General features: G+C 59.1%; 53 protein-coding genes (2 of these 53 only partly in view). 27 read left to right on the top strand and 26 right to left on the bottom strand.

Translation table 11 applies throughout. The features are described from left to right. Positions 1 to 1152 carry the 3' portion of an inorganic phosphate transporter gene (locus ACP86_RS07265; RefSeq protein ID WP_053113184.1) on the top strand. The gene continues 408 nt to the left of window position 1, outside the view, so the window shows 1152 of its 1560 coding nt (coding positions 409–1560); its start codon lies beyond the left edge, outside the window; it ends in the stop codon at positions 1150 to 1152. A gap of 89 nt (positions 1153 to 1241) precedes the next feature. Beyond that, a complete protein-coding gene (locus ACP86_RS07260; protein ID WP_008173512.1) occupies positions 1242 to 1508 on the top strand; it encodes a hypothetical protein in 267 nt (88 codons plus the stop codon). Positions 1509 to 1695: 187 nt separating this feature from the next. On the opposite strand, the gene panP is transcribed toward ACP86_RS07260, so the two are convergent. From panP to ACP86_RS07240, 4 genes are all read right to left on the bottom strand, one after another. Beyond that, complete coding sequence (panP, locus tag ACP86_RS07255; protein WP_008173510.1) at positions 1696 to 3372, bottom strand: pyridoxal-dependent aspartate 1-decarboxylase PanP; 1677 nt, start codon at positions 3370 to 3372, stop codon at positions 1696 to 1698. 187 nt (positions 3373 to 3559) lie between these two features. After that, positions 3560 to 3904, bottom strand: a complete 345-nt coding sequence (locus ACP86_RS07250; protein ID WP_053113183.1) for a DUF503 domain-containing protein — start codon at positions 3902 to 3904, stop codon at positions 3560 to 3562. Between the two features lie 161 nt (positions 3905 to 4065). Further along, positions 4066 to 5766 carry an isovaleryl-CoA dehydrogenase gene (locus tag ACP86_RS07245; protein WP_008173507.1) on the bottom strand — a complete coding sequence of 567 codons (1701 nt, stop codon included), beginning with the start codon at positions 5764 to 5766 and terminating at the stop codon, positions 4066 to 4068. Positions 5767 to 5768: 2 nt separating this feature from the next. After that, a complete protein-coding gene (locus ACP86_RS07240) occupies positions 5769 to 6401 on the bottom strand; it encodes a TetR/AcrR family transcriptional regulator (protein WP_008173505.1) in 633 nt (210 codons plus the stop codon). Between the two features lie 272 nt (positions 6402 to 6673). On the opposite strand from ACP86_RS07240, the gene ACP86_RS07235 reads away from it, so the two are divergent. The 5 genes from ACP86_RS07235 (at position 6674) to ACP86_RS07215 (ending at position 12739) form a co-directional block, all read left to right on the top strand. After that, positions 6674 to 6895, top strand: a complete 222-nt coding sequence (locus tag ACP86_RS07235; RefSeq protein WP_008173503.1) for a hypothetical protein — start codon at positions 6674 to 6676, stop codon at positions 6893 to 6895. Between the two features lie 226 nt (positions 6896 to 7121). After that, the gene (locus ACP86_RS07230) at positions 7122 to 8075 is read left to right on the top strand and encodes a lipase secretion chaperone (protein WP_227507833.1); all 954 of its coding nucleotides are present in this window, start codon (positions 7122 to 7124) and stop codon (positions 8073 to 8075) included. 141 nt (positions 8076 to 8216) lie between these two features. Then, a complete protein-coding gene (gene hemB, locus ACP86_RS07225; protein WP_053113182.1) occupies positions 8217 to 9236 on the top strand; it encodes a porphobilinogen synthase in 1020 nt (339 codons plus the stop codon). Positions 9237 to 9285: 49 nt separating this feature from the next. After that, positions 9286 to 11427, top strand: coding sequence for a polyphosphate kinase 1 (ppk1, locus tag ACP86_RS07220; RefSeq protein WP_053113181.1), 2142 nt, complete (start codon positions 9286 to 9288; stop codon positions 11425 to 11427). A gap of 22 nt (positions 11428 to 11449) precedes the next feature. Continuing rightward, complete coding sequence (locus ACP86_RS07215) at positions 11450 to 12739, top strand: DUF945 family protein (protein WP_008173497.1); 1290 nt, start codon at positions 11450 to 11452, stop codon at positions 12737 to 12739. A gap of 61 nt (positions 12740 to 12800) precedes the next feature. Here the strand turns inward: ACP86_RS07215 and coaD are convergent, their stop codons facing one another. From coaD to ACP86_RS07195, 4 genes are all read right to left on the bottom strand, one after another. Beyond that, positions 12801 to 13277 carry a pantetheine-phosphate adenylyltransferase gene (gene coaD / locus ACP86_RS07210; protein ID WP_008173494.1) on the bottom strand — a complete coding sequence of 159 codons (477 nt, stop codon included), beginning with the start codon at positions 13275 to 13277 and terminating at the stop codon, positions 12801 to 12803. A gap of 343 nt (positions 13278 to 13620) precedes the next feature. Continuing rightward, positions 13621 to 15222: a GMC family oxidoreductase gene (locus tag ACP86_RS07205; RefSeq protein ID WP_008173492.1), complete on the bottom strand. Its 1602-nt coding sequence runs from the start codon at positions 15220 to 15222 to the stop codon at positions 13621 to 13623. Between the two features lie 28 nt (positions 15223 to 15250). Beyond that, on the bottom strand, positions 15251 to 15889 hold the full coding sequence (locus ACP86_RS07200) for a hypothetical protein (protein WP_008173490.1): 639 nt from the start codon (positions 15887 to 15889) through the stop codon (positions 15251 to 15253). 169 nt (positions 15890 to 16058) lie between these two features. After that, positions 16059 to 17504: a coniferyl aldehyde dehydrogenase gene (locus ACP86_RS07195; RefSeq protein ID WP_053113180.1), complete on the bottom strand. Its 1446-nt coding sequence runs from the start codon at positions 17502 to 17504 to the stop codon at positions 16059 to 16061. Between the two features lie 192 nt (positions 17505 to 17696). On the opposite strand from ACP86_RS07195, the gene ACP86_RS07190 reads away from it, so the two are divergent. From ACP86_RS07190 to gntR, 6 genes are all read left to right on the top strand, one after another. Next, on the top strand, positions 17697 to 18377 hold the full coding sequence (locus tag ACP86_RS07190) for a TetR/AcrR family transcriptional regulator (protein WP_053113179.1): 681 nt from the start codon (positions 17697 to 17699) through the stop codon (positions 18375 to 18377). 290 nt (positions 18378 to 18667) lie between these two features. Further along, the gene (locus ACP86_RS07185) at positions 18668 to 19678 is read left to right on the top strand and encodes a TRAP transporter substrate-binding protein (RefSeq protein ID WP_053113178.1); all 1011 of its coding nucleotides are present in this window, start codon (positions 18668 to 18670) and stop codon (positions 19676 to 19678) included. Between the two features lie 61 nt (positions 19679 to 19739). After that, the gene (locus ACP86_RS07180) at positions 19740 to 20342 is read left to right on the top strand and encodes a TRAP transporter small permease subunit (RefSeq protein ID WP_199185505.1); all 603 of its coding nucleotides are present in this window, start codon (positions 19740 to 19742) and stop codon (positions 20340 to 20342) included. Then, positions 20335 to 21651, top strand: coding sequence for a TRAP transporter large permease (locus ACP86_RS07175; RefSeq protein ID WP_053113177.1), 1317 nt, complete (start codon positions 20335 to 20337; stop codon positions 21649 to 21651). The genes ACP86_RS07180 and ACP86_RS07175 overlap by 8 nt, the downstream gene beginning before the upstream one ends. 1 nt (position 21652) lies before the next feature. Next, on the top strand, positions 21653 to 22171 hold the full coding sequence (locus ACP86_RS07170) for a gluconokinase (RefSeq protein WP_053113176.1): 519 nt from the start codon (positions 21653 to 21655) through the stop codon (positions 22169 to 22171). Continuing rightward, entirely contained in the window at positions 22172 to 23170 is a 999-nt protein-coding gene (gene gntR / locus ACP86_RS07165) for a gluconate operon transcriptional repressor GntR (protein ID WP_053113175.1), read from the top strand. Positions 23171 to 23177: 7 nt separating this feature from the next. Here the strand turns inward: gntR and yihA are convergent, their stop codons facing one another. After that, positions 23178 to 23801 (bottom strand): ribosome biogenesis GTP-binding protein YihA/YsxC, encoded by a 624-nt coding sequence (gene yihA, locus ACP86_RS07160; RefSeq protein WP_053113174.1) that lies wholly within the window; start codon positions 23799 to 23801, stop codon positions 23178 to 23180. 176 nt (positions 23802 to 23977) lie between these two features. Here yihA and ACP86_RS07155 point away from each other — a divergent pair, with 176 nt between their 5' ends. The 3 genes from ACP86_RS07155 (at position 23978) to ACP86_RS07145 (ending at position 26285) form a co-directional block, all read left to right on the top strand. Next, the gene (locus tag ACP86_RS07155) at positions 23978 to 24586 is read left to right on the top strand and encodes a c-type cytochrome (RefSeq protein WP_053113173.1); all 609 of its coding nucleotides are present in this window, start codon (positions 23978 to 23980) and stop codon (positions 24584 to 24586) included. Between the two features lie 143 nt (positions 24587 to 24729). Then, positions 24730 to 25365: a thiol:disulfide interchange protein DsbA/DsbL gene (locus tag ACP86_RS07150; protein WP_008173469.1), complete on the top strand. Its 636-nt coding sequence runs from the start codon at positions 24730 to 24732 to the stop codon at positions 25363 to 25365. Positions 25366 to 25424: 59 nt separating this feature from the next. After that, positions 25425 to 26285 (top strand): endonuclease/exonuclease/phosphatase family protein, encoded by an 861-nt coding sequence (locus ACP86_RS07145; protein ID WP_053113172.1) that lies wholly within the window; start codon positions 25425 to 25427, stop codon positions 26283 to 26285. Between the two features lie 64 nt (positions 26286 to 26349). Here ACP86_RS07145 and rpmG read toward each other — a convergent pair whose 3' ends face one another. The 3 genes from rpmG to radC form a co-directional block, all read right to left on the bottom strand. Continuing rightward, the gene (gene rpmG / locus ACP86_RS07140) at positions 26350 to 26505 is read right to left on the bottom strand and encodes a 50S ribosomal protein L33 (RefSeq protein ID WP_008173465.1); all 156 of its coding nucleotides are present in this window, start codon (positions 26503 to 26505) and stop codon (positions 26350 to 26352) included. Between the two features lie 11 nt (positions 26506 to 26516). Beyond that, positions 26517 to 26753 carry a 50S ribosomal protein L28 gene (gene rpmB, locus ACP86_RS07135; RefSeq protein ID WP_008173462.1) on the bottom strand — a complete coding sequence of 79 codons (237 nt, stop codon included), beginning with the start codon at positions 26751 to 26753 and terminating at the stop codon, positions 26517 to 26519. Positions 26754 to 26981: 228 nt separating this feature from the next. Continuing rightward, the gene (radC, locus tag ACP86_RS07130) at positions 26982 to 27656 is read right to left on the bottom strand and encodes a RadC family protein (protein WP_008173460.1); all 675 of its coding nucleotides are present in this window, start codon (positions 27654 to 27656) and stop codon (positions 26982 to 26984) included. Positions 27657 to 27842: 186 nt separating this feature from the next. Between radC and coaBC the strand changes: the two genes are divergently transcribed. The 7 genes from coaBC to argA all read left to right on the top strand — a co-directional run bounded on the left by coaBC (position 27843) and on the right by argA (position 37221). Continuing rightward, the gene (gene coaBC / locus ACP86_RS07125; RefSeq protein WP_053113171.1) at positions 27843 to 29042 is read left to right on the top strand and encodes a bifunctional phosphopantothenoylcysteine decarboxylase/phosphopantothenate--cysteine ligase CoaBC; all 1200 of its coding nucleotides are present in this window, start codon (positions 27843 to 27845) and stop codon (positions 29040 to 29042) included. Between the two features lie 41 nt (positions 29043 to 29083). Further along, positions 29084 to 29545: a dUTP diphosphatase gene (gene dut, locus ACP86_RS07120; protein WP_008173456.1), complete on the top strand. Its 462-nt coding sequence runs from the start codon at positions 29084 to 29086 to the stop codon at positions 29543 to 29545. A gap of 95 nt (positions 29546 to 29640) precedes the next feature. Further along, the gene (locus ACP86_RS23595; RefSeq protein ID WP_053113170.1) at positions 29641 to 32283 is read left to right on the top strand and encodes a phosphomannomutase/phosphoglucomutase; all 2643 of its coding nucleotides are present in this window, start codon (positions 29641 to 29643) and stop codon (positions 32281 to 32283) included. Between the two features lie 57 nt (positions 32284 to 32340). Then, the gene (gene argB / locus ACP86_RS07110; protein ID WP_008173452.1) at positions 32341 to 33237 is read left to right on the top strand and encodes an acetylglutamate kinase; all 897 of its coding nucleotides are present in this window, start codon (positions 32341 to 32343) and stop codon (positions 33235 to 33237) included. Between the two features lie 24 nt (positions 33238 to 33261). Continuing rightward, positions 33262 to 34512, top strand: coding sequence for a hypothetical protein (locus tag ACP86_RS07105; RefSeq protein ID WP_053113169.1), 1251 nt, complete (start codon positions 33262 to 33264; stop codon positions 34510 to 34512). 26 nt (positions 34513 to 34538) lie between these two features. Continuing rightward, a complete protein-coding gene (argE, locus tag ACP86_RS07100; RefSeq protein ID WP_053113168.1) occupies positions 34539 to 35708 on the top strand; it encodes an acetylornithine deacetylase in 1170 nt (389 codons plus the stop codon). Positions 35709 to 35913: 205 nt separating this feature from the next. Next, entirely contained in the window at positions 35914 to 37221 is a 1308-nt protein-coding gene (gene argA / locus ACP86_RS07095; RefSeq protein ID WP_014578504.1) for an amino-acid N-acetyltransferase, read from the top strand. On the opposite strand, the gene ACP86_RS07090 is transcribed toward argA, so the two are convergent. Continuing rightward, a complete protein-coding gene (locus tag ACP86_RS07090; protein WP_053113167.1) occupies positions 37195 to 38265 on the bottom strand; it encodes an aminopeptidase in 1071 nt (356 codons plus the stop codon). The two genes, argA and ACP86_RS07090, sit on opposite strands and share 27 nt — an antisense overlap. Positions 38266 to 38436: 171 nt before the next feature. Between ACP86_RS07090 and ACP86_RS07085 the strand changes: the two genes are divergently transcribed. Continuing rightward, on the top strand, positions 38437 to 42198 hold the full coding sequence (locus tag ACP86_RS07085) for a DUF1631 family protein (RefSeq protein WP_053113166.1): 3762 nt from the start codon (positions 38437 to 38439) through the stop codon (positions 42196 to 42198). 18 nt (positions 42199 to 42216) lie between these two features. Next, positions 42217 to 43083 carry a phosphoribulokinase gene (locus ACP86_RS07080; protein ID WP_008173441.1) on the top strand — a complete coding sequence of 289 codons (867 nt, stop codon included), beginning with the start codon at positions 42217 to 42219 and terminating at the stop codon, positions 43081 to 43083. Positions 43084 to 43088: 5 nt separating this feature from the next. Here the strand turns inward: ACP86_RS07080 and ACP86_RS07075 are convergent, their stop codons facing one another. The 3 genes from ACP86_RS07075 to ACP86_RS07065 form a co-directional block, all read right to left on the bottom strand. Next, entirely contained in the window at positions 43089 to 43937 is an 849-nt protein-coding gene (locus ACP86_RS07075) for a pirin family protein (protein ID WP_008173439.1), read from the bottom strand. Between the two features lie 135 nt (positions 43938 to 44072). Then, positions 44073 to 44867: an adenosylmethionine decarboxylase gene (speD, locus tag ACP86_RS07070; protein WP_008173437.1), complete on the bottom strand. Its 795-nt coding sequence runs from the start codon at positions 44865 to 44867 to the stop codon at positions 44073 to 44075. A 247-nt stretch (positions 44868 to 45114) separates the two neighbouring features. Next, the gene (locus ACP86_RS07065; RefSeq protein WP_008173433.1) at positions 45115 to 45537 is read right to left on the bottom strand and encodes an OsmC family protein; all 423 of its coding nucleotides are present in this window, start codon (positions 45535 to 45537) and stop codon (positions 45115 to 45117) included. 265 nt (positions 45538 to 45802) lie between these two features. Here ACP86_RS07065 and crp point away from each other — a divergent pair, with 265 nt between their 5' ends. Continuing rightward, positions 45803 to 46444 (top strand): cAMP-activated global transcriptional regulator CRP, encoded by a 642-nt coding sequence (gene crp, locus ACP86_RS07060; RefSeq protein ID WP_007153756.1) that lies wholly within the window; start codon positions 45803 to 45805, stop codon positions 46442 to 46444. 82 nt (positions 46445 to 46526) lie between these two features. Here the strand turns inward: crp and modC are convergent, their stop codons facing one another. The 6 genes from modC to ACP86_RS07030 all read right to left on the bottom strand — a co-directional run bounded on the left by modC (position 46527) and on the right by ACP86_RS07030 (position 51842). Further along, complete coding sequence (gene modC, locus ACP86_RS07055) at positions 46527 to 47609, bottom strand: molybdenum ABC transporter ATP-binding protein (RefSeq protein WP_053113165.1); 1083 nt, start codon at positions 47607 to 47609, stop codon at positions 46527 to 46529. Then, complete coding sequence (gene modB / locus ACP86_RS07050; protein WP_053113164.1) at positions 47606 to 48286, bottom strand: molybdate ABC transporter permease subunit; 681 nt, start codon at positions 48284 to 48286, stop codon at positions 47606 to 47608. Before modB ends, modC begins: the two co-directional genes overlap by 4 nt. Then, positions 48286 to 49089: a molybdate ABC transporter substrate-binding protein gene (gene modA, locus ACP86_RS07045; RefSeq protein WP_053113163.1), complete on the bottom strand. Its 804-nt coding sequence runs from the start codon at positions 49087 to 49089 to the stop codon at positions 48286 to 48288. The genes modB and modA overlap by 1 nt, the downstream gene beginning before the upstream one ends. Beyond that, the gene (locus tag ACP86_RS07040; RefSeq protein ID WP_008173421.1) at positions 49073 to 50041 is read right to left on the bottom strand and encodes an alpha/beta hydrolase; all 969 of its coding nucleotides are present in this window, start codon (positions 50039 to 50041) and stop codon (positions 49073 to 49075) included. The genes modA and ACP86_RS07040 overlap by 17 nt, the downstream gene beginning before the upstream one ends. Next, on the bottom strand, positions 50001 to 50987 hold the full coding sequence (locus tag ACP86_RS07035; protein ID WP_053113162.1) for a sterol desaturase family protein: 987 nt from the start codon (positions 50985 to 50987) through the stop codon (positions 50001 to 50003). The genes ACP86_RS07040 and ACP86_RS07035 overlap by 41 nt, the downstream gene beginning before the upstream one ends. Before the next feature lie 108 nt (positions 50988 to 51095). Next, entirely contained in the window at positions 51096 to 51842 is a 747-nt protein-coding gene (locus ACP86_RS07030) for a glutathione S-transferase family protein (RefSeq protein ID WP_053113161.1), read from the bottom strand. Positions 51843 to 51982: 140 nt separating this feature from the next. On the opposite strand from ACP86_RS07030, the gene ACP86_RS07025 reads away from it, so the two are divergent. Continuing rightward, positions 51983 to 52957 carry an META domain-containing protein gene (locus ACP86_RS07025; protein WP_227507832.1) on the top strand — a complete coding sequence of 325 codons (975 nt, stop codon included), beginning with the start codon at positions 51983 to 51985 and terminating at the stop codon, positions 52955 to 52957. Here ACP86_RS07025 and ACP86_RS07020 read toward each other — a convergent pair. The 4 genes from ACP86_RS07020 to ACP86_RS07005 all read right to left on the bottom strand — a co-directional run. Beyond that, complete coding sequence (locus tag ACP86_RS07020) at positions 52933 to 53775, bottom strand: substrate-binding periplasmic protein (protein WP_053113159.1); 843 nt, start codon at positions 53773 to 53775, stop codon at positions 52933 to 52935. The genes ACP86_RS07025 and ACP86_RS07020 overlap by 25 nt on opposite strands. Before the next feature lie 82 nt (positions 53776 to 53857). Further along, the gene (locus tag ACP86_RS07015) at positions 53858 to 54916 is read right to left on the bottom strand and encodes a quaternary amine ABC transporter ATP-binding protein (protein ID WP_014578493.1); all 1059 of its coding nucleotides are present in this window, start codon (positions 54914 to 54916) and stop codon (positions 53858 to 53860) included. 11 nt (positions 54917 to 54927) lie between these two features. Next, complete coding sequence (locus ACP86_RS07010) at positions 54928 to 55962, bottom strand: ABC transporter permease (RefSeq protein WP_008173411.1); 1035 nt, start codon at positions 55960 to 55962, stop codon at positions 54928 to 54930. 96 nt (positions 55963 to 56058) lie between these two features. Further along, on the bottom strand, positions 56059 to 56557 hold the 3' portion of the coding sequence (locus ACP86_RS07005; protein ID WP_053113158.1) for an ABC transporter substrate-binding protein. 467 nt of this gene lie beyond the right edge of the window; the window shows 499 of its 966 coding nt (coding positions 468–966); the start codon falls outside the window, past its right edge; it ends in the stop codon at positions 56059 to 56061.

Below are 56557 nucleotides of genomic sequence, written 5' to 3'. Positions count from 1 at the left end.
GCCCTCTGGCTGAATCTGGCCACCTGGATGGGCGCGCCTGTGTCTACAACCCATTCCATTGTTGGCGGCGTTCTGGGTGCCGGTATCGCCGCCGGTGGCTGGGGTATTGCTGATTGGGCGGTGATGGGCAAGATTGCCGCCAGCTGGGTGATTTCGCCGGTGCTGGGCGGTGCTCTGGCAGCCCTGTTCCTGTTTGCGATCAAGAAGACTGTGCTCTATCGAAGAGAGGTCATTCCGGCCGCGAGGACCTTTGTTCCCTGGCTGGTGGCGATCATGGCCTGGGCCTTTGGCACCTACCTGATGATCAAGGGCGTCAAGAAGATCGTCAAAGTCGATTTTCTCGAGGCGACGCTGATCGGGCTTGCCGCGGCCGCCGTGGTGTTCTTCGTTATGCGCACCCTGGTGGGCCGCATGGCATCGACCATGGAGAACAGCTCGGCAGGCGTGAATACCCTGTTTACCTGGCCGTTGATCTTTGCCGCGGCACTGCTGAGTTTCGCCCACGGCGCCAACGACGTGGCGAACGCCATTGGTCCGCTCGCTGCCATTAACGATGCCCTCTCGGCTGATTCGGTGGTTATGTCAGCGAATATTCCCCTGTGGGTCATGATGGTGGGTGCCCTGGGTCTGGCCGTTGGCCTGATGCTGTTCGGCCCACGCCTGATTAAGACCGTCGGCAGCGAAATCACCGAACTGGATAAGACCAGGGCGTTCTGCATCGCGCTTTCGGCAGCGCTCACGGTGATCCTTGCGTCTCAGCTTGGCCTGCCTGTTAGCTCCACCCATATCGCGATTGGTGGCGTGTTCGGCGTTGGCTTCCTTCGGGAGTACCTGAAGTCCAACTACGCAACCCAGCTGCACAAGATCATGGAGCACCATGATCCTGCCGAGCAGGAGCGTCTGAAGCCGTTCCTGGATGATTTCCGCAATGCGTCGGTTGAGGAGATGGAGAACCTGCTCAAGCGGGCCAAGAAGAAAAAGCAGGTCCCTCTGTCCAAGTCCGAGCGTAAACGCCTGAAGAAGATCTACCGGGAAGAGCTGGTGAAGCGTTCGCATCTGGTGCGCATTGCCGCAGCCTGGATCATCACCGTACCGGCATCGGCCATTATGGCAGCGATTCTGTTCTTCACCCTGCGAGGCTTGTTGATCTGACCGGGCTGGTTGTATAAACCGAGTTTGGTCATACTATCTGTAAAAAGGGGTGTTTCACCCCTCAAGCCTATTTGTCCGTGGAGTGAAGTATGAGTTCATCCGTTGAAGGCCGTCAGGCGAAGATGATTAATGAGCTGAGGACCTTCATCAAGAAGGTTTTGAGCGACCCGACCATTGCCGTCAAGTCCATGGAGATTGCTCGCAAGCACCGGGGTCAGCCGAATGCCGAGGAGCTGATTGCGCAGGAAATCAGTGCCAGCACCAATATCCGGATTCCCGAGAACTGGAGTGAGGCGGATAAGATGTTCCTGGATATCATCCATGATGTTCTGGATGATGAAGAGGCCCTGTACTAAGGCCTTGTCTGCAGGCTTGGGAGAAGCGAGCCGGGCGGGGGATGGTTCAAAAACACGCTGTGAATACGTCCCTGTACGCTTGGCTCCGCCATCCCTGGCTCCGCACAGTTTTTGAACCATCCCCCGCCCGGCTCAACTGAGCCATGGTTGTTGCCTAAAATCGCCATGGCTAAGTCTTCTGGACTCTTCAGGCCTGTCTCGCGTTCGGCGTCGCCTGCTTCAATACCGCATCCGCCATCTGGTGCAGGATGCTGATCTCATCCTCTATGCCCTCATCCCGTGATAACTCTCTCTGTTCCGAAAGGATGTCGGCCAGGATTTCTTTGGTCGTCAGAGGGTTGGCCAGTACCACCCGGAACACGATGCACGGGAAGTTGTAGTAACGGGCCGGCTCCAGTCGGGTACGTGACACGAACGCCTTGCCCCGTTCCCGCTGGGTTTTCTGGATGAACTTGGTAATCCGGTTCAGACAGGTGTTGAGCTTTTCCGCCTGCAGCGGGTCGGCGCAGGCCAGGGCTTCCTGGACGTTTTCCGGGCAGTAGCGGTAGGTCAGGATGTTCAGTTCCGGTCTCGTGACCAGTTCGAAATCCGGTTCTGCTTCGATCATTTCCGCGAAGGTCTTGGCCTTGTCGATACCCTGGTCGATCAGGATCTCGTAGCCTTCCCGGGCCAGGATTTTCAGGCCGGAGTGGATCAGCATGGACATGCCGGGCCGTGAGCCCTCGAGGGTGGTGCTGCCCAGGTCCCGGGAGCCTTTACGGATGATGTACTGGGCGTGGTGTTCCACGGCGCTGGCGAGGCTCGGGTCGCGGAAGACTACCAGGCCCACGCCCATGGGGACGTAGAGCTGTTTGTGGGCGTCGAAAGTGACGGAATCTGCCTTCTCGATACCGCGCAGCAGGTGTTTGTAGGTGCGGGAGAACAGCGTGGGCCCGCCCCAGGCGGCGTCCACGTGGAAGTGGGCGCCGAATTCGCGGGCGATGTCGGCCATGGCGTCCAGAGGGTCGACGTTGCCGGTTTCGGTGGTGCCGGCCACGCCGCAGATGGCCATGACTTTGATTTTCTGGCGCTGCAGTTCCAGGCACTTGTCCCGCAGGGCATCGGTGTTGATGCGGTTTTCGTCGTCGGTATCCACGGGAATCAGGGATTCCCGGCCCAGGCCGAGTACGTCGGCGGCTTTGCGCAGGGAATAATGGCCGCGGCGCGAGACGACGATGGCGGCGCCTTCGTAGCCGTAGTATTTCAGAGCCCGGAACAGGCCTTCCTGGTGCAGTCCGCGGAAGCTACCCTCGGCCGGGAAGGCCCGGTTGCGGGCGACCCACAGGGCGGTGAGGTTGGCGACTGTGCCACCAGAGCACATGGCACCCAGGGCGTAACGGGGGTCGTGCATCCACTTGCGGTAGAAGGCGCCGTCTTCCTGGTATACCAGCCGGTGAATCATGCCCAGCACCTGGCGCTCCATGGGTGTAAACGCCTTGGAGGTTTCGGTTTTGACCAGGTTCTGGTTCAGGGCAATCATGATTTTCGACAGCGGCAGCATGAAATACGGCAGCGCTGAGGTCATGTGCCCGATAAAGGCTGGTGAGGCGGTGTGAACGGAGTTGGCCACCAGTTTGTCGAGCAGGAACTGGGCCTGTTCAGACACAAAGACCGGCTTCTCGGGAATGCTGTAGTCGGAGAAGTCTTTCTCCACATCCGAGAGGTCCCGTTCTACCGCAACGATGTGCTCCTGCAGAAAGCCTGCAAGATTGCGGGAGATGTTCTGGTCAATCCGGCTCAGCGTCGATTCCGGCGCCTCGGGCACCGTGAATACGCGATACATGGCCTCTACCGAGGCCTGGGCGGATTTTTTCTTTCCGGTCATAGGCGCCACTCACAATCAGTGGTCATCCGAAGGGCCGGTTCCGGATGCCCTGCGGATACGGCCGGCATTGCTGTCCGGCATTAATGTCTGGTCGCCTGCCGCTGGCAGGCGCACTGGCATCCCTGAGGGGGCGTAGTATACGGCCTGGCGACAGGTTACGCCACACGCGGCCCTCGGGGTTATACGGTCAGAGTATTTCCCGGTGTATATCCAGTATGGCAGCATCCACGCGTTCTTCGATGGCTTTTTCGATCTGGTCCAGACGCTGGGTAATCTGCTGTGAGGAGGTGCCCAGGGCCGCGATGGTCCAGGTGGCGCAGTCGAGAGCCTCCTGGTCGGCGGTTTCGGCGACGGCGAGGTCGGGTTCTTTGCCCCAGACGGCCTTCAGGGCGGTGAAGACTTTGCGTTTGGCTTTGAGGTCGTCGCAGCCGTAGAGCTGGAAGTGCAGGGTCAGTACGCCCACGTGGGGCGTTATAACCGGCTGTTGGGGCTTTTGGCCTTCCCGCAGGAGTTTTCTCAGGGCTTCTGACATCTTTGATTCCGTGCTGGAGTCGATGAGAAATCCCCTCCCAAAAAACGCTCCTTGCGGCACATCCCTGTGGCGCTTGGGCTCCGCCATCCATGGCTCCGCACATTTTTGGGAGGGGATTCCCCATCGACTCTCAGAGTTCTCAGTGGGCTTCCAATAGCAACTTAGCCTACTACAGGCGTTGCCCGTTTGATAATGGCTGCCGGATCGGTGCCCGAGGGCAGGTTGCCGTAGTTCATGCCGCCACTGGACTCGAGTCTCGAGGCGCAGAAGGCGTCGGCGACGGCGGCATCCGAGTGGCGGAGCAGCAGGGAGCCCTGCAGGGCCAGGGCCATGCGATCGACCAGGTTTCGGGCGCGGTACTGGAAATCGCTGATGTCGGCGAAGTCGTGTTGCAGCTGCGCCAGGAACTGGTCGAAGCGGCGATCGGCGCCTTTGGCTTCAGCGGCTTCCTTGAAGAAGGCGTCGAGGGTTTCAGGCTCTTTTTGCAGGGCGCGCAGGGTGTCCAGGCACTGAACGTTGCCACTGCCTTCCCAGATGGCGTTGACGGGAGATTCCCGGAACAGCCGGGGCATGATGCAGTCTTCCATCACGCCGCTGCCGCCGATGCATTCCATGGCCTCATAGGCATGGTTCGGGGTGCGTTTGCAGATCCAGTATTTGCCGACCGGTGTGGCCAGGCGGGCCAGCAGTCGTTCGTGTTCTTTGTCCTGGTTGTCCAGGGCGCGGGCGATGCGCATGGTATAGGCCAGTGCCGCTTCGCTTTCCAGGGCCAGGTCGGCCAGAACATTCTGCATCAGAGGCTGATCGATCAGGCGGGCACCGAAGGCGCTGCGGTGACGGCAGTGGTGACTGGCCTGGGCGATGGCCTGACGCATGCCGGCGGAGCTGCCGATCATGCAGTCGAAGCGGGTCATGGCCACCATTTCAATGATGGTGGGCACGCCGCGGCCTTCCTCGCCAACCATCCATGCAAGGGCGCCGCGCAGTTCGGCTTCGCTGGAGGCGTTGGCAACGTTGCCCATTTTGTTCTTGAGGCGCTGGACCTGCCAGGGGTTCTTGGTGCCGTCCGGGCGCCAGCGGGGCATCAGGAAGCACGACAGTCCTGACTGTGTCTGAGCCAGTACCAGGAAAGCGTCGCACATGGGAGCAGAGACAAACCATTTGTGACCCACCAGCTCATAGGCCTGGCCCGGGCCTCCCGCGCCGATCGGGTAGGCCCTGGTGCTGTTGGCGCGAACGTCGCTGCCACCCTGTTTCTCGGTCATGGCCATGCCAATGGTCACGGAACTTTTCTGGCTGTCCGGCAGGTTGCGGGGATCGTAGCTGTCGGCCAGGATCCTGGCTTCCCAGTCGGCCGCCAGTTCCGGCTGCTTGCGAATTGACGGGATGGCGGCAAAGGTCATGGTTACAGGGCAGCAGTGGGCGGCCTCCACCTGGGAGTGCATGTAGTACTTGGCTGCGCGGGCAACATGCGCGCCCTGGCCTGGATGGCTCCAGGGGCTGCTGTGGAGACCATTGTCGAAGGCAATCCGCATCAGCTCATGATAGGCCGGATGGAAGTCCACTTCGTCGATGCGGTGGCCGAAACGGTCATGGGTGTTGAAGACCGGTTTGTTGGCGTTGGCGCGAAACCCCAGGTCAATGGTCTGCGCGGCCCCGGCCAGGGCTCCGAATGCCTTGAGGTCCTCGGCAGCTTTACCGGCGCCCTCCCGGAGGGCAGCTTCCTGCAGGGCAATGTCCTGTTCGAACAGGTTATAGTTCTCCAGGGCCGGTGGCTGGTTGAAGACCTCGTGGGTGCTGGCCAGGTAGCGATCTTCCTGGTCGTTTGATGGCGTCTCTGGCCCGGGCTGCCGCGCGTTCATAGCTACCTCCTGGTGCCGGTCAACCCCTGCATACAAAAGCAGATGATGGAATTGACCAGCGGGTCATTGTTGTCTTCTGTTGTGCTGGTGGCCTGGCTGGTCTGTGTCGGTGACAGGGGGCCAACCAGGCTTTCCGCTATGGCGCCCACCAGGCAGGTGCTGCTTTGGCGAGCGTCCTGATCCGGGATGCATCCTTCTTCAATGCCTTCGCGGATCGCTTTTTCGAACAGGTTGGCGTACGCCTTGCGGTATGCCAGTCGTTCTTCTTCCACTTTCGGGTCCACCGGCTCGGCGATCAGTGACCAGGCCATTTGCGGGCCTTTCAGTGCCCGCTCGGCAAATTGTCTGAGTGCCCGCTCAAGCCGCTCGGCGGCGTTGCCATCGGAGGCCAGAGCTTCGGCGACCTTGTCGACCTCCCGCTGGGTTGCCAGCCGGAAAATCTCGGCGAACAGGTCCTCTCTGGACTCGAAGTGCCGGTAGATAGTTCCTGTGGCAACGCCGGCCAGCCCGGCGATCCGGGTAACCCGCGCGCTTCGAAAACCGCCTTCGGCCACGCACTGATAAGTGCAGTCCACAATCCGTTTGCGCGCCTCCGCCTTGCGCTGGCGCATTTTTTCCGTTTCTCGATAGGCCATTCGGGCTCCCTATAAGCAGTGAATCACTATTCATTCTTTCTGTCAATTTTTTGATCTACAGACGAATATAAAATTTTCGCATGTAATTCAATTGTTTGTTGTGATTTACAAAAATTTACAAAAAAGTCGTTGCCAATAAATAGCGTGGTCACGAAAAGCAGATTATAAAGACGCCAAGACGAAGCCGCAGGCGGTCTTTCGTCGATACGGAGTGAGGTTCCCTGCGGGGTCGCAGCACTCGACCATCTGTTTTCGTTGATGGAGAAAAGATCATGAGTGAATTCGACGAAAGCAACCTGGAGCAGTCCGGAAGCTGGACCAGCGACAGTGACGACAACCATTCCATCGCCGGCCGTGCCCGCGTTCGCGCACAGTTGCAGGCAGACATCGAAGCGTTCCTGAGCCAGGGCGGAAGGATCCAGGAAGTAGATACCTCCTTCCGTTCTGATACACCTCGCAAGGTGGAAGTGGGTTTTAACAACCGCTCCCTCTGAACGTTCAGACGGCAGTCCGGGGCGCTTCGCCCCGGCTCCGTTTTTGATCCCTGTCTCGGTATGACCTGTCAGCGTCGTTTATCCTCGTTCATTATCATTTTGCGCCGTTAGCCCGGGCAAATCGCCAGTCACCCGTAATCTGGACTCCTGTGTGGTAATGAAGCGCCGAATCCATCTTTTCCTTGTTTTGCTACTGATCATAGCAGCTGTTGTCAGCTTCTGGCTGATGACGACAGATCCGGCTGCCGAGGGTGAGCCGGTCGTATCGGCGCCTGTTGATGAGTCTCTGAAATCACTGAACAAGGGGGCGGCCTCTTCTGCGCCCTCCGACCTGGTAAACAACGCTTCCACGGTCCGTGTTCCCGAGCAGTTGCCAGCCTCGCTGGCCGGCACCTCGGTCCCGGATGGTTGGGCCCGAACGGACAGGTTCGGCAATCTTGTCCCGACCCCGCATCTGCGACAGCTGTTCGAGTATTTCCTGTCAGCCCTGGGAGAGGAATCGCTGCAAGCGTTGGTGGCGCGCATTGAAGCGGCGCTGTCGGGCCTGGAAGAGCCAGCGAGATCCCAGGCCCTGGTAACCCTTGGAAACTACCTGGAATACAAACTTGCGGTTTCTGAGCTGGAACAAAGCTATGGTGAGGTGTCCGGGCTTGGCGCGGGTGAGATGCAGCGAAGGATGGCAGAGATCCAGGCACTGCGGCGGACCTGGCTTGATGCCGATACCGCCGCCGCTTTCTTTGCTGACGATGAGGCAGTCGACCGCTTCCAGATCGAAAAACTCAGGATCGCAAGCAATGACAGCCTGACCGATGAGCAGAAAGCAGAAGCTCTTCGCCAGGCCGAGTCTGCCTTGCCGGAGCCGCTCCGCAAGGCCAGGGAGGAGACCCGACGGTTTGCAGACTATGAACAGGTGCGCCGGGAGCTGGCGGATGATCCCCGGGCGCTCGAGGCCTGGCGTCAGGAGGCCTTTGGGGAAGCCGCGGCGGACAGGCTGGCCCGCCTTGAGGAGGAACAAAAGAACTGGGACCGCCGCTGGCAAGTCTATTCACAGGAGCGGGACCGGCTATTGTCCCCCGGGCTTGCCGAGCCGGAACGTCAACAGGCGCTGGAGCGTCTGAGGGCCAGCCACTTCAATGAAACCGAACAGGTTCGAGCCGAGGCGCTGGATTCGATACGGTAATTAACCTGTCATTTAATCGCCCTATCCTGCCAGGGGAGTCTGCAACCAGCGGCGCCGGCCGTGTATGATGGCGCAAAGGGCGCCCGGCGGATGCCGAGACGGTCCATCAGACTTTTTGTTCAGCCATCCAGGAGGTTGTCAGTGCCGATTCCGACTCCCCGTACTTTTCCTGCCACCCGCTTACGCCGTAACCGGGCCAGCGATTTCTCGCGTCGCCTGGTTCGGGAAAACCAGCTCACGCCGGACAACCTGATCTATCCGGTATTCGTGCTGGAGGGTGAGGGCCAGCGGGAACAGGTGCCCTCAATGCCGGGAGTGGAGCGCCTGAGCATTGATCTGCTGGTTGAACAGGCTGCGGAGCTGGGCGAATTGGGTATCCCGGCAATTGCCCTGTTTCCGGTAGTTCCGGCCGAGAAGAAAAATCTCTCCGGCTCCGGAGCCTGGGATTCCGATGGTCTGGCGCAGAGAGCGGTTCGCGCCCTCAAGTCGGCCCACCCGGAACTCGGAGTGATTACAGACGTGGCGCTGGACCCGTTCACCACCCATGGCCAGGACGGCATCATCGATAACGACGGTTATGTCCTCAATGACGTGACGGTCGAGGCACTGGTCAACCAGGCGCTCTCCCATGCCGATGCGGGCGCCGATGTGGTCGCACCGTCTGACATGATGGATGGCCGTATTGGTGCCATTCGCGAAGCCCTGGAAAACGGCGGCCATGTGAACACACGGATCCTGGCCTATTCTGCCAAGTACGCATCAAGCTATTACGGGCCTTTCCGTGATGCGGTAGGCTCGGCCGCCAATCTCGGCAAGGGTAACAAGGCGACCTACCAGATGGATCCGGCCAACGGTGACGAGGCATTGCATGAGGTCTCGATGGACCTGGCCGAAGGCGCAGACATGGTGATGATCAAGCCCGGTATGCCGTATCTCGATATCGTGCACCGGGTGAAGACGGAATTGCGGGTACCAACATTTGTTTACCAGGTCAGTGGCGAATACGCCATGCATATGGCCGCAGCCCAGAACGGCTGGCTCGACGGGGATGCGGTGATGATGGAAAGCCTGATGGCCATGCGCAGAGCCGGGGCCGACGGAATCCTGACCTACTTTGCCGTGCGCGCGGCCCGACTGATGCGGGACCGTCAGCGCGGATAAGGCCAAAATCATTCGCCAGCAGTGGCGAACACACTGGAATCGAGGAATCATGACAACGGAAACGGCGAAGAATCAGACGGCAGGGGATGACCGGAGTGTGCCTGCGCCGGTGGATGTGCCCCCGGTTGGTGAGGAGATCAACCTGGATGCCAATGAAAATTACTTCAACCGGGAACTGAGCCAGCTCCAGTTTAATTACCGCGTGCTCAAGCAGGCCCTGGATACGACGCACCCGTTGATCAATCGTCTGATTTTCTGCTGCATTTTCAGCAGCAACATGGACGAGTTCTTCGAGATCCGTGTGGCCGGTCTAAGGCAGCAGATGAAATACGGCCGTGAGACCGTTGGTGCCGATGGCATGATGCCGGACCAGGCCCTGGCGGAGATCAGCCGTGTTGCTCACGAGTACATTCGCGAGCAGTACGACATACTGAACAATGTGCTGATTCCCGAGATGGAAGAGCAGAACATTCACTTTGTCCGGCGCCGGGAGTGGACGCCGGAGCAGGCGGAGTGGGTGCGCACTTATTTCGAGGAGGAGATCCTGCCGGTGGTCAGCCCCATCGGGTTGGATCCTTCGCACCCGTTCCCGCGTCTGGTCAACAAAAGCCTGAACTTCATTGTTGAGCTGGACGGCAAGGACGCCTTCGGGCGGGAAACCGGCATGGCGATTGTGCCGGCTCCGCGTTCGCTGCCCCGCCTGGTCCGTCTGCCTGATGATGTCTGCAATGGTGGCGAAAACCTGGTGTTCCTGTCGTCCATGATCCACGCCCACGCCGACGAGCTCTTCCCCGGCATGGAGGTGAAAGGCTGCTATCAGTTCCGGCTGACCCGTAACGCCGACCTTGAGCTTGAAGACGATCTGGAAGACCTGGCCTCGGCCCTGCGTGGTGAGCTGCTCAGTCGCCGGTTTGGCGACGGCGTGCGCCTTGAGGTTGCCGACAACTGCCCGGAAGAGCTGGTTCAGTTCCTGCTGAAGGAATTCGGTCTGACCGAGCGCGATCTTTACCAGGTCCATGGCCCGGTGAACCTGACCCGATTGATGGCGGTCGGAGGGCTGGTGGACCGTCCGGACCTCACCTATTCCGGTTTTTCGCCGTCGATTCCCAAGCTGATACGCAGCAAGGAATCGATGTTCGATGCCATTCGCAAGCGCCCGATTCTATTGTTGCACCCTTACGAAAATTTCAGCCCGGTCGTTGATCTGTTGCGCCAGGCCGCCAAGGATCCTCAGGTTCTGGCGATTCGCCAGACCCTATATCGGACGGGGGCAGACTCGGAGATTGTCGAGGCGCTGGCGGATGCGGCCCGCCGCGGCAAGGAGGTTACCGCGGTTATCGAGTTACGGGCGCGATTCAGTGAGGCCGAGAACCTCGAGCTGGCCAGTCGGCTGCAGGAAGCGGGCGTGATCGTGGTATACGGCGTGGTTGGTTACAAAACCCACGCCAAGATGATTCTGATTGTGAGGCGTGAGGAGGGACGGCTGCGCCGCTATGTGCACCTGGGCACCGGTAACTACCATGCCGGTAACGCCCGTCTGTATACCGACTACAGCTTCATGACCTGCGATGAGTCCATCAGCGACGACGTCAACAAGCTGTTCCAGCAGCTTACCGGCATGGGTAAGGCCCTGAAGATCAAGAAGCTGTTTCATTCGCCCTTCACCCTCCATCCCCGGCTACTGAGCCTGATTGATCGGGAAGCGGGCTTTGGGGACAAGGGCCGGATCATCTTCAAGTTCAATGCATTGACGGAAATCCAGCTGATCAAGGCGCTTTACCGGGCTTCACAGGCCGGTGTGAAAATCGATCTGATCATCCGCGGCATCTGTTGTCTGCGTCCGGAAGTGCCGGGCCTCTCGGAGAATATTCGGGTGAGGTCGATCATTGGCCGCTTCCTGGAGCACACCCGTGTCTACTACTTTGGCAACAATGGCCGCCCGGATGTGTACTGTTCGAGTGCCGATGGTATGGAACGGAACCTGCTCAGCCGGGTGGAAACCGCTTTCCCCCTGGACGATCCTGATCTTGCCGCCCGGGTCAGAGAAGATCTGGATACCTACCTGGCCGACAATTGCCAGTCCTGGGTACTGCAACCGGACGGCAGTTATATTCAGAACCAGCCCGCAGAAGGTGAAGAGCGCCTTGCCTCACAATTGGTGTTGCTTGAACGGCTGACCGGAAAAACCTGATTCCCGAACTGGAGAAAGTTGTTTGAACACCAAATGGATGATTGCCGGCGCTGGTGTGCTGGCTGTAGCGGGCGGCCTGCCCTGGGTCGTGGGATACGTAACTGAGCAGCAGTGGCACCAGGCAACAGCGGAGGTGAACGATGCACAACCCTTCCTTCGCATGGAAACGGATAACTATGAGAGAGGTATTCTCGGGGCCCGTTTCAGAGGTTCGGTGAACCTGATCAATCCGGAAACCGGTGAATCCCAGAAGCTTGCCTACCGGGCCAATGTGACCCATGGCGTGACCGGCAGCCTGATGGATTTCCAGCCCGAGGATGGCTGGGCCGCCGGCGATAGCGACTGGTTCTCCGGTGAGGAGCCGAAGCTGACCCTGGAAACCCGTCTCTGGGGTACCGCTGTTCTCGAACTCGAAGCGCCCCAGATGACCCTGACGGACCCGGATACCGGGGAGACCCTGGCCTCAAGTGGCGGCTTGGCAAGAATTGAGGTCAGTGAGGCCGGTTCTCAGGCCGATGCCTTGATGGTCTGGCCGGGAGTAACCCTGTCCGGTCCGGACCTGGATATCCAGGTCAGCGACTTCCGCCTCGAGCAAACCATGAGTCATCTGACCGGTGAGGTCTGGACCGGCTCCGGCGAGATTGCGGTGGAATCGGTTGCTGTGACCCCGGCGGCGGAAGCCCCCTTCATGCTTCAGGGGATTTCGGTTCTTAGCAGCAGCGAGCCGGTCAACGATGGTGAGCGCCTGGATTCACGAATGACGTTCGAGGTCGCTGGCGTTTCAACGGCCGATGAGCGTTATGGTCCCCAGAGACTGGTGTTCGCATTGTCCGGGCTGGATGTGGCGGCCTGGAGCAACCTGACCGAGAGCCTTTCATCCATGCAGGCGCTGGCTATCACTCAGGCCTCTGGCGGTCCCCAGCAGTTTGAGCAGCAGATGGCCGCCATGCAGCAGGTGAATGCCGCCGTTCGGGATTTGGCAGCAGCCGGGTTCTCGGTTGGTTTTCCAGAGCTGACGGTGACCACCCCGGAGGGTGTGATAGAAGGCAGCGCCCGGATCGCCCATCCGGAGCTGACGGCGGATCAGAAAGCAGAAATGCTGATGGTGATGCAGCAGTTGACCGGCAAAATGGATCTCAGTCTGCCCGTCGCGCTCGCGGAGGAATACCCGGAATTCCGGTTACAGCTGGCACCGCTGATAAAGCAGGGGCTGCTGGTAGAGCAGGGTGACAGTCTGGTGCTTGATGCCAGTATGAAAGATCTTGTGCTGGACGTGAACGGTGTGGAAATTCCTTTGCCGCCGTTGCTTTGACGCCGCTGCTTCATTGCCATAAAAAAGCCCCGCTGGTCGGGGCTTTTTTGTTAGTTCAGCTTCAGCTGAACTTCTTTTTCAGGGCAGCCTCTACCGCCGGATCAACAAACTCCGAGACATCGCCACCCAGGGATGCGATTTCCCGGATCAGGGTGGAGGAGATGTAGGACAGGTGATTGGCCGGTGTCAGGAAAACGCTTTCCACTTCCGGAGCCAGACGGCGGTTCATGTCGGCCAGCTGGAATTCGTATTCGAAATCCGATACCGCCCGGAGTCCACGGAGGATCACGGTGGCACCCTGTTCACGGACGAAATCGGCGAGCAGGTTGCTGAATCCGGTGACGCTGACATTGGGGAGATGCGCGGTCGCCTGGCGGACCAGTTCGCAGCGTTCTTCTAGATCGAGAAGTGGCTGTTTCTTGGGGTTGTAGGCGATGGCGACGACGATTTCATCAAACATTCGGCCGGCCCGTTCGATCAGGTCGGTGTGGCCGTTGGTGATGGGATCGAAGGTGCCCGGGTAGATGACTTTGGACATGCGCAGCTCCTTTCTTTGCGAGGCCCAAGGATAGCAGCATTTTCGGAGACTCTGTAGGCGTCCGGGGCTTCAGGTCGTGCATGTCGGCTATGTGGTGGGGCCGACTGGAAGGGCTTGTCCGGGAAACGCTACAAGCACCCCTTCGGGGTCCGGCCAGCAATCACAGATTGCTGTCGTTCGCCTGCGCATGAAGCTTCGCTTCATAATCGCTTGTCTCACCCATGTGCGCTTTAGCGAAGCCATCCATGGCTTCTCACATTCCCGGACAAGCCCTTCCAGCCAGCCCTTTCATCCCCGTGCGAGCCTCCCCGAAGGAAACTGGGGCTGTTATCTGCGCGCAATGCTAGCTGGCTGCTCGCGAGAGTCTTTGAGCCAACCTTGTACTGTTCCGTGCCGCCAGGGCGTAAACCGACAGCTGCGGATTTGCCCCGATGCTGGTGGGGAAGATCGAGGCATCGTGGATGCTGAGGTTGCTGACCTGGTGGTGTTCACCAAAGCCGTTGACGACCGAGTTTTGCGGATTGCTTCCCATGGCGCAGCCGCCCATCTGGTGGGCGGTGAACAGGCGGACGCGGTGGGGTGCCATGGGGAGCTGGTCGATGGCGGCTTTGGCGTCGGTCCAGTTGGTGTACCAGTCGGAATCCAGGTGCATCAGGCGGACTTTTTCGGCACCGGCGGCGAACTGGATTTCGGCCATGGTGTGGAAGGCTTCGCGGATGCCCTTCCAGAGGTAGTCGCTGACGGGGTAGTCCAGTACCGGACTGCCGTCGTCGCGGAGGGAGACTGTGCCGCCGGGGCTTTCGGGGTGGAAGCCGTCCCGGAGCAGGGCGATGACGGACTGCATGTGGGGCAGGCCGGCCATGTTGTTGATCTGGGTTTCGCCGTGGCCGGGTATGACGCCGCTGGACATGCCCGGGTGCAGCGGTGGCACCTCGAGTTTGTAACCAACCGGGCCGTCGACGCCGTTTCGGAAGTTGAATTCGTCCGAGTAGATGGACTGGGGCGCGCCATAGAACGGATCGACGCGCTGAGGCATCTGGGCGACGGTGGCGTTGACCGGATGGATGAACGAACGCTTGCCGATCCGCTGGTGCGGGTCCGGGATGTCGGAGCGGAGCAGCAGGCCGGGGCTGCCGATGGCGCTGGCGGCGACCACGAAGTGTCGGGCTTTGAGCGTGACCTTGATCCCGGTCGGGGTGACGCCATCATCCGCAAAGGCAGAGGCTTCCAGGTGGTCGATCTTGTCCTCGTTCATTACCAGGCGGTCGGCGCGCAGGCTGTGGAACAGCCGGGCGTTGTTATCGAGCGCCCCCGGAATGGTGGTCATCAGGGCGCCCTGTTTGGCGTTGGTCGGGCAGCCGACGCCGCAATAGCCCAGGTTCCAGCAGCCTTTCACATTGCGGGGAATGATCTGCCAGCTGTAACCCAGTTTTTCGCAGCCCTGGCGCAAGATGTCGTTGTTGACGTTCGGGTCGACCTGCCACGGGGCCATGGAGTGGCGTTCTTCCCGGCCATCGAACCAGGGCGCCATGGCGTCCGGCCGAAGTTCGTCCAGGCCAAACTGCTCGGCCCAGTAATTGAGCGTGGGCGCCGGTGTCCGGAAACTGGAAGTCCAGTTTACCGTGGTGGAACCGCCCACGCAGCGGCCTTGCAAAATGGCGATTGCCCCGTCCCGGGTTACCCGGCTCATGCCTTCCTGGTAAAGGTTGGCATAGGAGGTCTGCTCGTCCATCTTGAAGTCTTTCTGATAGTAAAGCCGGCCCTCCTCCACGAGTATCACGGACAACCCGCTGCGGGCCAGAATCTCGGCGGTGGTGCCGCCACCGGCGCCGGTTCCGATAACAACAACGTCCGCTTCTGCGGTCAGGTTTTGCGTCAGGAGGGCGCTATCGGTGACGTTCCAGCCTGATTCCAGGCCCTGGGCAATACGATCGGTCAATGACATGTTTGTGCTCCGTCAGATCAGCTGGCAATCAGGCGTTTTGGAATTGTGGCAATGCGTCGACCGCGTATTGCGGTGGTCCGGGATAGCCGGACAGGTGCCAGAAATCCCGATAGCCATAAAACGCCACGTTGCTGATCTTGGTCAGCGCAATGTAGCCGTTGTTGAACAGCCCGATACGGCTGGTGCGCCAGCGCTCCAGAAACGCGTCGGCTTCCGCCGTTGTCACATTCGGCCAGCTGGACCAGACCCGGGCAACGGTCACCCGGGTGAGCCCGAAGTTCAGCAGGTCAAACAGTTGCCGCAGTTCCTTCTGGTTAGCTGGTCCGAACTTGTGGATGCCGGCATCAATCCGCTCGATCGTCCCGGCAATTGCCAGGTTTCTGGCCTGTGGCTGCTCTGGCAAACCCGGCCCAATCATGGCGGGCAACAAGGCCTCGAACAGCGCAATGTCATCCTCGTTTAAAAACCGGAACTGGTAGCTGGCGTCCATCCGGGTGCCAACGGCACTCAGCCGGCCCGCCGGCTGAGTGGCGCATCCGCTAAGCCCGGCGGTGACGCTGACGGTGCCCAGAAACACGGCACCGCCAAGTCCGGTTTTTAGAAAGCTTCGGCGGTTGAGATCGGCAAATTGAGGGTGTCCTGACGGATCAGGGATCTGTTTCTGCATGGGTGTGTTCTCGTTATTGTTTTTGGATAGCGGGGAAAATGCTGAATCGTCGCGGGCTGGTAGCCCCTTCCAAAACTGTGCAAAACAGGGATGTTTTGCTCAAGCCTACACGGACGTATTCACGGCGTGTTTTGGAAGGGGCTACCAGCCCGCGACAGACTCCGAGTTCTCAGCGGATAAAGAACTTGTAAACCAATTTGTGCGCAGTTGTCCCATGGGGCGCATAGACAAACTTGCCGCTGTTGAATTTCTGCTTGGTGAAAATGGCCCGGTGATGGGAGAAGGTCAGGAACCCCTCACGGCCGTGATAGTGCCCCATGCCGGAATCACCGATGCCACCGAAAGGCAGATCATCCTGGGCTACGTGCATCAGGGAATCGTTGATGCACATGCCTCCAGAGTGGGTGTTATCCACCACATGCTGCTGCTGGGTCTTGTCGTACCCGAAGAAATACAGCGCCAGAGGCCGCGGACGATCATTGATGTAGTGAATGGCTTCATCCAGGCTGCCGTAACTGACGATCGGCAGAATCGGACCGAAGATCTCATCCTGCATCACCTTCATATCCGGAGTGGTGTTCAGCACCAGCGTCAGGGGCAGTTTTCGGGTGCCGTCCTTCAGATTCTCCCGGGCAGGGTTGATCTCCACCAATTCGGCGCCTTTCTCCCGGGCGTCCTCAAGGTAGCCTTGCAGTCGATCGTACTGCCGCTCATTGATGATGGCAGTGAAGTCGTCATTGTCCCGCAGGCTGGGATACATCTCGGAAAAACGGGCACGGAACTCGTCGACAAACGACTGCACCCGGTCAGCGGGGCAAAGGACGTAATCGGGCGCCACGCAGGTCTGGCCGGCATTGAAAGCCTTGCCAAAGGCGATTCTCTGGGCCGCGTCTTCCATGGGCACATCCGGGGAGACCACGGCCGGGGATTTGCCTCCCAGCTCCAGGGTGACCGGTGTCAGATTTTCCGCTGCGGCCTTCATGACCAGCTTGCCCACCGACGTAGAACCTGTGAACAGCAGATGATCAAACGGACGTGACGAGAAGTCTGCAGCCACGTCGGCCTCGCCATTAATAACCGAGACCAGGTCCTCCGGGAAGCTGGCTTCAATCAGCTCCTTGAACAGGGCCGAGGTGTGTGGCGTGTACTCCGACATCTTGATCATGGTGCGGTTGCCCGCTGCCAGAGATGCGACCAGTGGGCCCACCGCCAGGTACAGAGGGTAGTTCCAGGGCACGATCACGCCAACCACACCCTTGGGCTGGTAGTGGACCTTGTTGCTGGCGGGCTGGAATAGCACGGAGACGTGGCGCCTGGACGGCTTCATCCAGCCGCTGAGGCTCTTCAGGGTGTAGTTGATGCCCTGGATCGACGGCATGACCTCGGCAATCAGGGATTCGTCCTTCGAGCGGCAGCTGAAATCCCGGTCGATGGCATCCAGAAGCCTGTCCTGGTTGTTGAGCAGAACCCGCTTGAGGCGTTTCAGGTTCTCCTGCCGCTCGGCAAGGGAGGGCATCGGATTGTTGCGGAACGCCTTTTTCTGATCCTCAAACACGCGGTGGGTGTGCTGGATCTGTTTCTTGCTCTCGGTGAGCTGGACGACAGTGGCTCCCATGATGCTTTCTCCTCATTGGTGCCGATCAGAGTCCGTCGGCGACCTGTTATTCCAGATATTGAAAGGCTGGCGAAAAAATACTCAATTTGCGTCTGGGGGTATTATTAGAGTATATACTCTAGTGAGTCAAGCGGAGGCGGATGGCGAATCGGGCCATCTGTGAGCGACACAACAACAAACGCCGACGGGTCTATGAAGACAAGAGACAAAATTCTGCTCTCCAGCCTGGAGCTTTTTAACGAACGTGGCGAGCGCAACGTCACGACCAACCATATTGCGGCGCACCTGGCCATCTCGCCGGGCAACCTGTATTACCACTTCCGCAACAAGTCGGACATCATTTACGAGATCTTTCTGGAATACGAAAAACTGGTGGATTTCTACCTGGATATTCCGGAAGACCGGGCGATGACCCTGGACGACATGACCTTCTACCTGGAGTCGGTCTTCGACGGTCTCTGGAGTTATCGGTTCTTCCACCGGGATCTGGAATACCTTCTCGATAGTGATCAGAGGCTGCGTCAGGACTATCGGGATTTCACCAACCGCTGTCTGGCGTCCATCAGTCGTATCTTCGAGAAGCTGGCGGAAGCAGGCATTATTGAACCCCAGGAAGAGGATCTCCGATCGGCCATGTCGCTGAACGTGTGGCTGGTTATAACCAACTGGATGGCTTTCCTGAAGACAGCACATGCGGCCGAGGCATCCGCCTGCCTGACGCTAACGGAGCTGAAGCAGGGCATTTACCAGGTGCTCACTCTGGAAATTCCCTATCTCACCCCGGCGTATCGCGAGCGTGTTATGGCGCTGAGAGAAAAGTACCGGCCGTCGCTTCATGAACTGGGCGACACCGGCACCGGGGTTTATAAGTGAAACCCGAAAATGTGGTCAAAAAACGATCTATTCCGGAACTTTTGTCGAACACTACAGTCATATGGAGTGACGTTGGGAATTCGGACATTCCTTGCGTCTCCTGAGTGCGATCTCAGTTTTTAGCACGTCGCAAACCCTGACGTTTCACCGGTCTGCTTTCTGGCAGACCGGTTTTTTAATCCTCGCTGTTTCCTGCTCGAAAACACCCTTGTAAGTGGTTTCCGAATTCGATAGGCTTCTGATGTTACCGGTAACATATGCCGGCACAAAAACAATCAGGAGACGCTATTATGTTCCCGACCCGACTCGCGACTGGCCTACTGTCAGCTGCACTTGCCTTTAACGCCTTCGCGGCGGACTATACCTTCAAGTTCCAGTCCTCCGACCCCGCTGGCGTCAAGAACTTCGAGATTCAGCAGCAATGGGCTGACCGTGTCGAAGAAATGACCGGTGGCCGCGTTGCCATTGATCTTCTGCCTGTGGGCAGCGTGGTAAGCCATACCGAAACTCTCGGTGCCATGAATATGGGCGTCCTGGATGGCCATGTATCGGTGACCGGTTATTTTTCCGGCAAAGATCCCGCGTTCGGGCTCATTGGCAATACCGTGGGCGCCTGGTCCAGCCCGGACCAGCTCATCGATTACATCAATTATGGCGGGGGCTATGAGCTGATGAACGAGCTCTACGCGCCCTATGGCGTGAAGTTTGTTGGCGGTGGTGGCACTGGCCTGGAGTCGTTTGTTTCGAAGAAACCGCTGGATGGTGTTGAAGACTTGAAAGGCCTCAAGATGCGTGCACCCGAAGGTTTGGTGCAGTCGGTATTTGCCGCCGCCGGGGCGGCGCCAGTGAACCTGCCGGGTTCCGAGGTCTACACCGCACTGAGCAAGGGTGTTATCGATGCTGCCGACTATACGGTGTTTTCCACCAACCACGAAGCCGGCCTGCACGAGATTGCCCCGCATCCGGTGTACCCTGGCTTCCACTCCCTGCCGCTGATCGAAATTGCCATGAACCTGGAAGATTGGGAAGAGCTTCCCAAGGACATTCAGACGATCATGACCGTCTCGGCCCGGGACTTCGCCCAGGATATCAGCACCCAGCTGGCCATGGCGGACAAGAAGGCCGTCAGGGAAGCACGCGCCAATCCGGATATCACCGTTCATGACTGGTCGGCGGAAGAGCGCCGGAAGTTTCGGACCATTGCCCGGGACCAGTGGAAGAAATACGCTGAGCAATCCCCCAATGCCGAGAAAGTCTATCAGTCGGTAACCGGCTATCTGGAATCCCAGGGCCTGCTCTAAAGGCAATGCCCCGTAACCAGTAACCGGGCAGGCAGGGCCTGCCCGGTGCGCGGAGTTCATTATGTCTGCTGCAAACCTTTCCTCCGGCCCGGAGCGCACTCCGGGCCAGGGTGATCTGCTGCCCGAATCCGACGAGGATATCGGCTTTACCCGCCTTGACCGCGCCATTGTCTGGCTGGGGAAAAAGCTGAGCCTGGTATTCGCGTTGATCGTCCTGGTGTCTTTCTACGAGATTGTCCGCCGATATGTGTTCGGTTCGCCGACGCTCTGGGTGCATGAAACGGTGACCTTCGCCGGTGCCACCCTGTTCGTGCTGGGTGGGCTCTATGCCCTGGCCACCGATCGCCACGTGCGTATTGTGCTGATCTACGACGCAGTGTCCCCGGCCGTCCAGCGTTGGCTGCGGGTGGTTCACCATCTGTTCGGGCTGGCGTTCTGTTCGATGCTGCTCTATGCCAGCTGGTTCATGGCCAAGGGGGCTGTCTGGGCGCCCTGGGGCGGCTGGCGGCTGGAGACCTCCGGGTCGGCCTGGAATCCACCGTTTCCTGCCCTTCTGAAGGTGATCATTCTGGTGGCGATTGCTGTTATGACCCTCCAGTTTGTCCTGCACCTGATTCGTGATCTGCGTGGTCCGGCATCGACCGGGGAGAAAGACAATGTTTGAGCTGGCTTCCCTCGGAATTGGCTACGGCAGCCTGCTGATGCTGGTGATGCTGATCGTACTGTTGCTGACCGGCATGCAGCTGGCCTTTGCCACCGGCCTGGTGGCCCTGGTCTTTGCCCTGGGCTGGTTTGGCCCTGACGCGCTGCCGATTGTCAGCAGTCGTCTTTACAGCTTTATCGGTAACTACGTTTTCCTGGCGGTGCCGATGTTCGTGTTGATGGCGTCGCTACTGGATCATTCCGGCATTGCCCGGGACCTGTTCGATGCCATGGCCCGTTTTGGCCGCAAGCTGCGCGGTGGTGTCGCCCTCCAGACCCTGGTGGTGGCGGTGATCCTTGCTTCCATGTCGGGGGTGATCGGTGGCGAAACCGTGTTGCTCGGCATCCTGGCACTGCCGCAGATGTTGCGTCTGGGTTACGATCGCAAGCTGGCGATTGGCACCACCTGTGCCGGTGGTGCGCTGGGCACCATGTTGCCGCCGAGCATTGTCCTGATCATTTATGGCCTGACCGCAAACGTCTCCATTGGTGACCTTTTCAAGGGCGCGTTCCTGCCCGCGCTGATCCTGGCGCTGCTCTACATGGGCTACGTGCTGGTCAGGGTCTGGCTGAAGCCGGAGATGGCCCCCATCCCCTCCGACCAGGACCAGCCGGATACCCCGGCGCCGAACTTCTTCAAGGCCCTGCTGTTCCCGATTCTGTCGGTGGTGGTCGTGTTGGGCAGCATCTATGGCGGCGTGGCGTCGGTTACCGAGGCATCGGCCCTGGGTGTGCTGGGCATTGCCATCAGTACCTGGATCCGGGGCGAACTGTCTCTGGCCATGGTGCGCAAAGCCACCATCAGTACCCTGCGGGTGTGTGGCATGATCATCTGGATTGGCATCGGCGCCACCGCTCTTGTGGGCGTCTATAACCTGATGGGCGGTATCGAGTTTGTCCGCGAGATGGTGTTTGCGGTCAGTGGCGGCGATGGGCTGACCACCATCCTGTTCATGATGTTTATTCTGCTGATTCTGGGCATGTTCCTGGACTGGGTCGGGGTGGCTCTTTTGACCATGCCGATTTTCGTGCCCATTGTCACGGAGCTGGGCTACAGCCCGATCTGGTTCGGTGTGGTGTTCTGCATGAATATGCAGGTATCCTTCCTGTCACCGCCCTTTGGCCCGGCCGCGTTCTATCTGAAAACGGTAACCCCCAAGGACATCACCCTCGGCGAGATTTTCCGGTCGCTACTGCCGTTTATTGCCTTGCAGATTGTTGCGCTGGCCCTGTTGATCGCATTCCCGCAACTGGCTTTGTGGTGGCAGTGATATGAGCGTTTCGAAAATCATCGTCATGGGTGTGTCCGGGTGTGGCAAAAGCCTGATTGGTACCCGGCTGGCGGAACGTCTTCAGGTGCCGTTTTTCGACGCCGACGACTTTCACAGCCCGGCCAACGTGGCCAAAATGGCCAGCGGTGTGCCGCTGACCGATGCCGATCGCAGCGGTTGGCTGGATGATCTGGCAGGGCTGGTCAAGGGTGAGCAAGGCGGTCTGGTGCTGGCATGTTCTGCCCTCAAGCGGGCTTACCGTGACCGGCTGAGGGCGGGTAATCCGTCACTGCAGTTTGTCTATCTCAAGGGCGACATGGAAACCATCTGGTCCCGGCATTCCAGTCGGGAAGATCACTACTTCAATGGTCGTTCCATGCTCGAAAGTCAGTTTCGTACGCTGGAGGAGCCGGAACCAGGGGAAGGGGCCATTGTCGTCGACGTCTGCGAGCCGCCCGACCGCATTGTTGAGCGCTGCCTGGCAGTGCTGAGTACACCCGACCGGAGGCGGAAAAACTGAATGGTTAAAAAGAAGCGCCCAACACTGCAGGATATTGCCGATAGGGTCGGTGCTACGAAAATGACCGTGAGCCGTTGCCTGCGGGGCGGCAATAATGTGTCTGAACACATGCGTGAGCGGATTTTCGCCGAGGCCGAGGCGCTGGGTTACATTCCGAACAGAGCGCCGGATCTCCTGTCCAAATCCACTAGCCACGCAATCGGCGTGCTACTGCCATCGCTGACCAACCAGGTCTTCGCCGATGTCATCAAGGGGGTCGAATCAGTCACCGAACCTGCGGGCTATCATCTGATGCTGGCCCACTACGGTTACAGCCGCGAGGTGGAAGAGCGCAGTCTGGCCTCGCTACTGTCCTACAACGTCGATGGCGTGATCCTGTCGGAAAGCCAGCACACCGACCGCACCTTGCGAATGCTGGGGACTGCGGGCGTGCCCACGGTGGAAATCATGGACACCCACACGACGCCCTTCGAGCAGGCGGTGGGTTTTGACAATGTGCGTGCGGCCTATGACATGGTGCGGGAGATGATTCGCCGTGGTCGCCGCCATGTTGTGTACCTAGCGGTTCGGCTGGATGCTCGCACGTTGCAACGACAGGAGGGTTACACCCGCGCCATGGAGGAGCAGGGGCTGATTCCCGTTACCCTGCGCAGTGAACAGCGCTCATCATTCAGTGTCGGCGCCACATTGCTGCAACGCATACTCATCGAAGCGCCGGACACTGACGCGATCTTCTGCACCAACGACGACGTGGCTATAGGCGCTTTTTTCGAGTGCCAGCGGCAGGGTATCGAAGTGCCGGGTCAGATGGCGATAGCAGGCTTTCACGGCCACAATGTTGGCCAGGTCATGGTGCCGACGCTGGCCAGTGTCATTACGCCACGTGAGCAGGTGGGCCAAAGGGCGGCTGAGGCCCTGATCGCTCGCCTGTCCGGCGCGGACATGGGCGAACAGGTGATTGACCTCGGTTACCGGATAGAATGCGGTGGCACCCTTTAATTCCTTGTTACTCCGCTTCCAGCCACTCGATCAAGGCCTCCCGGCATTCGTCCACGCCCCGTTTTGACGTTGCAGAGAACATGATCAGATGTTCGACGCAGGAATACGATTTCAGGTTCTTGGCAATGCCCAGCATGGCGGTCTTGGCCTGGCCGTATTTCAATTTGTCGGCTTTGGTGGCCAGAATCATCAGCGGCAGGTTGTTATGTTCGCACCATTCCACCATCATTTGGTCGAAATCGGTCAGTGGGTGGCGAATGTCCATCACCAGAACCAGGCCGCGTAAACAGCGCCGGTCATTCAGATAGTGGCCCAGGTGCTTTTGCCAATCGTCTTTCATGTCCCGGGATACTTTGGCATAGCCGTATCCGGGCAGGTCGACCATTCGGCAGTTCTCGCGGTTCAGAGAGAAGAAGTTGATCAGTCGGGTGCGCCCCGGAGTTTTACTGGTTCGCGCCAGCTTGCCGTTGGCGGTGATCGCGTTCAGTGCGCTGGACTTTCCGGCATTGGATCGGCCGGCGAAGGCAACTTCCGCTCCGAAATCGGGCGGACACTCGTCCAGACGGGAGGCGCTGATGAGGAATCGGGCGCTGTTAAATGAGAGGCTTTTTTGAGTCAGATCAGGGTCCACAGCGGTTGGCTTTCCTTTGGATTTCAGTTATCAGGGATTAATGTATAATGCTACACCAATTCCGGGCGGCGCGCTGTGCGCGACCGCTGTCAGCCCCGGTTTTGAGCCTGACTGGTCAGTGCCTGCCGGCTGCGTAGCGAAGAATACCCTTAAAAGATGAGAGAAGCGGAGCGAGCATGAAAAAACTGATCGCAGGAGTAGTTCTCGGTGTTGGCCTCACAGCGATGGCGCACGGGGCGGGAGATCCTCAAGCAGGCGAACAGAACGCAGCGGTATGTGCTGGTTGTCACGGTCAAGGCGGTGCCAAGCCGGTGATGGGCGTATACCCGAAGTTGTCTGGCCTTGGTGAGAAGTACCTGTATCGCCAGTTGGTGTTGATCAAGGATAAAGAGCGGAATATCGCGGAAATGACCGGTATTCTGGATAACATGGACGATCAGGATTTGCAGGATCTGGCGGCTTATTTCAACTCCAAAGACATGGTTGTTGGCCAGGCCGATCCGGATCTGGTTGATCAGGGTGCTGCCCTGTACCGTGGCGGCAACATGGCAACGGGTGTCCCAGCTTGCGCCGGCTGCCATAGCCCTCAAGGTGTTGGCAACGAGCCGGCCGGCTACCCGGCGCTCGGTGGCCAGAACGCAGAGTACCTGGTCAAGCAGTTGCAAGCCTATCGCGATGGTGAGCGGGACAGCGGCGTGAACGCATCGATCATGATGGACGTGGCCTCTAAGCTGACCGATGCCGAGATCGAAGCGGTCTCCAGCTACATTTCCGGCCTGAACTAAGCCGCCCGTCTGCAGCTAGAAACCCCGCCTGGTGCGGGGTTTTTTGCTGCCTTTCTTTTCTGTAACTGCCGACCTGTGGAACTTTTCAGGTACGCTGGGTCATAATCCTCCCAAAACGATATTCAGATAACCGGAGATTTTTCATGTTTCGATCCTTCAGAACGGCTTTCCTGCTCCTGTTGGCGCTGTCTGTTTCTGGCCTGGCCAGTGCTGCAGAGTGGAAAGAAGGGACCCATTACAACCGGTTGGATAACCCGGTAAGAACCGAAAGCGATTCCGGTGTCGAGGTAGCGGAAGTCTTCTGGTATGGCTGCCCCCATTGTTACAACTTCAAACCTCTGATTGAGGAGTGGGCGGCCAGTGCTCCTGATTACGTCAATTACGTGAAGATCCCTGCGGCACTGGGCAGAAACTGGGAACCCCACGCCTACGCTTTTTATGCGCTTGAGGCCATGGGGGAGCTGGACAAGGTGCACGATGCCCTGTTCGAGGCGCTTGCCGGTGAGCGTCGACCGCTGAATACCCCTGAAGCCCTGGCCGACTTTGTTGCGGATTACGGTGTAGATCCGGATGAGTTTGTCAGCACTTACAAAAGCTTTGGCGTGAATGCCCGTATGCAGAAAGCTCAATCGAAAATCCGTGGCGCGCGGATTACCGGAACGCCGACTATGCTGGTTAATGGCAAGTACACTGTCAGTGCATCCATGGCCGGCAGCCATGAGGCCGTTCTCGACGTGGTGGACTACCTTGTCGCCAAAGAGCGTGGCGAGGTGGAATAACCCCCGTTACGGATTCCGGCCCCATTGCAAAGACCAGCCGGCCGGTTGAGGCCGCCACTATGTACAAGCATATCCGAAAGCAGTTGAATGGCATCCTGAGGCCGGCCGGCGGGCCCAGGGGTGCCTGTTCCGGGACCGAGCATGTGCCGGAGTTCGAACCGAAACGGCACATCCGCCTGCTCACCTTCAATATTCAGGTGGGAATCAACACCTCGTCCTACCGTCATTACCTCACACGAAGCTGGCAGCACATACTGCCTCACCGTAACCGTATCGAAAATCTGGATCGGATTGCCTCCCTGCTGCGCGGGTACGACGTGGTGGCTTTGCAGGAGTGCGATGGGGGCAGTCTGCGCAGCGGCTATATCAACCAGGTGCAATATCTGGCCGAAGCGGCCGGCATTCCCTACTGGTACCAGCAATTGAACCGGAATCTCGGTCAGATCGCCCAGCACAGCAATGGCCTGCTGAGCCGGTATCGGCCCCTTGACGTTACCGAACACAAGTTGCCGGGCCTGATTCCGGGCCGGGGCGCCATCATCGCCCGATACGGAACCGAGCATGATCCACTGGTGCTGGTGCTGATGCACCTTTCCCTTAGCAAGACGGCTCAGCAACGCCAGCTGGGTTACATCCGGGAGCTGATTGCCGACTACCGGCATGTGGTTCTGATGGGAGATATGAACGCCCATGCCGAACAGCTACTGACTCAGACGCCCCTCAGGGAAACCGATCTGGTGCCGCTACCGGATACCGCCCATAGCTTCCCCAGCTGGCGGCCGGAGAAAGCTTTGGATCATATCCTGGTAAGTCCTTCACTCGAGATCCGCCGGTCCGAGGTGGTGAGTTATCCGATGTCGGATCACCTGCCCATCGCCATGGATGTGGCGTTGCCGGAGGGCTACCTGGAGAAGTTCTGAATAGCATCAAGTCAAAAAAAAGCCCGGCGCATTGGCCGGGCTTTTTTGGATGCCGGATCAGGAATTACTTGATCTTGGCTTCCTTGTACGCAACGTGCTTGCGGACAACCGGATCGTACTTTTTGATCTCGATTTTTTCCGGAGTGTTACGCTTGTTCTTCTTGGTCGTGTAGAAGTGACCAGTACCTGCTGATGAAACCAGCTTGATTTTCTCGCGCATGATGCGGCTCCTTAAAATTTCTCGCCGCGGGCACGAAGATCGGCCAGCACAGCGTCAATGCCTTTTTTGTCGATGATGCGCATGCCCTTGGTGGATACGCGCAGCTTCACGAAACGCTTCTCGGACTCAACCCAGAAACGATGGTTCTGCAGATTCGGCAGAAAACGACGACGAGTGTGGTTCATCGCGTGGGAAACGTTGTTACCGGATACCGGACGCTTACCGGTAACCTGACAAACTCTGGACATACTTGCCTCCGACCTGAGCAATGGTCTCAATAATACGAATTCGTTTTTAATGCGTCTCTGGTTGCTAAGGAGCTATTACGCCCCCATTCGCGCCTCTAAACTGAACGCTGCTCGCCAGACGCCGCCAGAAAGGGACGCTTTTATACCAGAACTCACCCCCCAACGCAAAAAATTGTTGGGAATTTGGCCAGTTTTCCGGCATTGACGTGCACGGTTAACCATCGGGCTTTACAGCAGACCCCGTTCAGCGAGAGATACTACCTCACCATGGCCAACAACCATATGGTCAAGAACCCTGATATCCACCAGTCCGAGGGCCTCTTTCAAGCGGCGGGTGAGGGAAATGTCGGCCTGGCTCGGTTCGGCGACGCCCGACGGGTGGTTGTGAGCGAAAATCACCGCTGCTGCATTGTCCTCCAGAGCCTGTCGCACCACTTCCCGCGGATAGACGGCCGCGCCATCGATGGTGCCCCGGAACAACTCACGGTATTGAATAACGCGATGGCGATTGTCCAGAAACAGGCCTGCGAAAACCTCGTGCGGGTAGGTGCCGAGCCGACTGGTAAGAAAGCGGCGGGTATCTTCGGGAGAGCGCAGGGGATCACCCTGGCGCAATGGTTCATCCATGACCCGGCGCGCCATTTCCATGGCCGCCTGAACCTGGGCGTATTTGGCGGTTCCCAGACCTTTGACATCGCAGAACTGGCGACGGGAAGCCGTCAGCAACCCCCGAAGCCCGGAAAACTCCTCAATCAGGTGGCGAGCCAATGCCATGACCGGCATGCCGGTGGTGCCGGTGCGTAAAAACAGGGCGAGCAGTTCGGCGTCGGAGAGGGTTTGCGGTCCGTGGGCGAGCAGGCGTTCCCGTGGACGTTCGTCCGTGGGCCAGGCGGGGTCTGACATCGTGGCTTCCTTGCATTGGTTGTCTCCTGCCCTGGTGCTTCCTGCACCGCGACGGGCATCTCAGGGTTACAAAGGTTACTTTAAAAACTAACAATCGGTAAACGTATGCCGGGTCTGGCAGGCTGTCGCTGCGGCCTGAGCATGCTATCTTATAAGCCTTTCATTTTATGCGGAAACGGAGCCCCTATGGCCGCCAGACGAATCCTCCTGGGAGTAACCGGTGGTATCGCTGCCTATAAAAGTGCCGAGCTGGTTCGCCAGTTAAAGAAAGCGGGCCATGAGGTGAGGGTTGTTATGACCCGCGGGGCGGAAGCGTTCGTGGCACCACTGACCTTTCAGGCCCTCAGTGGCGAGCCCGTGAGGACGTCCTTGCTGGACCCTGAGGCGGAAGCTGGTATGGGGCATATTGAACTGGCCAAGTGGGCTGATCAGTTGGTCGTTGCGCCGGCGTCGGCCGATTTTATCGCCCGCCTTGCCCAGGGGATGGCCGACGATCTGTTAACCACCGTTTGTTGTGCAACCGAGGCGCCCATTGCCGTGGTGCCTGCGATGAATCAGGCAATGTGGAGCAATGGCCGTACCCAGAGAAATATCCGGCTGCTTGAAGAGGATCCCCAGATCGAATTATGGGGGCCGGCTCAGGGAGCGCAGGCCTGTGGTGATACCGGGCCAGGGAGAATGTTGGAGCCGGAGGACATTGTTGCGCTTGTCGATCACGGTCGCACAGGCGTGCTCGCTGGCAAGACGGTCGTGATTACTGCAGGCCCGACCCGAGAGCCTATCGACCCGGTGCGCTATATAAGCAATCACAGCTCCGGGAAAATGGGTTATGCCCTGGCCAGCGAGGCGCAGAAGGCAGGTGCCCGGGTGATTCTGGTCAGTGGTCCGGTAGCGCTTTCCGCGCCTAACGGTGTCGAGGTTCGTCCGGTGTTAACGGCCGAGGACATGTTGCAGGAAGCCTCAAACGCCGTGGATGAGGGCTGTGACCTGTTTATTGCGACAGCTGCGGTCGCCGATTACCGTCCGGAAACCTGTGCCGGAGACAAGATCAAGAAGTCCAGTGACGCCATGGCGCTCTCGCTGGTGCGCAATCCCGACACCCTGGCTACCATAGCCGGCCGCGACGATGCGCCTTTTAGCGTAGGTTTCGCGGCCGAAACCACCGATGTGGCGAGCTACGCCACCGACAAAATGCAACGCAAGAAACTGAACATGATCGTGGCCAACGATGTGTCTACGCCCGGGCTGGGCTTTAACAGCGACAACAATGCGGTGAGCGTATTCTGGCCGGGTGGCCAGACGTCGATCGGTCCCGACAGCAAAACGAACATTGCCCGACAGCTTGTGGCGATGATAGGTGAACATCTTGGTCAGGCCGCCCGCTGACTCAGCGAAGCGCACCTGCACTACAATCGACAGGACCCCTCATGAGCAGGAAAAATCTTCAGGTACGTATTCTGGATGATCGCATTGGCAGCCAGATTCCCTTTCCCGAGTATGCCACCGAAGGCTCCGCAGGCCTTGATCTTCGGGCCTGTCTGGACGAGCCGCTGACCCTCGAGCCGGGCGATACCCAACTGATCAGGACAGGGTTGTCGATCCACATTGCCGATCCATCGCTGGCGGCCATGATCCTGCCCCGAAGCGGGCTCGGCCACAAGCACGGTATAGTGCTTGGCAACCTGGTGGGCTTGATTGATTCGGATTACCAGGGCGAGTTAATGGTGTCCTGCTGGAACCGGGGGCGCACCAGCTTTACCGTGGATGTGGGGGAGCGTCTGGCACAGTTGGTGCTGGTACCCGTTGTGCAGGCTGATTTTGAGGTGGTTTCGGAATTCGACGCCAGCGCCCGCGGTGAAGGCGGCTTTGGCTCCACCGGCACAAGGTGACCGGGAAGCCGGCCACGCAGAACATTGTGCCGGCGTCTATACTTTGCGGATAACTGCTTGTCCAGGACGATAAAATTACAACTGCAGGATGGACTATGAAGCTGGGTAAAAAGAAAGATGCCGACGCGTCCGTTGATGAAAAGCCGGCGAAGAAGGCGGTGAAGAAGGAAAAAACCAGTTCTTCGGGACCCAAACTGAAGAGACTCAATTCCGTGGCGGTGAGCCAGTCGCTGGTCGTGGTCCTTGCGGGGGTGATTGCCGTTGCCTTGCTTCATTTTCTGGTGGTTCAGCCGTCTGCAAAGGAACGCTTCGAGTCATTGAAAGTTCTGGAAGCGGATGCCGCCGCCCTTCGACTGAACCAGTATTTTGACCAGGTCCAGAAAAGCGTCAATGGTCTGGCGACGCAGCCCCATGTCGTTCAGGCCCTGAGCAGCCGGAACGAGATTCCGGCGACCGAGGTGCAGCTGGCGGATTCACTGCCCGGCATCGAGGCGGTGCATCTGTTTCCCTACCGTGACATTCCACGCACCTCCAGCAGTGAGGGCCTGCTGGGCTTCTCCGGGCTTGAGCTGGCCCGGCGCGCTGAAACCGGCCAGCGACTGTTTCCCGACGCGTTTCCACGGGATAACCGGTGGTTTGTCCAGATGGCAGCCCCGGTTCGCAATCCGACCAGCAATGCGGTCATCGGCAGCCTGCTGATTATCTTCGACTCCGGCCAGATCCAGCCGTTGCTGCAAGTGGTCAACTCCAGCCTCGGTGGTCAGCTCGCGCTGGTGCAGACCGTGTCCGGTTCATCCCGCACCGTGGTCAGTAACGGCAGCGGCTCCGGAAACGCGGAATCCCGCCGGCTTTCCAATCCGGACTGGACCGTAGCCTACACCCCTGCAAAATCGTCCGCAGCGCCGGTTGATACGGTAATGATCGCGCTTCTGGTCGGCGTGCCCGCGTTGATCGCTGCCATCATCGTCTGGGTACTGCTGGGCGGGGCCCAGAAGGGCTTGCGTCAGGATGTGACGGCCCTGATCCAGTGGGCGCACAAGGTGTTCGGCGGAGAGCGGGTAAAGCTGCCGACCTTCCGTTGGGATATGGTCGCCTCAACCGGTGAGGTGCTCTACCGTTTGTCACAGGTGGTTGATAAACGGGTCGCCAAGGCTGTAGAAACCGCCAAACCCAGGCCGGCCGGTTCCGGAAAGTCTGGCGGTGGTGCCGCCAAGGGCGGCGATGAGCCTTTGTTCCAGGACAAGGACATGCCCGATATCGACATGCTTGATGGCGATGAGGACGTTCTGGGCTTCGGCAGCGGCGATGATACCGTCTTTGGTTCCGGCGACACTCCGGACGTGGAAGAGGTGGCCCTGCCTCAAGTGGAGCTTTCCCAGGATATTTTCCGGGCCTATGACATTCGGGGTATTGTCGGCGAAACCCTGACCGCCGAGGGCGTTGAAGTCATCGGTCGGGCCATCGGTTCGGAGGCCCGGGAGCGCGGTGTCGACAGCCTTTGCATTGGTTATGACGGCCGCCATTCCAGCCCGGATTTGGCCGATGCCCTGGCACGCGGTGTCATGGCAGCCGGGTGCAACGTTATTCACGTGGGTGCCGTGCCCACACCGGTCCTCTATTTTGCCACCCACGAACTCCAGACTGGCTCTGGCGTTATGGTGACCGGCAGTCACAACCCGGCCAACTATAACGGCCTGAAAATCATGTTGGGTGGCGAAACCCTTTCAGGTGAGGCCATCCAGAAACTGTATCAGCGCATCCAGACCGGAGATTTTGCCAGCGGTCGGGGCAGCCAGAGCACCGAGGATGTGCGCCGTGCTTACCTGGACAGGATTGTTGGCGATATTGCGGTAGCGGCACCGCTCAAGGTGGTCGTCGATGCCGGCAATGGCATTGCCGGGGAGCTGGCACCCATGCTGATCGAGGAGCTGGGCTGCGAAGTGATTCCGCTCTACTGCGAGGTGGACGGTGACTTCCCGAATCACCATCCCGACCCAGGTAAGCCAGCGAATCTGGCGGATCTGATTGCCCGGGTTGAATCGGAAGGGGCCGATATCGGTTTGGCCTTCGACGGCGATGGTGACCGTCTCGGTGTAGTAACCAATTCCGGCAAGATTATCTGGCCGGACCGGCTGATGATGCTGTTCGCCCGGGATGTGGTTTCACGTAATCCGGGGGCTGATGTCCTTTACGATGTGAAGTGCAGCCGCAGGCTGGCCGGGGTGATTTCAGAAGCCGGGGGCCGACCGATCATGTGGAAAACCGGTCATTCCCTGATGAAGGCAAAAATGAAAGAGACTGGCGCTTTGCTGGCCGGGGAAATGAGTGGTCATATTTTCTTTGGCGAGCGCTGGTACGGGTTTGATGACGGTCTGTATTCTGCGGCCCGCCTGCTGGAAATTCTGGGCATTGAGGATCGTCACAGCGATGAAGTTTTCGAGGATTTCCCGGATGACATCAGTACGCCAGAGCTGAATGTCGAAGTGACGGAAAGTTCCAAGTTCGACATTATCAAACGCCTCGGCGAGTCCGGGGATTTCGGTGACGGCAATATCAGCACCATCGACGGCATCCGGGTGGACTACGCCGACGGCTGGGGGCTGTGCCGGGCATCAAACACCACGCCGGTGCTGGTCTTACGCTTTGAAGCGGAGACCGACGAGGCGCTGGAGCGTATCAAGTCTGTGTTCCGTGACCAGCTGCAGAAGGCAGCGCCGGATCTGGTGGCGGATTTCTGATTCGCAGTCACCGAGTTTCACAGGCAAGTTTCAATACAGGATCAACAAGGCAAAAACATGGCGCTGGATCGTGAAACAGCAATGCAGGTAGCTTCGGTACTTAGCCGGGGCCTGCCTTATATTCAGAGATTTACCGGCAAGACCGTGGTCATCAAGTACGGCGGTAACGCCATGGAAAACGAAGACCTGAAGAGCAGTTTTGCCCGCGATGTGGTGCTGATGAAACTTGTAGGCATCAACCCGATCGTTGTCCATGGCGGTGGCCCGCAGATCGGCGAGCTGCTGGAGCGTTTGAACATCCAGTCCCGATTCGTCAACGGCATGCGGGTAACCGATTCCGAAACCATGGATGTGGTGGAGATGGTGCTTGGTGGTCAGGTGAACAAGGAAATCGTGTCCCTGATTAATTCTCACGGTGGCATGGCCGTTGGGCTCACGGGGAAAGACGCCAATCTGATACGAGCCCGCAAGCTGGAGGTGGTCGACCGCTCTCCCGAACTGGAACGCCCGGAGATTATCGACATCGGCCATGTGGGCGAGGTCGCCAGTGTCAACGTGGATGTGATTGAGATGCTTACCCGCAGCAACCTGATTCCCGTGATTGCACCGATTGGCGTGGGACCGGATGGCGCCTCCTACAACATCAATGCGGATCTGGTGGCGGGTAAGGTGGCCGAGGCCATGAAGGCCGAGAAGCTGATGCTGCTGACCAACGTCTCCGGTCTCAAGAGCAAGGAAGACAAGGTGCTTACCGGGCTCACGGCCAAGCAGGTCAATGATCTCATCGAGGACGGCACCATTCATGGTGGCATGCTCCCCAAGATCCGTTGTGCACTGAGTGCCGTCGAAAATGGCGTGCGCACGTCCCATATTATCGACGGCAGGGTCGCTCATGCGTGTCTGTTGGAGATCTTCACTGATGAGGGTGTCGGCACCCTGATTTCCCGTAACTGACGGCACCCGACAAGGAGTCTCCGGATGAAGCGCCTGCTTGCGACGCTGGTAATACTGGTTCTGGTCGGCTTTGCCGCATTCAAGGCGGGGGTCTGGTGGCTGGCGGATCAGCGCATGGCCGAGGCGAGACAGGCGCTGGAGCCCCACGGTGTTCTGCACAGGGGCAGCATCAGTTCCGGCGTCGAGGGCCGGTTGGTTCTCAACGACGCCAGCTGGCAGGATTTCGAGCTCACCCAGCCTCTGGACATGGCGAGGGTGGAGCTTGATACCGGCTCACCTGTCAGCTTGCTCTCTGTCCTGTTCGACCCGGCTGGCATGCCGGAACAATGGACCTTGCGACTCGACGGCCTTGGCCTGACCCTCGACCCGACAATGCTTCGTAACTGGGTTACTGCAGAAGGCGCCAACAGCGAGGGCGATCCGGCCTTGTTTGCGCTTTCCTGCGCGCCAGATCCGCGCCAACAGCTGGGTAGTGGTGACCTGATCCGCATGGGCATCACAGCACTCGCCGGGGATGGCTTTGTGCGACAGACTCCGGGCAATCTCCATGCTGAGTTGAATACCGTCAGCACCGGCAGTCTGGAGCTGGACTGGCGTGATGCCCGAATCCGGATCCAGGATGCCGAGCTGACCGTTTCCGGTGGCGCCGAGCCGATGACGCTGACCTTGCGTGATGGTGGCCTGATGCGTCGCATCGCCGCCTATTGCGCCCGCGAAGCCGGTATCGAAACCGGAGAATGGGCCGGGCGCGCAGTGCAGGCGCTGTCTGCCGGGCTTGAGGCCCGGGGCCTGGCCGCCAGTGACCAGCTGAAAGCGTTGTACCGGCAGTGGCTGCTGGAGGGCGGTGAGCTCACGGTAGATGTGCAGCCGGCCCAGCCTCTGCTCGGAGTGCCTGTAAGAACGGCTGAAAACGAGGGTGCGGGCATGAGCTGGCCAGTTCGTTACAACGGTGCAGGCGTGCCGGACGTCTATCTGGCCGAGGCCGAGCCGGTTGTTCAGGAAACACCAGAGGTGGCCGTCGAGCCGGTGGTGCCACGGGAGGATCCTGAGACCGAAACCTGGTATCCGGCGAGTCTTGAAACCGCCGAACAATGGGTTGACCGGCAGGTCCGGGTAACGCTTTCCAACGAGAACGTGGTGGAAGGGCGTCTGGTGAGCGTCAGCGAACGCGAGCTGGAAGTGGCCCGGGTTATCGCTGGCGGTGAAGTTGCCTACCCGATGTTGATCCGGGCGATTACCAACTTTGAAGTCTGGCGGCGTGGCCGTGCACAATGATTCCAATGGGAATCTGAGAGGAAACTATGTCGCAGTCCGATAGCAAATCCGCAGTGGTGCCGGGCATTCGTGACATGCTTGCCCGTCTGATATCTCTGCCCTCAATCAGCAGCGCGTCGGCAAAATGGGATCATAGTAACGAGCCTGTGGTGCGAACCCTGGCAGAATGGCTCGAAGCCCTCGGGTTTTCCGTGGAAATCCTGGAAGTGCCGGGCATGCCCGGAAAATTCAACCTGATCGGAACCCTTGGCAGCGGCCCGGGCGGTCTTGTGTTGTCCGGCCATACCGATACAGTGCCCTTTGATGACAAACGCTGGCAGAGCGACCCCTTTACCCTGACCGAGCGGGACAATCGCTGGTACGGGCTGGGTACCTGCGACATGAAAGGCTTTTTCCCGTTGGCCATTGAAGCAGCCAGGGCCTTTGTGGACGAGGATCTCAAGCAGCCCCTGATCATACTGGCCACCGCCGACGAAGAGAGCTCCATGGATGGCGCCCGGGCCCTGGCAGAAGCTGGCAAGCCCAAGGCCCGCTACGCGGTCATCGGCGAGCCAACCAGCCTGAAACCGGTGCGCATGCACAAGGGCATCATGATGGAGCGCCTGAAATTCGAGGGCCAGTCCGGTCATTCCTCCAATCCGGCCTTGGGCCGCAACGCCATGGAAGGAATGCACGAAGCGCTCACCGAGTTGCTGGCACTCCGGTCAGGCTGGCAGGAAAAGTACCGGAACCCGAACTTCGAGGTACAGTTTCCAACCCTGAACCTTGGCTGCATCCACGGTGGTGACAATCCAAACCGTATCTGTGCCCAGTGCGAGCTGCACTTTGATCTGCGCCCGTTGCCGGGCATGAACATGGAAACCCTGCGCCAGGCCATCCTGAGCAAGGTTCAGCCGATCGCGGACCGCCGGGAACTGTCCCTGGAATTCGAGCCGCTCTTTGATGGCGTGCCACCGTTCGAAACTCCGGCCGATGCCGCTCTGGTCAAAGCCTGTGAAAAGCTTACTGGCCATACCGCTCACGCCGTTGCTTTCGCCACGGAAGCACCCTGGTTGCAGAAACTCGGCTTGGAAACCCTGGTTATGGGCCCTGGGTCTATCGATCAGGCGCACCAGCCCGATGAATTTATCGAGCTGTCCCAGCTTGATCCAACCGTTAAAATACTGCGAGGGCTGATTCGACAGTTCTGTCTCTGAGTGGCATGCAGGCACTTCCGACGTCTGCAGAGAGTCCTGGCGGGGAGGGTGAGCCAAAACCGTGGAGCGCCAGGGATGACGCGACCGAGCCCTACAGGGACGTATTTACGGGCGTGTTTTGGCTCACCCTCCTCGACAGGACTCGGCAAACTCCTCAAGATAAAGTACCTGCCTTTAGAAGATAACGAGAAACCAGGAGAAAGGTTTGAAATCAAACGACTGGCTGCATGGATTCCGCCATTCATCCCCTTACATCAACGCCCATCGCGGGCGGACGGTAGTATTGACCATTCCGGGGGATGCGATTGAACACGGGAATTTCATCAACATCATCCATGACATCGCGCTGCTGAGCAGCCTTGGTGTGCGGCTGGTCGTTGCCTTTGGTGCCCGCCCGCAAATCCAGACGCGGCTGGATGCTGCAGGAATCGAATCGTCGTTTTCAAAAGGTTTGCGGATTACGCCGCAAGAGCACCTCAGCATGGTGATGGAGGCCGTCGGTGGCCTGCGTGCCTACCTGGAGAGCCACCTTTCCATGGGTTTGGTGAATTCGCCGATGCATAATGCCCGTATCCGGGTGAGTGGCGGCAACTATGTGGCTGCCAAGCCCGTGGGTGTGCTCGACGGTATTGATTTTGGCCATACCGGCAAGGTGCGCCGGGTGGATGTGGCCGGGATCGAGAAACTGCTGGAGCTTGGTCACATTGTCCTGTTGCCGCCCATGGGCTATTCGCCCACCGGGGATGCCTTCAACCTCTCCTACGAGGATGTTGGCAGCCAGGTGGCAGCGGCACTGCAGGCCGAGAAGCTGATGGTGTTTATTGATGATCCCGGGTTACAGGAAGAGGACGGTACTTTGATCCGGGAGCTGTCGGCGCGCCAGGCGTCCGAGCGTCTGGCGGCCGGTGCGGTGACCGGTCACGATGCCGACTTGCTGCGAGCTGCCTGTGATGCCTGTGTGAAGGGTGTGCGTCGCGCCCACATCATCAGCTATGTGGATGACGGCGCCCTGCTGAAGGAGCTCTTCACGCGGGATGGCGCCGGCACGTTGGTCAGTGGCGATCACTACGAGCAATTTCGCCAGGCCCGGGTCGAGGACATCGGCGGGATTCTGGAGCTGATCCAGCCGCTGGAAGAGCAGGGCATTCTGGTTCGCCGCTCCCGGGAGATGCTGGAAACCGAGATTGACCGCTTTGTTGTGGCGGAGCGCGACGGCACTATCGTGGGCTGTGCCGCTCTGTACAGCTACCCTGAAGAAGGCGCCGGCGAGTTGTCCTGCTTCGCGGTAGACCCGACCTATCGCCGGGCCGGACGGGGTGATGAGATTCTGGCAATGGTGGAGAAGCTGGCCAGGGGGCAGGGTATCCAGAAGCTGTTCGTGCTCACCACCCAGACGGAGCACTGGTTCCGGGAGCGGGGCTTCCAGCCTTCGACAGTGCAGGCCCTGCCCGGGCCGAAGCTGGCTGCCTATAACACCCAGCGGAACTCAAAGGTGTTCTTCAAACCGCTCTGACAGGGCGGCCAGATGTTCAGACCTCTGGGGTTCCGGTTGCTCTGACAGCGTCTCGACGGCCTTGTAAAAGTCCGCAAAGTCGTAGCCTGCATTCCGAAGCATCTGACGGAACGCCGGTACGTGCTGGTTGTACTGACGAAACAGCGCCAGGTTGGCATTGTTCAGGCTGACTGGTACCGGTCCGAACGGGCCCGGTTCGGACCACTCTGCGGAAAGTTCCTGATAGGCAAGAGCCAGCTCTTGGTAAATTGCCGCCTTGCGATTCCGCAGTTGCTGGTCTGGCAAGACGTCCTGCTGAGCATAAAGAACGTCCAGCCGGGCACTGAAGTCTTCGACCAGGGAGAGCGTCTGGTTTCGGCGAGCCAGGCGGTCCAGTGCCTCCCCGAACTGGCCGGGTTTGCCCTGGTCCGATAGCCAGAGCCTGAGCCCTTCCAGCTCCACCGCGGTGGCAAAGCTTTCGTTAAATGCCGTGTCATCGGCGATGTAGACCACCTGGTGTGCCAGCTCATGGAACATCAGGGCGACCATGCGATCCTCCGTCAGTTGGGTAAAGCCGGTGTGCAGGGGATCATCGAACCAGCCGAGGGTGGAATAGGCCGTCACGCCGCCGATAAACGTGTCGAAGCCCTTGTTGCGAAACTGCGACTCCTCGGCACGCGCATCCGCCAGGCTGTAGTATCCCCGGTAGGCCTGACAGCCGAGCACCGGATAGCACCAGCGGTGCGGTTCCAGGGAGAACTCCGGCACAGCCACCAGGTTCACCACTACCCAGGGTCTGTCGAGATCCACGTAGTCGCTGAAGGCTTCTCCCACCGGCAGGGCCAGTCGTTGACCGGCGAATTCCCGGGCCTGTTGCGCTACCGTGAGTTTTCCCCGAAGGTCCATCGGCGTTGAGGTGTCGGAGAGAATGTCGTCGACCGGTTCCGCCGACATCATCAGGGAGAGATGGCCACTGACAGCCTGCGAATAGTAGCCAATGGTCGAACAGCCGTTAAGCATTGTTACCAGTAGCAAAAGTAGATAGATCTGACTAAGCTGTTTCATGGGTCAGGATGTTATAGTGGATTGGTTTGCCTGTGGGGGCCAGGCCGCTATAGTACAATCATGGTCTCTATAGTAGCAGCCGGTGGCATCCGCCATCGTTTCAGGGACGTGAGCCGGTACCGGGCATTGTGTCCGGTGACTGGTCCGGCTTTGCGAGATATCAGGTAGTTCATGGATCCGAGAGAACGTCGTAGCAGCCCCCGCCAACCTATCAAGCTTGCCGCCCAGATTGATCTGGGAACCGGTGAGGCCTGGCCGTGCCAGATCGCCGATTTTTGTGCGGAGGGCCTTTTCGTCCGCTATTCGAGTGAAACCTCGAAGAAGCTGGACCGGGCTTTTGCTTCCGGCACACCGCCGGAACTGGTGGTACGTTTTCGTGGCCTGGATGGCGCCCGTCGCCACGAGCTTCATGTCAGTATTGTCAGGCGCATTGATGGTGCCATGGGGGTCAATTTCAGCCGCCCGAACCCGGAAGCGGTTGATGCCATGCTGCAGCAATGCGGGGGCTCCCGAAGTCAGGATCGCTCTTCGCTCCGCGCGCCCAGTGACCGCGTACAGTTTGTGCTGCATCAGTCCGCCAAGGCGGTGACCCAGTTTATCGAGCCGTTGATGGACGCCTGTTTCGTGCAAATGGTGGAGGGTCTCAAACTGGCGGCCCAGAGAGCGGTAAATGATCAGCAGGCCAATGAATACATGGATGCCTCGGGCCAGATTCAGGCCCGGCAACGGGTCATCTGGCATCAGATGGCTCGCAGCCTGGAATCACCACTGAAGCCCGCCCCCAAGGGGTTTCCGGGGTCCGAGCTGTCCGTGGTCGACAAGGGCGAATTCGAGGACTGGTTGACGATCCGGGTGATGGTGACCAAGGCGGATACCCAGTATCGGGGCGATCTGCTGCAGCTCAAGCTTCGCCTGGACAAACTTGGCATCGCGAACGCCACGGGACACCACAATCCCCTCGGGCCCTCCCTGGTCTGCGAAGCCTTCCATAATGGCCTCAGCCAGCTCAAGGCGACCCGGGGGGTGGAGAAAGTCTGTCTGCGGGTCTTTGAACAGACCGTGTTGCAGCAGCTGGGACCTCTGTACAAAGAACTCAACGATATTCTGATTCGTCACGGTGTTCTGCCGGACCTGGATCTCAGCAAGTATCTGAGCGAGCAGGCCGGGGCAAAGCCGGAGGCACAACAAGAGCCCGCGGAGCCCGAGCCGGTTGCCGCGGAGAGTGCTGCTGCAGAGTCAAAGCCGAAGGCGGGTGCCGAAGACGCCGGACAGTCCCAGTCTCGTCGCAGAGCCGGCATGCTGGGGGGCGAGTTTCGGGGTTATGCCCAGGCGGCCCAGACTGCGTTCGCTACGGTGCGTAACCTGCTGAATACCCTGAGCGCGAGCCGTGTGGCCCGGGGCGATCCGGAGCCTTTGCCGTTCCAGCCCAATGCCAGGCCTCTGTCGTCCGGAGAATTTCAGCGAGAACTCCAGCAGCTGCAATCTCAGCCCGTGGATACTGGCGAGGAGCTGGCTCCCCTGAAGGAGCGGGTGGTAGAGAAAGTAAAGGCAAGCGGTGATAACCGGCTGGATGAAGAACAGCAGGAAACGGTCGATGTGGTCGACCGGTTTTTCAAATCGGTGGTGGAAAGCCCGAAGCTCAGCGAGTATGCCCAGCAGCGCATGCGGCAGCTGGAAGTGCCCGTTCTCAAAGTTGTCATGAGGGACCCTGCGTTCTTTGACGATCAGGATAGCCCGGTACGCGGGGTGATGAACCGTCTGGCCCAGCTAGGGGTAAAGGGCGGGCGCATCAATCCGGTGGTTCAGCGTCGCGTGGATGAGCTGGTAGAGCGCATTACAACGGACTTCGAGCAGGACACCGGGGTATTCGAGCAAACGGTCCAGGAACTGGACACCCTGATTGATCGCCAGAATCTTGTCTATCGCCGGAATGTCGAGCGAGTGACAGCGGCCGCAGAGGGGGCCCAGAAGGTAGCCGAGTCAAAAAAGGCTGTGGCCGATGTGCTGGACAACAAACTGGGTGGGCGCAAGGTGCCAAAGGCGGTAATCAGCCTGTTGGATGGTGGCTGGCGGGATCTGCTTTCGCTGACCTGGATCCGGCAGGGGCCTGACAGCCAGCTGTGGCATGATTACCTGGCAGTTATCGATTCGCTCCTATCCTTCGCTGATGATCCGAACAGCTCCATTAATCTGCCCGAGCTGCTGCGGGTAATCCAGGATGGCCTGGCGTCTATTTCCAGCAACCACATGCCTTCTTCGCAAATCCGGGACGAGCTCAAGCAGTTCCTGGTTCGCAGTCCGCAAAAAAGCCCCGAACTGGTTGAAGTGCCAGTGGCAAAACCGGAGCAACCGGATGCCAGAAAACTGTCCGACCGGGAGCAACGAAGTCTTCAGCGCTGGATCAACCGGGCGCAGAAATTGCGAACCGGCGACTGGCTTCGCGACCAGGAAAAACCGGACGAACCCCAGTACATTCGTCTGGTCTGGGTGGCCCGCGGTTTCAGCCGCTTTGTCTTTGTGAATCACCAGGGCATGCGAGTGGTGGAATTGGAGCTGGAGTCCCTGGCCCGGCAGATGCGAAAAGGCATCATCGTGCCTGATAGCCAGTATGAACGCCCGCTGGTGGACGAGAGTATCGATCGCATGGTCCGCAAGGTCTATGACCAGTTGTCCTGGGCCTCCACCCATGATGAATTGACCGGCCTTCTCGGGCGTCGCGAATTCGAGCGCATGCTCGATCAGCAGTTGGCCCGTCGGGAGGATGAGCGCTCCCTCGTGCGCCTGGATCTCCGCAGGTTCCGCCTGCTGAACGACACCGCCGGCTACCAGGCCGGTGATGAGACCCTGAAACGGGTTGCCGATATCCTGCGCAGCCACGTCGGTGACGGTATGCCCGTGGCCAGACTTGCAGGCAATGAGTTTGCCATGCTGGTGCCGTCCGAGAGTGCCAGCGACGCGGCAAGAGATCTCATCCGGGCAGTGGAGGCCGCCGAGTTCAGTTTTGGTGGTCGCGACTACCAGCTCTCTGCCAGCGCCGGTGTGGTCCCCACGTTGCCGGCCCTGGTCAGTGCTGAACGCTGGTTACGGGCGTCGGAGCAGGCGCTTGCCGCGTCTCGCCAGCAGGGCCACGGGAAGGTTTCGGAGTATGCCCTGGACGCCGATGATCAGGCCCGTCAGGAGCAGATTGCCGCCAAGGTTGCCAGCCTCAGCGACCTGAACGAGGAGCGCATGCTGCTGCGCTGCCAGAAGATTATCCCTCTGCATGCCAAGTCCTCCATGGCTGCGCAGTATGAGGTGCTGATCAGCATGTACGATGACGAAGGCAACCTCATTACCGGTCGGGACTTCGTGCGCATGGCCGAGCGTTATGACCGAATGCAGGCCGTGGATCGCTGGGTTGTTGGCCACATGCTGGACTGGCTCAGGGAGCAGGCGCCGGACCCGAGGCATTTCGGCGGCGTCTGCATCAACCTGTCCGGCTATTCCATGAATGACCAGTCGCTGCTGGAGTTCATCTACGAAAAGCTGAGTGAGAAAGACGCGCCTATCGAGCGGCTGTGGTTCGAGATTACCGAGGCCTCGGCGATCAACGACGTCCAGTCAGTGGCAGACTTCATCATTGAGATGAAAGAGCTTGGCTGCCGGTTCTGTCTCGGCAACTTTGGCAGTGGCCCCAGTTCGTTCGAGTTCATGCGTTCGTTACCGGTAGACCTGATCAAGATCGACAGCGCCTTTACCGGCCAGCTGTCGACCAGCGAGACTGACCGGGCAATGGTGCGCTCAATGGTGGATATGGCCCACTACATGAACCGGGAAGTGATTGCCTCCCAGGTTGAATCCCGGGACGTTCTGGACATGCTCCGACAGCTGGGTGTGGACTACGCTCAGGGCTTCGTGGTCGAAAAACCCCGTCTGCTCGACAGCCTAACCTGATTCCGGCAACCTGCCTCTATGTCAAAACGTCATCCCATCATCGCGGTTACCGGTTCGTCCGGAGCGGGCACCACGACCACCGGCCAGATTTTCAGCCGGATGTTTGCCAGTGAGGGGCTGAACGCCGCAATGGTCAGCGGTGACAGTTTCCATCGCTACAACCGTGAACAGATGGCCAGGCTTGCGGCCAAGGGCCAGTTCGGTGAGCGCAACCACTTTGCGCTGGCCGCCAATCACATCGACAAGCTGGAAGCACTGTTCTACGACTACGGCCACACCGGCAACGGTCGGTATCGTCAATACGTTCACGATGAGGATCGCAGGCTGGTTGAAGCCGGGCACAAGCCCGGCACCTTCACGCCCTGGGGGCCTTTGCCCGCCGATACCGATCTGCTGTTTTACGAGGGGCTTCATGGGGGTGTGGTCAGCGAAACCTGCAATATCGCCCAGTATGTGGACCTGCTGATCGGTGTGGTTCCGATTGTGAATCTTGAATGGATCCAGAAGATCCACCGGGACACGCACAAGCGGGGCTACAGCCAGGAGGCGGTGGTGGAAACTATCATCAACCGCATGGATGACTATGTGCACGACATCGTGCCCCAATTCTCGCACACCCACATCAATTTCCAGCGCATTCCCCTGGTCGATACTTCCAACCCCTTTGTCGTCCGGGAAGTTCCCACTGAGGACGAAAGCATGCTGGTGATCCGGTTCCGGGATCAGTCAGAGGTGGACTTTCCCTATCTGCTGCAGGTGATTGCAGGCAGCAGCCTGTCGAGACACGACACCCTGGTGGTTCCGGGCACAAAAATGCCGCTGGCCATGGACCTGATCGTACGGCCGATGGTGCAGCGGCTGATGGCAAGAAAGCCGTTTGCCTGAGGCCGTCAGGCCGTCAGGCGTCCATCCCGATAATCCCGGAGCGTCTGTTCGATCTCTTCTCGGGTATTCATCACAAACGGACCATACTGGACCACCGGCTCGCCGATCGGTTTGCCGGCAATCAGCAGGAGTCGCGCTCCGGCTTGCCCCGCATGGAGTTCGATCTGGTCGCCGTCGTCGGAAAGAACGTTGGCGGCGCTTCGCTGCAGCGAGCTTTCCCCCAGGCTCGCGCTACCCTCGTAAAGATAGAGCATGGCGTTGTGGCCTTCCGGAAGGAGCAGTCTCAGGCTCCCATCGGATGCCAGGTGAATATCCGCGTAGATCGGCTGGGTGGTGCGATCGGGCATCGCCCCTGCATGGGCCTGGCCATCGATCTGTAATGAGCCGGCAATGAGCTTCAGTTTGCCACCGTCGAAGGCAAGCTCCGGAATCTCTTCCGGCTGGATGTCCCGGTAGCCGGCCTTCGTCATTTTTTCCGCCGCTGGCAGGTTCAGCCAGAGCTGAAAACCGCGCATCACGCCTTCTTCCTGCTGGGGCATCTCCGAATGGATGATGCCGCGACCGGCGGTCATCCATTGCACACCACCATTGCGCAGGTCGCCCCGGTTTCCGAGATGATCTTCATGCAGCATGTGCCCCTCGATCATATAGGTCACGGTTTCGAACCCCCGATGGGGGTGCGAGGGGAAGCCTGCGATATAGTCGGCGGCCTCGGCGGAACCAAACTCGTCCAGCATCAGGAACGGGTCAAGGCGAATGTTCTGTTGCTGGCCAATGGAACGCTTGATGCGCACGCCGGCACCGTCGGACGTTTCCAGGGCGGGTATGATCTGTTTCAGGGAGCGCAGGGTCATGATGTCCTCCTCTCGTTAGCTCTTGGCTCTATTTAAACGGGATGGGAGGAGAGAATAAAACGCAGAAATCTGGGGGGTGACATCAAAAAAACTGAAGGACCCGTGACGCCCCGGGCGGGGCGCCACAGGAGGCGATCATTCGACGTTGCGGGAATAGAAGATTTCCAGCATTTCCCGACGCAGACGGTCCTCGATGGACTGCGCTTCGGCGGGATCAAGATCACCGGCGTTCACCCCGAACACATAGTTATCGAGGTTGAAGTTCTTCAGCATCATCTTGGTGTGGAACAGGTTCTCCTGGTACACGTTCACATCGATCATCTGATACGCGTTCTGGGTATCTTCGGTCAGGTAGTTCTGGATCGAATTGATATCGTGATCAATGTAGTGCTTGGTGCCGTCCACATCACGGGTAAAGCCGCGAACCCGGTAGTCCACGGTAACGACATCAGAATCAAAGCTGTGGATCAGGTAGTTCAGCACTTTCAGCGGTGAGATCAGGCCACAGGTGGATACGTCGATGTCAGCGCGGAAGGTGCTCACGCCATCGTGGGGATGGCTTTCCGGGTAGGTGTGCACCGTGACGTGACTCTTGTCCAGGTGGGCCACGATGGTATCCGGCAGCGGTCCGGGAGACTCTTCGTTGTCGGGCTCTTCGCCATTGGTGAGCTCGTGCTCGGCGATCAGCATGGTGACAGATGCGCCATGGGGCTCGTAGTCCTGACGCGCGATGTTAAGAACGTTGGCGCCGATAATCTTGACGACGTCGGTCAGAATCTGGGTCAGGCGCTCGGCGTTGTACATCTCGTCGATGTAGTCGATATAGGCCTTGCGTTGTTCTTCGGTCTGCGCATAACAGATGTCGTAGATGTTAAAGCTCAGGGATTTGGTCAGGTTGTTGAAACCATGCAGCTGGAGTTTTGATTCCATGCTCAGCCCCTCCGGATCGTGGAGATGAATGACTGCAGAGCTGCATTGCTGAGCTCTGCCGAGGCCGCCACCGACTACTGACCGGGTTGTTCACCTTTTGCGCAGACCGGCGGAGAGGGTGCGTATTATGCACACCGCAAGTGACGTTGAATAGTATTCGCAATGACATTTTAGCATTCGTGATTTCCCCTGCATCCGGCCCGGGGAATCGGTCCATGAGCGGCCCTGGCGAGATTTCTCACACGTGTTATGACGCCTGGTGAACCTCGTAGCTGTGACTGATCTCGACGCCGGCCTTCTCAAGCATGATAGATGCGGAGCAGTACTTTTCTGCCGACAGGCCCACGGCCCGCTTGACCAGATTGTCTTTCAGGCTGTTTCCGGTTACTACGAAGTGCAGGTGAATGCGTGTAAACACCGCCGGAACCGCGTCGGCCCGCTCTGCTTCGAGCTCGGCGTGGCAAGCGGTCACGTCCTGGCGGCTTTTCTTCAGGATGCTCATGACGTCGAACGCCGAACAGCCTCCGAGCCCCATCAGCAGCATTTCCATGGGGCGCGGGCCCAGGTTCTCACCGCCGTGGTCTGGCGGGCCATCAAGCTGCACGCTGTGGCCACTGCCGCTGGTGGCTTTGAAACTGGCGTTGCCGGTCCAGTCTACGGTTGCTTTCATGGGACGACTCTCCGTTGTGATGACGCGGGACCAACTGGTGTGGTGGCCCCGATAAAGATGACCTGTGGCCGGATGCTAGCACAACCGGCTTCGCCAGGCAGGCCGATCTCGGATACATGTTGTATACTCTTTCCGGTTGCCCGCAACAGACCTTCTTGTTATAAGTTGCGCAGTTTTGCAGTAAAAAAGAACGAACCCGCAAGGAAAGCCGGGTGCATAACAAACATTGGGACCCGCCAGTATCTGAGGAGGCACGACTCGCATTATGGCCACTATCGTCAAGCCGGTTGAGCAGAAAACCAAGCATCTCGACTATTTCCTTTCGCAGTGCCATCGCCGCCGTTACCCAGCCAAGAGCACGATTATCTATGCCGGGGACAAGAGCGATTCCCTGTTCTACATCGTCAAAGGCTCGGTGACGGTTATCATTGAAGACGATGACGGTCGCGAGATGATCATGGCCTACCTGAACGCCGGTGACTTTTTCGGTGAAATGGGGCTGTTCGACAACATGGATTCCCGCAGCGCCTGGGTAAAGGCCAAGACCGAGTGCGAAGTGGCGGAGATCAGCTACACCAAATTCCGTGAGATTGCCCAGCAGGATCCCAGGGTTCTGTATTTCATTGGCGAGCAGATGGCTTCCCGCCTCCGCCAGACCACGCGCAAGGTGGGTGATCTCGCGTTCCTGGATGTGACCGGTCGAGTCGCCCGCACCCTGCTGGATCTCTGCAAGGAGCCGGATGCCATGACCCACCCGGACGGCATGCAGATCAAGATTACCCGCCAGGAAATCGGCCGTATCGTGGGTTGTTCCCGGGAGATGGTTGGACGGGTTCTGAAGACCCTGGAAGATCAGGGCCTGGTTCGGGTCAAGGGCAAAACGATGGTGGTGTACGGCACCCGCTGAGTCTCCGAATAGCAGAGCATCGATGTAGCAAGAAGGGCCGCTGATATCAGCGGCCTTTCTGGTTGGGGCAGGGGCGCCGGTGTCATTCGGCCAGGGCCACGGACTTGATCTGCATCCACACCTGCTGGCCGGGTTCCAGGGCCAGTTGGTCAACAGCCCGGGTGGTCAGTCGGGACATGACCGGTGTGGGTCCTGCGAACAGGCGGACGATACTGACGCCGGGGGTAACGTCCGGTTCAATCCGGTCAATGGTTGCCGGAACCAGGTTCTGGATGCTCTGGTCAGGGTTCTCTTCCAAAGCCAGGCTGATGTCCCGGGACAGCAACTGGATCCGGACCCGATCCCCGATTTTCATGCCGTTGTCCCGGCGCAGCCACAGGGAGCCACCGTCGAACTCAAAGCGCGCCAGGTGCCAGCGCTGATCCAGTTCTCTTATTGTCCCCTCCACAAGCACGCCCGCGTCGTCCTCGAGACGGAACGGGTTGTCCATGCGTGCAAGTGTCTCCCGGGTCGGCCCGCTGGCTAACACCTTGCCGTCCTCCATGACCACCAGATGGTCGGCGAGCCGGGCCACCTCTGCGGTAGAGTGGGAGACATATACGATCGGGATGGCCAGGGCGTCCCTAAGACGCTCCAGATAGGGCAGGATGTCGTGTTTGCTGGCTTTGTCCAGGGCCGACATCGGTTCGTCCATAAGTAACAGCCGGGGACTGGTCAGCAGCGCGCGGGCTATCGCTACCCGCTGGCGCTCGCCCCCGGACAGGCCTGCGGGCATACGGTCCAGGTGGCCGCCGAGTCCCAGCCAGTTCACTGCCTCGTCAAACCCGATCTGCCGGTCCGTGGCCGGAATGCGCCGGTATCCGAATTCAAGATTCTTGCGCACGGTCAGATGGGGAAACAGGTGGGTTTCCTGGAATACATAGGCGAGGGGACGTTTATGAACCGGCAGGAAAGTATCAGCGCTTTGCCAGTGTTCGTCGAGAACGGTCATGGCTCCCTCTGCGCGGTGCAGGCCCGCCATACAGCGCAAAACAGTGGTCTTGCCGCAGCCGGAATGCCCGAACAGGGCGGTGATGCCCGTGCCGGGCAGGGTCAGGTCAACGTCCAGACCAAACCCGGGAAATGCGCAACGGAAGCGAGCAGAGATGCTTTTCTTTTCGCTCATTTCAGTGCTCCTGACCGGGCCTTACCGTTCAGCGCGTAGAGGGTGACCAGAACCACAAAGGAGAACACTACCATGCCGGCAGAAAGCCAGTGTGCCTCGGTGTATTCGAGGGATTCCACGTGGTCATAGATAGCAACGGAGAGAACTTTGGTTTCCCCGGGAATGTTACCCCCGATCATCAGAATCACGCCGAACTCGCCAATGGTATGGGCGAAGGTCAGTACGGCGGCAGTGAGGAAACCGTTGCGGGCAAGGGGCACGGCAACAAACAGGAAGCGATCCCAGGGCGCGGCTCGAAGCGTGGCAGCGACCTCGAGGAAACGGTCGCCAACCGACTCGAAGGCATTCTGCAGCGGTTGCACCGTAAACGGCAGGGAATAGATCACGGAAGCCACCACCAGACCCTCGAAGGTAAAGGGCAACAGCCCGATGCCGAGCGACTGGGTGAACTGGCCAACCCAGCCTTCCGGCCCCATCACCAGCAGCAGGTAAAAGCCAAGGACCGTTGGCGGCAGAACCAGAGGCAGCGCGACCACGGCCGCCACCGGCTGGCGCAGCCAGTGCCGGGTTCTGGCGAGCCACCAGGCGATGGGCGTGCCTATCAGCAACAGCAGCAGAGTGGTTGTCGTGGCCAGTTTCAGTGTCAGCCAGACTGGATCCCAGTAGGTTTCAAACATCAGTTGATCGCGTCATGTCCTTCGTCGTAACCATAGCTCCGGATGATGCCGATGGCAGTATCGGATTTCAGGAAATCCATCCAGGCGCGGGCTGCTTCATTACTGGCGCCCCGGTTCAGCAGGATGGCCTGCTGGTCAATGGGCTGGTAATAGGCCTGAGGCACCTGCCATAGGGTGCCGGCATCCTCGTCCCAGACTTTGACCTGGGAAGCGGCCACGAAACCGGCCTGGGCATTGCGACTGACAACAAACTGGAACGTCTGGGCTATGGAATCACCGCGGACCAGTTTCGGTTGTAACGGTTGCCATTGGCCGATGTGCTCAAGAACCTGCTGGGCAGCCAGGCCATAGGGTGCGGTTTTCGGGTTGGCGATGGCCAGTCTGGCGAAGGGTTGCTGCTCCAGATAGCGCGGGGCATCCTCAAATGCATCGGGCGCCGGACTCCAGAGCACCAGCTTGCCCCGGGCATAGGTAAAGCGGGTTCCGTTGACCCCGGCCTGGGCCTCTTCGATCAGCTCTGGCCTGAGCACGTCGGCCGCCATGAATACGTCGAAGGGCGCGCCGTTCCTGATCTGGGCGTAAAGTTTGCCGGTAGAGCCAAAGCTGGCGGATACCCGGTGACCGGTTTCCGCTTCAAAGTGCCTGGTCAGTTCCCGGGTGGTATCGGTGAAGTTTGCGGCCACACCAATACTGACTTCGCCGGCGATGGCTCCGGAAGCAAAACTGAACAACACGCACAGGCAGGCGAAAGCCCGGGTTATTGGGTGGCAGATTCTGGTGCGGCGTTCATGGGGCTCTGGCATGGAGCAGGGCTTTCTGTTCGGCGGTTGATTGGGCAGACGCATTGTCCCTATGCAGGCACAGGGAATGCAAGTATTGCCACACCTCGTCCCGGTTGGTTTCGTTGAGCATCTCATGGCGCCCGCCCTCAAACAACCTCAGGGTCACATGGCCAACGCCCGCCTCTCGAATGGCCTGAAAGTGCTGGCGCACGCCGCGACCCATTTCACCAACCGCGTCCGCCGTTCCAGAGAACAGGTGCACAGGCAGGTCTTTGCGCCAGGTCGGCGGTTTGATGGCCAGCATGCCGCCGATAAAATCCAGCCAGAGCCCGGTTGAGCATTGGAACCCGCAAAGCGGATCGGCAACGTAGGCGTCAACCTGGTGCGGATCGCGGCTGAGCCAATCGGCATGGGTCCGGTTGGGGCGGAACCGGCGATTGAACTGCTCAAACGTCATGCGGGTAATCAACGGGCTGCGGTGCCGCTTGCCCCGGAGCAGTCGGATCAGGCCGATCAGGGCCCGGGATGCCAATAGCTGGCCTCGATCAATCCGGTTGGTGGCGCTCAGGATCAGGGTATCCAGGGAATCACCGTGCCTCTGGGCGTAACCCTGGGCAATGAACGAGCCCATGCTGTGGCCCAGCAGGTTGACCGGCAGCCCGGGAAACTGTGAACGGGCGTGTTGGACCACCTGGTGCAGGTCGGCCAACACGCTGGCCCAGCCGTTCTGGTCCGCATAGTGCCCCAGGTTCTCGACTCCTGAATTCGGGCCATGGCCCCGGTGGTGAAAGGTGATAACGGCCATGCCGCGTTCGCAGAGCCAGCGAGCGAGGGACTGGTAACGGTCGCCATGCTCGGCCATGCCGTGGCTGATGATCAGAAGGCCGGTGGGAGCCGTCGGGGTAAAGACTGTTCCGGCTATACTGTGGTCATCACCACTGCTCAGCGTCAGAGGGTGTTCGTTCGTTGTCACGACCCGGTTCCTTGTTGTTTTTCTCCGCAGCCGGGCGTTGCCACTCCGGCGGTTTCCATAGATGGGTAAGGCGAGACAATAATCCGCCGGGCTGTGCCATGTCGCGGAACAGGTCCACGTATTCGTGGGTCCAGAGCACAATCAGGTTACTGGAGCGAACAGGCCGGGTGATGCCGTATTCGGGCGGATCCTGGGCATTTTCATCGACAAACGTGCCGAACAGGCGATCCCACACTATCAGCGTGCCGCCGTAATTACGGTCGATGTAGCCGGGATTTCGGCCATGATGGACGCGGTGATGGCTGGGCGTGTTGAACACCAGTTCGACCCAGTCGGGCAGCTTCCCGACCAGTGTGGTGTGAATAAAGAACTGGTAGACCAGCGACAGGGCATAGGCTACGCCGATCCAGACAGGATTGAGTCCCAGCAGCGCCAGGGGCAGGTAGAACACCCACATGCCGTTGAAAATGTTGGTGGCATTCTGGCGCATGGCAGTGGAGAAGTTCATCCGCTCGGAGGAATGGTGAACCACATGGGCCGCCCAGAACCAGCGTACCCTGTGACTGGCCCTGTGCATCCAGTAGAAACAGAAGTCCACCCCCAGAAAAGCCAGCAGCACGGTGAATCCGTTCAATTCCAGATCAAACAGCCGGTAGTGGTAGCACAGGGCATAGACAGGGAAGGCAATGAGGCCGGCGAAGAGCAGTTCGGTCACCTGATAGCCGGCGCCCAGGGCAAAGTTTCTGACCGCCTCACGGGTATCCATCAGCTGCGGATCGTGGCGAATCTTCAGGTATTCCCACAGGGTAACGCCCACAAAAACCGGTGTTGCAATCACAAAGATCAGTTGGCGTTCATCCAGCGCCAGCCACGGCGCAGCCATCGCCCAGAGAGAAAGCAGGCCGCTGTCTTCCAGTACGGCCAGTATCATGTCGGTCAAAGCCATCGGGTTTCTGCCGGTTTCCTCATCAAGTCCGTTGATTCTGGCACGTAACCCGGAAACCGGAATGTCGGTTCACGCCAGATTGGCTAACGGATTCCGACAATCCGGTACTCAGCCTGGTCGACGGTTGTCTTCGTACACTTTTTCCAGAGCCCGGATCTGTGGCTGCCACTGGTCCAGCCAATGTTTGATGTCTTTGGGAATTCGTGCAGTTTTCGGCCATGGCACCGGATACTGTGCGGGCTGGAACATGGGTGCAAACAGGGCGGCTGCGGTCAGGTCTGCGCGCGAAAACTGGTCGCCGGCCAGGAAAGGCCTTTCGGCGTAGATGGCAGCCAGCTCGGTGAGCAACTCTTCCATGACCTGGCGGGACTTTTCAGAGGTTTTTTCGTTGATCTTCATCCACTGACGCATGACTTCATCAACCCGGCTGAAAGCAAGGCTGAGCAGTATCCGGTTATAGAAAGGCGTTCCCGCGGCCAGCATGGGCACCACAATTTTGGGGCGCTGCAGGAAGTGGTGGTAGGAATAGCAGCGGATAGCCGGCCCCGCTTCCTCGTCAAGCCGGCGCTCCCAGGCCAGCGCCTGCTCACGAACGTCCGGGTCTGCCGGTGTCAGCGGGTGCTCGGGAAACGTCTGGTCCAGGTAATCCAGAATGGCGGCTGAGCCCTGAACCACGTGGCCGTCATGGTCCAGTACCGGCACAGAGGAGGCTTCACCGGTCAGTTTCCGGATGGTTTTCACATGTTGTCCCGGCAGCAGGTTCACCGTTTCGTAGTTGAGCCCCTTGTAGTCCAGGGCCCAGCGTATTTTTTCGCAGTAGTGGGAAATGGCAAATTGGTAAAGTTTCAGTGCCATGGGGTGTCTCCTTGGTTCAGCGTTCTAGCATACTGCCGGTGGGGCGGTATAAGAAGTCCCATCAGATGCCCATGGTGGCCTCATCGGTCGTTGGGTTCTAAACTGTAGGCCGAAAAGACGCTCAAACAAGGGAACTGACCATGCACTCACGACGAGTTTTGATGTTGTCCGTCGTCACTGCGGCGAGCCTTGCCATCTCCGCCTGCTCCTCTCTATCCAAAACCAGTCAGCCGGTTTCCGCGAGCTATGCTTGCGGGCAACTCGATATTGCCGTCTCCGGCACGGACGACAGCGATTTGATCAGCATCGACTATCTGGATCGACGTATTCTGCTCAAGCCGGAGATAAGTGCCTCGGGCGCATTGTACGTAGCCCCCGGCGACGACCAGACGCGGTTCTGGAGCAAGGGTGAAAAAGCTACCCTGACAGTGAAGGGGCAAACCTATCCGGAGTGTTTGCAGCCTGGCGATCTGGAAATGCCGTTTGAGGCGCGGGGGAATGAGCCTTTCTGGCACGCGACGCTTGAGGGCGGTGAGCTCTTGATAACACGGCCTTTCGAGGAACAGGGAACCCGTCGGGTACCGGTTGAAGTCAAAACAGCCAACCGGCATGGGCGGACATTTGTGGCGACGCTGGCAGATCTCCCCATTACCCTGACAGTCGCCCGTCAGCTCTGTGACGACAGCATGTCCGGGGCTCAATATCCCGCGCAGGTGCGCCTGCAGGTCGGTGATGATGAGTTCAGGGGATGTGGTGGTGATCGCCAGCGTCTGTTACGGGGCGCAATCTGGGTTGTTGAGGATCTTGCGGGCGCAGGCATCATCGATCGGTCCCGGATCACGATCGAGTTTCTTGAGGGCAATCGGATCGCGGGCAGGGCGTCTTGCAACCGATACACTGGCACCTATGAACTCAGGGGTGAGGGCATGGCTATAGGTCCACTGGCATCAACACGGATGGCCTGTGCGCCCGCGCTGATGAATCAGGAAGAGCGGTTTCTGAACCTGCTGGACCAGGTGAGTTCAGTGCGGATCGGGCAGCAGGGCCAACTGCTGTTGTCGACACCGGGCGGTGAGTCGATCCGGGCGTTTCAGTCTGACCACGACAGTCCATAGCGCGTCAGGATCTCTTCCACCCGCCCACTGCTTTGCAGGGCTCTCGCTCCCTCTGACAGGAGCGCTGCGAGCTGGGCGGAATCACGGCCGACCGGTGAAAATGCAACGTAGATCGGCGACTCGTGGATCACCGCGGCCATTCGCAGGCTTTCCGTGTTGTTCTCCTGCTCCAGTTGCCACTGCATCACATAGCGGTCTTCCGGGAATACGTCAGAGCGCTGCTGGTGCAGGAGTTCGATTGCCCGGCTCAGTGGTGCCGGCCCGGACAGCACCCAGACCCGCTCCGGATCGTCCTGGTACTTCTCGATATAGCTGTCCAGTTCCGGTGAGTAAGCGTAGCCGTTGATCGCCAGCAGCTTGGATTGGCTGAGTGAGTCGATGCCAGCGTACTGCCAGTTGTTGTCAGGGTGGGTGTAGAGCGCGATCGTCGAGTAACCAGTAGCGGCGTCCGGAAATACGAAGTCCGGCGCATCCCCCGGAAGGGCTCCTACAACCGCATCAATATACCCGTCCCGGGCCTGTTGCAGGGCCCGTGCCCAGCTCATGTTCACGTACTCGACATCGATACCGGCGAGTCCGAACGCCTCCCTGGCAATATCTATCATATAGCCTTCGTGCTCGGAGCCGGCTTCACAATTGTGAGGACACCAGGGATCAGCGGCAATGACGACGCTATGGCGCGGCTCTGTGGGAGCCGGCGCAGCGGGAGCGGTCTTCGTTGCCTTTGCCGCTGTTTCAGGAACCAGCGGTGGCGGGTCTTCTGGCTGCGAGCAGGCGGCAAGAAAGAGCGCGATGGAAAGAACCAGGGTTTTTGCCATGGTGATAAAACCGGGATGCCGATGACGTCGGCTCTCCCTGAAGCATAGACCCTGGTCGCGGTTTTGTAATGGCTAAAAGCCCCTAGGCGGCGGTTTTGTTCCTGTCAGCCGACGCGGCGGTCGGCACCAGCGCCCGGGCGAGGTCTTTCATGTGCAGTGTGCCCACGTGCTGATCGTCCCGGACTACCCGGAAATTCAGAGACATATCCCCGTCGGATTTCAGCAGTACCGTTTCAAGGTTGTCCTTTTCCGAGATGTCACCGGCGAACGTGGCCTCACCGTCATCCGGGGGGCTCATGACCGATCGTACCCTCAGCACCCGTGCCCGATTGATATCGCTGATGAAGTCGACGATGTAGGGATCGCCGGGATTGAGCAGGATTTCCTGGGGATCTCCCTGCTGCACTACTTCGCCATCTTTCAGGATGACCAGGTGGTCGGCCAGTTTCAGGGCCTCATCAAGATCATGGGTGATGAACACGATGGTTTTCTGCAGTTCTTCCTGGAGCTCCAGCAACAGGTCCTGCATATCGGACCGAATCAGCGGATCCAGTGCCGAGAAAGCTTCGTCCATCAACATGATCGGGGCGTCGGACACCAGGGCTCGGGCGATGCCCACCCGCTGTTGCATGCCACCGGACAGCTGGTGTGGATACTGGTATTCGTTACCCTCCAGACCAACCCGCGCGAGCCATTTTCGGGCGTCGGCCTCAAAGTCCGATGTCGTATAGCCGCGAATGTCCTTGGCCATGCCGGCGTTCTCGAGCACGGTTTTGTGGGGCAGCAGGGCAAACTTCTGGAACACCATCGACATCCGCTCGCGGCGAAGCTTTCGCAGCTGCTCTTCGCTGTAGCTCATGATGTCTTCGCCATCGACACGGATTTCGCCGGCCGTGGGGTCGATCAGTCGGTTCAGGTGCCGGATGAGTGTGGACTTTCCGGAGCCGGAAAGGCCCATGATGACCGTGATCTCGCCATCGTGGATGTCCACGTTGATATCACGCAGACCGAGTACGTGTCGCTGCTGCTCCAGCAGATCGGCTTTGCCCATGCCCTTGCGAACATACTCCAGGGCAACATCCGGGGTCGGGCCGAAGATCTTGTAAAGGTTCCGGATCGAAATCTTGATGTCTTTCGCCATGGGGGCTTTCCTCACTGCTTCTGGGAGACGTTAATTCGTGCCAGGGACGCCTTGGTTACCCTGTCGAGAATAACCGCCAGGATCACGATGCCAAGGCCGGATACCAGGCCAACACCCAGTTCCAGATTACGGATGCCCCGCAGGACCAGAACGCCAAGCCCGGGCGCGGAAACCAGGGATGCGATAACAACCATGGCAAGACTCATCATGATGGTCTGGTTAACCCCTGCCATGATGTTGGGTAGCGCCAACGGGATCTGCACCTTGTAGAGTTTCTGTCGGGGCGTCATGCCAAAGGCGTCTGCGGCCTCAATCACGTCCTTGTCTACCAGCCGGATGCCCAGGTTCGTCAGCCGGATCACAGGAACAATCGCGTAGAGGATGATGGCGATGCCGTACAGCTTTGATTCGGTAACACTGAACAGGAAGATAAGCGGAATCAGATACACAAAAGGTGGCAGCGTCTGCAGCATGTCCAGCACCGGTATGATCATCCGTTGCAGGGAATTGCTGCGTGCCATGGCGATGCCTATGGGTACCCCCAGCAAGACACAGAGGAAGGCACATACAAAAATGATCGCCAGTGTTTGCATGGCGTAATCATAATGGTCGATGAAGGCCAGCAGCACGATACTGCCGCCTACAAAGAGCATCAGTTTCCAGGATTTGGTGACCACGTAAACAACCGCCAGTAACAGTGGAATCACGATCCACCAGGGCGTGTTCAGCATGGCGTAAAGTGCCCCATCCAGGAACCAGCTGAGAGGCTGGGTCAATGGATCGAGAACCAGGCTCAGGCTGTCCTTTATTGCCAGAAATCCCTGTTCCAGGCCCTTGGTAAGTTCCCGGGACTGGGGGAAGGCGGAGCAGGATTCGTTCAGGGCGTCCATGGACGGAAACGGGAGTTCCCATATAGAGGCCGGTTCGGCGCTCTCTCCCTTGGTTTTATTCAGCAGGTCGGCCATCGACATGGGGCCGCTGCTTTTGCCTTCCGAGCACCATTGCTCAAGGCCGAGCGATGAAAAAAGGGAATCGTAGGTTGCCATGGGCGGTCAGTCTCTCCTGCGCACGTCTGGAATCAGAACGGTTTTCGGGAAACGACCCGGGGCATCGCGAAGGATGCCCCGGGAGGGGCAGGTCAATCAGTTAAGAACGTTGGCCAGACGCTCACGCGCGGAGTCGTTCAGCCAGGTTGACCACTCGTCGCTGTTGTTGCTGAGGTAGTAAACCGCAGCTTCTTCGCCCGAGGCATTGTTGGAGTCCATCCAGGCCAGGATGCTGCTCATGGTCTCGGTCTTGAACGTCAGCTTGCTGAGCATCTCGGCCACTTCCGGCTCGCGCTCTTTGAAGCTGGTAGTGATCGACGTCAGAACCGTTGCCGCCGGGAAGTCGGATACGCCCGGATTGTCGACATCCTGTGTCTGGTTCTTCTGGTGCACGTCCGGCTTGATGTCGCCGAGATCTACCCGGGTCATGTCGTACTTGCCGAGGGGAACGGTCGGGCCCCAGTAGTAGCCGAACCAGGGCTCTTTGTTCTGGACAGCGGACGCCATGGAGGACGCAAGGGTCTCACCGGAACCATGGTTGAATACGTCAATGCCGGACTCTTCCAGATCCAGGGCGCGAACCAGGTTGTCACTC

It is taken from the genome of Marinobacter sp. CP1, assembly GCF_001266795.1.
Taxonomy (GTDB): domain Bacteria; phylum Pseudomonadota; class Gammaproteobacteria; order Pseudomonadales; family Oleiphilaceae; genus Marinobacter; species Marinobacter flavimaris.
This window is presented reverse-complemented; position numbering and strand designations above follow the sequence as displayed.

What these genes read in the sequence shown, in the direction of transcription:
- ACP86_RS07260 (WP_008173512.1), top strand. Translation starts at nt 1,242, where the DNA reads ATGAGTTCATCCGTTGAAGGCCGTCAGGCGAAGATGATTAATGAGCTG.
- panP (WP_008173510.1), bottom strand. Translation starts at nt 3,372, where the DNA reads ATGACCGGAAAGAAAAAATCCGCCCAGGCCTCGGTAGAGGCCATGTAT.
- ACP86_RS07250 (WP_053113183.1), bottom strand. Translation starts at nt 3,904, where the DNA reads ATGTCAGAAGCCCTGAGAAAACTCCTGCGGGAAGGCCAAAAGCCCCAA.
- ACP86_RS07245 (WP_008173507.1), bottom strand. Translation starts at nt 5,766, where the DNA reads ATGAACGCGCGGCAGCCCGGGCCAGAGACGCCATCAAACGACCAGGAA.
- ACP86_RS07240 (WP_008173505.1), bottom strand. Translation starts at nt 6,401, where the DNA reads ATGGCCTATCGAGAAACGGAAAAAATGCGCCAGCGCAAGGCGGAGGCG.
- ACP86_RS07235 (WP_008173503.1), top strand. Translation starts at nt 6,674, where the DNA reads ATGAGTGAATTCGACGAAAGCAACCTGGAGCAGTCCGGAAGCTGGACC.
- ACP86_RS07230 (WP_227507833.1), top strand. Translation starts at nt 7,122, where the DNA reads ATGACGACAGATCCGGCTGCCGAGGGTGAGCCGGTCGTATCGGCGCCT.
- ppk1 (WP_053113181.1), top strand. Translation starts at nt 9,286, where the DNA reads ATGACAACGGAAACGGCGAAGAATCAGACGGCAGGGGATGACCGGAGT.
- coaD (WP_008173494.1), bottom strand. Translation starts at nt 13,277, where the DNA reads ATGTCCAAAGTCATCTACCCGGGCACCTTCGATCCCATCACCAACGGC.
- ACP86_RS07205 (WP_008173492.1), bottom strand. Translation starts at nt 15,222, where the DNA reads ATGTCATTGACCGATCGTATTGCCCAGGGCCTGGAATCAGGCTGGAAC.
- ACP86_RS07200 (WP_008173490.1), bottom strand. Translation starts at nt 15,889, where the DNA reads ATGCAGAAACAGATCCCTGATCCGTCAGGACACCCTCAATTTGCCGAT.
- ACP86_RS07195 (WP_053113180.1), bottom strand. Translation starts at nt 17,504, where the DNA reads ATGGGAGCCACTGTCGTCCAGCTCACCGAGAGCAAGAAACAGATCCAG.
- ACP86_RS07190 (WP_053113179.1), top strand. Translation starts at nt 17,697, where the DNA reads ATGAAGACAAGAGACAAAATTCTGCTCTCCAGCCTGGAGCTTTTTAAC.
- ACP86_RS07185 (WP_053113178.1), top strand. Translation starts at nt 18,668, where the DNA reads ATGTTCCCGACCCGACTCGCGACTGGCCTACTGTCAGCTGCACTTGCC.
- ACP86_RS07180 (WP_199185505.1), top strand. Translation starts at nt 19,740, where the DNA reads ATGTCTGCTGCAAACCTTTCCTCCGGCCCGGAGCGCACTCCGGGCCAG.
- ACP86_RS07175 (WP_053113177.1), top strand. Translation starts at nt 20,335, where the DNA reads ATGTTTGAGCTGGCTTCCCTCGGAATTGGCTACGGCAGCCTGCTGATG.
- ACP86_RS07170 (WP_053113176.1), top strand. Translation starts at nt 21,653, where the DNA reads ATGAGCGTTTCGAAAATCATCGTCATGGGTGTGTCCGGGTGTGGCAAA.
- gntR (WP_053113175.1), top strand. Translation starts at nt 22,172, where the DNA reads ATGGTTAAAAAGAAGCGCCCAACACTGCAGGATATTGCCGATAGGGTC.
- ACP86_RS07155 (WP_053113173.1), top strand. Translation starts at nt 23,978, where the DNA reads ATGAAAAAACTGATCGCAGGAGTAGTTCTCGGTGTTGGCCTCACAGCG.
- ACP86_RS07150 (WP_008173469.1), top strand. Translation starts at nt 24,730, where the DNA reads ATGTTTCGATCCTTCAGAACGGCTTTCCTGCTCCTGTTGGCGCTGTCT.
- ACP86_RS07145 (WP_053113172.1), top strand. Translation starts at nt 25,425, where the DNA reads ATGTACAAGCATATCCGAAAGCAGTTGAATGGCATCCTGAGGCCGGCC.
- rpmG (WP_008173465.1), bottom strand. Translation starts at nt 26,505, where the DNA reads ATGCGCGAGAAAATCAAGCTGGTTTCATCAGCAGGTACTGGTCACTTC.
- rpmB (WP_008173462.1), bottom strand. Translation starts at nt 26,753, where the DNA reads ATGTCCAGAGTTTGTCAGGTTACCGGTAAGCGTCCGGTATCCGGTAAC.
- radC (WP_008173460.1), bottom strand. Translation starts at nt 27,656, where the DNA reads ATGTCAGACCCCGCCTGGCCCACGGACGAACGTCCACGGGAACGCCTG.
- coaBC (WP_053113171.1), top strand. Translation starts at nt 27,843, where the DNA reads ATGGCCGCCAGACGAATCCTCCTGGGAGTAACCGGTGGTATCGCTGCC.
- dut (WP_008173456.1), top strand. Translation starts at nt 29,084, where the DNA reads ATGAGCAGGAAAAATCTTCAGGTACGTATTCTGGATGATCGCATTGGC.
- ACP86_RS23595 (WP_053113170.1), top strand. Translation starts at nt 29,641, where the DNA reads ATGAAGCTGGGTAAAAAGAAAGATGCCGACGCGTCCGTTGATGAAAAG.
- argB (WP_008173452.1), top strand. Translation starts at nt 32,341, where the DNA reads ATGGCGCTGGATCGTGAAACAGCAATGCAGGTAGCTTCGGTACTTAGC.
- ACP86_RS07105 (WP_053113169.1), top strand. Translation starts at nt 33,262, where the DNA reads ATGAAGCGCCTGCTTGCGACGCTGGTAATACTGGTTCTGGTCGGCTTT.
- argE (WP_053113168.1), top strand. Translation starts at nt 34,539, where the DNA reads ATGTCGCAGTCCGATAGCAAATCCGCAGTGGTGCCGGGCATTCGTGAC.
- ACP86_RS07090 (WP_053113167.1), bottom strand. Translation starts at nt 38,265, where the DNA reads ATGAAACAGCTTAGTCAGATCTATCTACTTTTGCTACTGGTAACAATG.
- ACP86_RS07085 (WP_053113166.1), top strand. Translation starts at nt 38,437, where the DNA reads ATGGATCCGAGAGAACGTCGTAGCAGCCCCCGCCAACCTATCAAGCTT.
- ACP86_RS07080 (WP_008173441.1), top strand. Translation starts at nt 42,217, where the DNA reads ATGTCAAAACGTCATCCCATCATCGCGGTTACCGGTTCGTCCGGAGCG.
- ACP86_RS07075 (WP_008173439.1), bottom strand. Translation starts at nt 43,937, where the DNA reads ATGACCCTGCGCTCCCTGAAACAGATCATACCCGCCCTGGAAACGTCC.
- speD (WP_008173437.1), bottom strand. Translation starts at nt 44,867, where the DNA reads ATGGAATCAAAACTCCAGCTGCATGGTTTCAACAACCTGACCAAATCC.
- ACP86_RS07065 (WP_008173433.1), bottom strand. Translation starts at nt 45,537, where the DNA reads ATGAAAGCAACCGTAGACTGGACCGGCAACGCCAGTTTCAAAGCCACC.
- crp (WP_007153756.1), top strand. Translation starts at nt 45,803, where the DNA reads ATGGCCACTATCGTCAAGCCGGTTGAGCAGAAAACCAAGCATCTCGAC.
- modC (WP_053113165.1), bottom strand. Translation starts at nt 47,609, where the DNA reads ATGAGCGAAAAGAAAAGCATCTCTGCTCGCTTCCGTTGCGCATTTCCC.
- modB (WP_053113164.1), bottom strand. Translation starts at nt 48,286, where the DNA reads ATGTTTGAAACCTACTGGGATCCAGTCTGGCTGACACTGAAACTGGCC.
- modA (WP_053113163.1), bottom strand. Translation starts at nt 49,089, where the DNA reads ATGCCAGAGCCCCATGAACGCCGCACCAGAATCTGCCACCCAATAACC.
- ACP86_RS07035 (WP_053113162.1), bottom strand. Translation starts at nt 50,987, where the DNA reads ATGGCTTTGACCGACATGATACTGGCCGTACTGGAAGACAGCGGCCTG.
- ACP86_RS07030 (WP_053113161.1), bottom strand. Translation starts at nt 51,842, where the DNA reads ATGGCACTGAAACTTTACCAATTTGCCATTTCCCACTACTGCGAAAAA.
- ACP86_RS07025 (WP_227507832.1), top strand. Translation starts at nt 51,983, where the DNA reads ATGCACTCACGACGAGTTTTGATGTTGTCCGTCGTCACTGCGGCGAGC.
- ACP86_RS07020 (WP_053113159.1), bottom strand. Translation starts at nt 53,775, where the DNA reads ATGGCAAAAACCCTGGTTCTTTCCATCGCGCTCTTTCTTGCCGCCTGC.
- ACP86_RS07015 (WP_014578493.1), bottom strand. Translation starts at nt 54,916, where the DNA reads ATGGCGAAAGACATCAAGATTTCGATCCGGAACCTTTACAAGATCTTC.
- ACP86_RS07010 (WP_008173411.1), bottom strand. Translation starts at nt 55,962, where the DNA reads ATGGCAACCTACGATTCCCTTTTTTCATCGCTCGGCCTTGAGCAATGG.